The organism is Jiangella gansuensis DSM 44835 (assembly GCF_000515395.1).
GTDB classification, from domain to species: Bacteria; Actinomycetota; Actinomycetes; order Jiangellales; family Jiangellaceae; genus Jiangella; species Jiangella gansuensis.
In genome coordinates, this window is record NZ_KI911782.1 from 1451226 (window position 1) to 1507012 (window position 55787).

Consider the following 55787-nt stretch of genomic DNA (forward strand, 5'->3'; position numbering starts at 1 on the left):
TCGACCACCACCACCGCGGCAGCAACGTGCAGTCGGAGACGGACAACCAGCTCACGACGCTGCAGGTGATCGGCCTGGTCACGGAGGGGACCCCGGAGTTCCCGCTGGACCCGGCGGTGCGCGACCTCAGCTTCCGGCTCAACGTACTGGTGTGGGACGCGCTGCGGACGCGGGGCGAGTCGCCGTACGGCGGCATCACCCGCTATCCGGACGTCGAGCTGCCGGGTACCGCGCTGGGCTCGTACGCGCTCAACGGCGCTGGGATCATGCTGTACGAGACGCGCTCGGCGGCGCAGAAGTCGATGGGCATGCTCATCCAGCAGTCGCTGATCGGCATGGGTGTGACGCTCGAGGCGCTCGCCAGCGGCGAGATCGACGCCGTCGACGGCAGCCGCTACCTCGACATCCCGCCGGCGGGGCCGTCCATCGGCAACCCCCGGTTCTGACAGCCTGACCCTGGGCCGGTTCGGGTTGGTGCCCGAACCGGCCCACGGCGGTTCGACCCAGCCGGACGAGATGCGCTATCGTTGGCGCGGCGCGAACCACGGCCGGGTCGATGAAATCGGTTCTGACCAGGGGTTTCGCGATGGCTCTGCACTAGTCGGAGTCGGCGACGCGGGGTGGAGCAGCTCGGTAGCTCGCTGGGCTCATAACCCAGAGGCCGCAGGTTCAAATCCTGCCCCCGCTACGAATCGGGCCCGGGAATCAGGATTTCCCGGGCCCGAAGAGCTTTCAGGGACCTGATCTCTCCTTCCAGGAACCCCGTTCCGTTGCGGATGTGGGCATAGCCCCGTGGGCCCGTCGACGATGATCCCGGGTGGACGGCAGTGCCAACGGTTGGCGTCCTCGTCACCCCTGCCGTCGACGACAACCCGGCCCGGGGCGTGAGCCGCCGCAGGGGGCTATGAGCCCTCTCAGCGGGCGGTACGGAGCGCGGCGCGTGCCAGGGTGGCGGCAGCCGGGCTCAGGCGGCCGCGATCGTCCGGCGTTGCGCGCCGGTCCCCGACGTTGACGAGGATGTCGAACACGCCGAGGCGGCTCAGCTCACGGCCGTCCAGCGCACGCCCGTCGCGGTGACGCCACCCTAGTTCCGACAGCGCGGCGGTCACTGGCCCGCGCGGGATGGTGGCGTCCGGTGAGGTGCCCGCATAGGCGAGCAGGAGCAGCGTGGCGGCGGTCTCGAAGTCGCCGGCCTTGGCGGGGATCAGCCGCTCGGCCAGGTGCCGCCACAGGATCGACGGATCACGCTGGGCCGCGGCTCCCGCTCGGGTCAACAGCAACGCGCCCTTGTACTTGCGTAGTAGGCCCATGGACTGCAGAGATTCGCGGAACTGCAGCAGTGGCACCGTGTTGATCTCTCGGTTGTTCTTCCCGATCCAGTCGCGCATCGTGGGCACCACGGCGGACGCGGCTTCGACGTCGGGAGGCTTCAGATACCCGGCTGAGGTCAGCTCGATACCGCCGTCCACGGCGCGGTCGAGGAACCAGCGGTGCGCCGCGAGCGACGCGACCAGTTCGTCGTGGTCCGGCTCGGTCGGCTGCGAGCCCAGCATCACCATTCGCTCGGCCAGGTCGTCACCGACAGGCGTGTGCCGAAGCCGGCCGACCAGGTCGACAAGCCGCTGGTCGATGCCGGACTCGAGGATCACGAGGTGCGGGCCCCGCAGGGCCCGGTTGAGCTGGTCGAGGTCGAAGTGGGCCGGGTCATCGACGACCATCGCGACGCTGGCCAAGTCGGTGCCGCCGCCGGAATCCTCCGGGGGCGCTGCCCGGCGGCCGTCGATCGCGCTCGCCGCGGGAGCGCCCGGCTCCGCCGGCAGCACCTTCTCGAGCTGGATGGTCACGTCCCAGTTGTCCCCGTAGTCGTAGAGGTAGTGCAGGACGTCGCCGGGTTCCTGCAGCGTCTCGTCGAGGCGTACGTCGCCGGCGGGGATGCCGCCGTCGTCCTCGTCCTCGCCGTTCTCGACGTCGTAGGAGCAGAGGAACAGTTGGCTGGTCCGGTCGAACGGGTGCCCGCCGAGGGAGAACCGGTGCAGGTGGGAGTCGGTCCAGTCGAAGGCGACCTGCAGCACCTGATGCACGACATCCAGCGAAAGGTCCGAGCGGAGATCCAGCCGGCGCCAGATCGGTGGCTCAGCGTGATCGAGGTCGACCCGGATCCGGTAGGTCGCGACGTCGTCGCGCGGTGGACGGCGTAGTTCCGGACGCGTCCTGTGATGAGCGATCCTGCCGTCGACCAGGGACAGGTCGCCGGTGAGCTGGCGCAGGTCGGAGAGCTCCATCCCGGAGATGGCGGCCTCGAACTTGCGGTGGAGTTCGGCCTGAGCGTCGTCGTTTCCTGGCACGGCACACACCGTATTCGATTCCGGCCGCGGTGGGCGTGCCGTGCGCCAGCGGTTCAGATGACGCCGAGGGCGAGCATGGCGTCGGCCACCCGGATGAAGCCCGCGATATTGGCGCCGGCGACGTAGTTGCCGGGGCTGCCGTACTCGTCGGCGGTCTCGGCACACCGGTCGTGGATGGCGCGCATGATCTCCGCGAGCCGTTCCTCGGTGTGCTCGAAGCTCCACGTGTCGCGGGATGCATTCTGCTGCATCTCCAGAGCGCTCGTGGCGACGCCGCCGGCGTTGGCGGCCTTCCCCGGCGCGAACCCGACGCCTGCCTCGGTGAAGTGCCTGATCGCGGCGGGTGTGGCCGGCATGTTGGCGCCTTCGCCCACGACGCGGCAGCCGTTCCTGATCAGGGTGAGCGCGCCTGCGTCATCGAGCTCGTTCTGGGTCGCGGATGGCAGCGCGATGTCGCAGGGGACGTCCCAGATCGTTCCGCCGGACACGTAGTCGGCCACGGCGCCGCGTGCGTCGGCGTAGTCGCGGACCCGGCCGCGGCGCACCTCCTTGACCTCCTTGAGCAACGCGATGTCGATGCCCTTCTCGTCGACGACGTAGCCATCGGAGTCCGAGCACGCGACGACGATGCCGCCGAGCTCGTGGACCTTCTCGATCGCGTAGGTCGCGACGTTGCCGGAACCGGAGACGACCACGCGCCGGCCATCGAAGGACTCGCCACGCGCCTTGAGCATCTCGTTGACGAAGAACACGGTGCCGTAGCCGGTCGCTTCCTTGCGGACCTGCGACCCGCCCCACGTCAGGCCCTTGCCGGTGAGGACGCCCGACTCGTAGCGGTTGGTCAGCCGCTTGTACTGGCCGAACAGGTAGCCGATCTCGCGGCCGCCGACGCCGATGTCGCCGGCGGGCACATCGACGTACTCGCCGATGTGTTGGCACAGCTCGGTCATCAGCGCCTGGCAGAAGCGCATGACCTCGGCGTCGGAACGGCCCTTGGGGTCGAAGTCGGAGCCGCCCTTCCCGCCGCCGATCGGCATGCCGGTGAGGGCGTTCTTGAACGTCTGCTCGAAGCCGAGGAACTTGACGATGCCGAGGTTGACGCTCGGGTGGAACCGCAGGCCGCCCTTGAACGGCCCGAGCGCGGAATTGAACTGAACCCGGAACGCGCGGTTGAGCTGGACCTGGCCGGCGTCGTCGACCCACGGCACCCGGAAGATGATCTGCCGCTCAGGCTCGCACAGCCGACGGATCACCGCCGCGTCGGCGTACTCGGGATGCTTCACGACGACCGGTCCGAGGTCGGCGAGGACCTCCCGCACCGCCTGATGGAACTCCTGCTCACCGGGGTTGCGGCGCAGCACTTCGCCGTAGATGTCGTGGAGCTTCTCATCGAGTTCGGGCACGCCGTCACCCTCCAGTGCGAATGAGGTCATCGAGCCGGGCGGCTCCAGGCCGCAAGCCATGACGACGTCGGCGACACTGGCGACATCGGTGAGTCGAGGCTATCTGGCCCCGCCGCGATCAGCGTATTCCGGTCGTTCGTCACAGTCCGAAGGCGGCCGCGGTCGTCGCCGGCCGGTCGCGATGCTGCCGAGGTGTGATGCCGCGGACGCGCTTGAACGCGACGCTGAGGGCGAAGGCGTTGGCGTAGCCGACCCGCCGGGCGATGGCGTCGATGGTCGCGTCGGTGCCGCGCAGCAGGTCGGCGGCGAGGGTGATGCGCCAGCCGGTGATGTAGGCCATGGGCGGCTCGCCGACCAGGGTGGTGAACCGGCGGGCGAATGCGGCCCGGGACGCTCCGGCGGCGGCCGCGAGCCCGGCGACCGTCCAGGGGTGGGCCGGGTCGGCGTGGATCCGCTGGAGCGCCGGTCCGATCAGTGGGTCGCCGTGCGCTCGATACCAGCCGGGCGTGGCGGCGTCCGGCCGGGCGAACCACGAGCGCAGCGTCGAGATCAGCGAGAGATCGAGTAGCCGGTCCAGAACCGCCCGCTGCCCCGGCTCGTCCGCGGCCACCTCTCGCTCCAGCAGGTCCAGGACGGGTGCCGGGGCAGCGGCACACGGCACGTGCACGAGCGGCGGCAGCGCACTGAGCAGCCGGGCGCCGACGTCACCGTCGACCTGGTAGGTGCCGCTGGCGATGATGGCGGAACCGTCCGGTCCGTGCCCGCTGGTGTTCGGGCCCAGGCGCAGCTCCGCGGTGACGTCACGGCCGTCGGTCGTAGTCAGGCGGTTGCCTGCGTGCACGACGATGTCCGGCGCGGTGCGGGGGTCGTCGCCGACGGTGTAGGGCTGTGGTCCCTTGACGATGGCGACGTCGCCGGTGCGCAGGAGCAGCGGTTCGGCGTCGTCGGGCACGATCCACGCGTGTCCCCGCAGTGCCGCGGCCAGGGCGAGCGGCGCACCGTCGGCGATCCGCAGTGCCCACGGCGGCTCCAGGACGACCCGGCAGAAGGCGGCGCTACGCGCGCGGACGCCGTCGAGCAGGTCGGCGAGCGCATCCACGCCAGGTTAGTGTAGACGCCCTGACATGGAACCGAGCCGGACGGATATGGATCGTCTCGATCGCGCAGGCTTCACTGGGGTCATCCGATCAGTGGATCTCAGGAAGGAGAGCCCCATGTACGCGATCATCGGAGCCACCGGGCACGTCGGCGGCGCGGCCGCCCGTGACCTGCTCGCCACCGGCGCACCCGTCCGGGTCGTGGTCCGCGACGAGGCCAAAGGCCGGGACTGGATCGCGCACGGCGCCGAGGTGGCCGTCGCGGACCTTGCCGACGCCGATGCGCTGGCCGCCGCGTTCGACGGCTGCCGCGGCATCTTCGCCATGCTTCCGTTCGGTCCGGCGACGACGGACGAGGAACAGCGCCGCCTCGCCGACACGACCGCCGCCGCCGTCTCGGCCACCAGGGTCTCCGGCGGCCGGCCCGTCCACGTGGCGGCGCTGTCGTCGGTCGGGGCCGACCTGCCCGCCGGCACCGGGCCGGTGCGCTGGCTGCACCACCTGGAGAACCGGCTCCGCGACACCGGCGCGACCGTGACGGCGATCCGTTCGCCGCATTTCCAGGAGAAGGTCGAGACGGTGCTGGAAGCCGCCGTCGGCGCTGGGGTGTACCCGGTGTTCGGCGACAGCGCCGATGTGCCGACCCCCATGGTCGCCACCCGCGACGTCGGTGCCGCAGTCGCGCAGAGCCTCCTCACGCCGCCCGCCGACAGCGAGGTCGTCGACCTGGACGCCCCGCAGTACACCGAACGGCAGGTCGCGCGGAGGCTCGGTGCGCTGCTCGGTGCCGACCTGCGTGTGGTGACCGTACCGCGGCCGGGGTGGATCGCCGCGTTGACCGACGCCGGCATGCCAGCGGCGCTGGCGGCCGAACTCGCGGAGCTCTACGACGCCGAGCAGAGCGGACTCCTCCAGCCCCGAGGCGACCGAACCCGGCGCTGTTCCACGCCGATCGATGACACGTTGCGCGATGTCGTCCGGGCTGCCGTACCCGCCTAAGTCACGCGGACGTCGACGAAGCCGGAACCGGGCTGGTAGTCGGGGGACTGGTGCCGGAAGTACGTGTTGTACACGTCGCAGTAGGCGCCGCCGGAACGCAGCAACGACTCGTGGGTGCCTTCCTCGACGATGGCGCCCTCGCGCATGACGATGATGCGGTCGACGTGCTCGATGGTGGACAGCCGGTGAGCGATCACGATGGACGTACGGCCGGCCAGGACGACGTCGAGGCCTTCGGAGATCTGCGCCTCGGTGAGCGGGTCGACGCTCGCGGTCGCCTCGTCGAGGATGACGATGGCGGGGTCCTGGAGCAGCAATCTGGCCAGCGCCACCAGCTGGCGTTGGCCCATCGACAGCGCCGAGCCGTGCTCGCCGACCTCGGTGTCCAGGCCGTCGGGTAGCGCGGCGATCCAGTCACCGTCGGCCACCTGGGCGGCCACGGCCCGGACGGCGTCGTCGGTGGCGTCCGGGCGCGGGTAGCGGATGTTGTCGGCCACCGTGCCGGAGAACAGGAATGGTGTCTGCGGCACCACGCCGAGCTGATGGCGGTAGCCGGGGAGGTCGACGGTGCGCAGATCGGTGCCGTCGACGAGGATCCGGCCGCCGCCGAACTCGTAGAAGCGCACCAGTAGCCGCCCGATGGTGGACTTGCCGGCACCGGTGTGCCCGACCAGGGCGATGGTCTCGCCGGCCTCGATGGTGAGATCGAAGTGCTGGAGCACGGGGTGGTCGGGGGTGTAGCCGAACGTGACATCGCGGAACTCGACCCGTCCGGCCAGCCGGCCCACCGGCCGCGGATCGCGCTGCACCACCAGTGGCTCGGCGTCGATGAGCGCGAACACCCGCTCCGACGCCGACAGGCCCTGCTGGAACTGCGACCAGAACGATGCGATCGACGTCAGCGGCAGCCAGAACATGCCGACACTCTGCAGGAACAGGTACCAGTCGCCGGGGGAGATGGCGCCGTCGAGCACCCGCCGCCCGCCCAGATAGACCAGCAGGACGGTGGCGAACCCGGCCACCGCGAACAGCGCCGGGAAGATGGCGCCGAAGACGAAGCCCTGTTTGAGCGTGACCCGGTAGTTCTGCGCGTTGATGGGACGGAACTCGTCGTAGACCGTCTGTTCCTGGCGGAAGTTCTTCGCCACCGAGATGCCGCCCATGGTCTCCTGCAGCGTGGCGTTGACCCGCGCGAGTGACCGCTGTTGGTGCCGGGTGGTGTCGCGGGCGATGCGCCGGAACCCCAGTGCCATGGCCACGATGATCGGGACGACGGCCATCACCATCAGCGCCAGCTCGACGTTGCGGGAGAACAGCAGCACCGTGACGAGACCGACCATGAGCACCTGACTGACGACGTTCAAGGTCAGGGTCACGACGGTGGAGAAGTCCTCGGTGTCGGAGGTGACCCGGCTGACGACCTTGCCGGACGGGTTGTCGTCGTAGAAGGACATGTCACGGGCGAGGACGGCGGCGAAGGCGTCCTCGCGCAGTTCGAGGACGACGTCGCCGACGACCTTTGCGGTGAACCAGCGCTGGATGAAGTTGAACACCCAGCCGAGGACGCCGGTGACGAGCACCGCGGCGACGAGTCCCACTACGAGCCCGGTGGAGCGGTCGCGCACCACCCGGTCCAGCCCGACGCTGAGCACCACCGGCAGCGCCGCCTGCATGAGCGAGTGCGCGACGATGCCGAAGGCGATCAGCGCCATGGTGGCCCGCTTGGGCCGGAAATACCGCACGATGCGGCGCAACAGCTCACGGTCGCCGTAGGTGCGGTCGTACTGCTCGGCGTCGAGGCCGTCCATGATGAACGCCATCAGCCGGTCACCTCCACGTCGTGCGAGCCGGTGTCGGGTCCGGTGGCGGCGTCACGCGGACGGTGTGGCGCGAAGATGCGCCGGTACAGCGCGCACCGGGCGAGCAGCTCGTCGTGGCTGCCTTCGTCGACCAGCCGGCCGCCCTGCAGGAGCAGCACCTTGTCGGCCCAGCGAATCTGCGACAGCCGGTGGGTGATGAGCAGGGTGGTGCGTCCCTCGAGGATGCGCTGGATGGCGCGCTGGATCTGATCCTCCGTGGCGCTGTCGATCGCGCTGGTCGAGTCGTCGAGCACCAGGATGGCGGGGTCGGTCAGCAGTGCCCGGGCGATGGCAAGCCGTTGCCGCTGGCCGCCGGAGAGCGTGACGCCGCGCTCGCCGATGACGGTGTCGTAGCCGTCGTCGAGCGCGGTGATGAACTCGTGCGCCTGTGCGTCCTTCGCGGCCCGGACGATGTCGTCGCGGTCCACCTGCTGGCCGAGGCTGAACCCGATGTTCTCGGCCACCGGGCGGGAGAACAGCACGATGTCCTGCTCGATGGTGGAGATCTGCGAGCGCAGGGAGTCGAGGTTCCAGTCGCGCACGTCGGTGCCGTCGACCAGGATGCGCCCGTTGCTGACGTCGTAGATGCGGTTGACCAGCTTCGTCAGCGTGGACTTGCCGGCGCCGGTCTCGCCGACGACGGCGACCGTCTGGCCCGGTTCGATCTGGAACGACAGGTCGCGCAGCACCGGCTGGCCGCCGTAGCCGAAGGTGACGTTCTCGAACCGGATGGCGCCGCGCATGGGCGAGACGTGGCCGTGCCGGTTGTGGTCGAGCTCGGTTTCCTCACGCATCAGCGTGAGCAGCCGGTTGGCGCTGGCGATGCCGTTCTGCACCAGCGAGAAGGAGAAGATGGAGATGAACGCGGGGAACCCGAGCAGCCCCATCAGCCCGATGAACGTGATCAGCTGGCCGAGCGTCAGCTCGCCGGCGTCGAGCAGCCACAGCCCGTGCAGGAGGCCGCCGGCCATCGAGACCGACAGCAGCAATGTCGGCAGGTAGCGCGCCTGGATGAGCCCCTGCTGGACGAATGCGTCGCGGTAGCGGCGGGCGTTACGGGCGAAGCGCCGCTCTTCCTGATGCTCCTGACCGGTGGCCTTGACCACCTCGATGCCCCGGATGGCCTCGTTCAGCCCGGCGTTGAGGGTGCCGTAGTTCTCCCGCAACCGCGCCGACACCGGTGACAGCCGGCGCATGAACCACCGGATGGACAGAACGAACGCGACGGCGAACAGCAGCGGCGCTACCAGCAGCCGCGGTTCGAGGAAGGCGATGAAGACGATGGGCACGATGCCCTGGCTCAGTGAATCGACCAGCAGGTCGATACCCGGGCTGAACATGGTGCCCAGCTGCCGCACGTCGCCCGCGCCGCGGGCCATGAGGTCGCCCACGCGCTGCCGGTTGTGGAACGTCTGGCTCTTGCCGAGCAGGCTGACGTACAGCTCGTCGCGGGCGTCGCGTTCCATCCGCTTGGCCAGCACCTCGGTGCACAAGCGAGCGACGAAGTCGAGCACCGACCGACCCACCACGATGACCAGCAACGTGACGGCGACGGTGGTCAGCGCCCGCGAGCGGTCCGGCGCGTCGCCCAGCACGATGTCGAAGGCCTCGCCCACCTGCCCCGGGATGGCGGAGTTGAGCACCACCATGAGCACGGAGCCGAGCAGGAAGCCCGCCAGGTGCCACGGGTTGCGCCGCTGGTGGGAGATGATCCAGCGCACCGGGCCGCGCCGGTCGAACTCCCGGCGGCCGGCGACGGTGAACTCGGTGCGCACTGTCGTCACCGTCGAAGTTCTAGCACTCGCCACCGACAGACCACACCTGCTTTATGCGGCGATGCCGGCTTGTGACGGGGGCCGCGCGCGGCGGGGAAGGGCCGTGCCGGCCGAGACGGCCGGCGGCGCGACCGGACGATGAGGTGACTGCGATGTTCCGGGATGGTCGCGCCGGTCCGGCACGGGCCATCATGGTGTCGGGCGGTAAACCGGGCCCGCCGGGGTCAGCGGCGCGAGAAGCCCCGCTCGCTCTCGGTGAGCCCGCCCCAGATGCCGTAGCGCTCCGGGAGCGCCGCTGCGGCCTCCCGGCACTGCTGGGCGACAGGGCAGGTGGTGCAGATGTTCTTCGCGATCTGCTCTCGGGCACGCAGCGTGCTGCCACGGCCCTCGGGATAGAACAGATCGGTGTCCATGCCGCGGCAGGCGGCGTACGCCCGCCACGCGTCCCGCAGTTCGAACCAGTCCTCGGCGTGCGCGTCCATGTGATCGGCCAGTGCAGTCATGCGGCCAGTTCCCCCTTCGCCGTCCCGGTGCTGATCAGTGCCTTTGATCACCAGGACAGAGATGTGACCCCGTCATGACGCGCTCGCACGGAAATTTCTCGAGAAAGTTCGGGGGCCTCAGCGGGGGTCCGGACGAACCGGGTGAACGGGTCGGTTCCGGCGGCCGATCCGACGGACACCACCAGGTGTTCTACCTCTCCACCATGCGTACGGTCCTGGTGGAGCGGCAGCGGACCTGGTGGTGTCCACCGCCGAAGCCCTGCGGCCGGCCCCGAGTTCGCTGCCTCAGCGCGCCACGAACCAGAAGTGCTGGTTGGAGCCGCCGTGCAGCGGCCAGAGCAGGAGCCGGCCGTTCGGGCTCACACTGTCGATGTCGAGCCCGTAGGCGGGGAACACCGCGCTCTCGACCTGTTGCGGTGCCGTGCTGTCCGGGCTGATGCTCCAGCGTTGGTCGGCGCCGCCGTCGCAGGTGCTCAACGCGACCGGCTGCTGTTCGCCGACGGCCTGCAGGCACAGATCCGCGGTGCCGGTGCGGCGGCGGATGGTTCCGTCGGTGGTGAGGCCCCAGTCGTCGGCGTGCGCACTGCTGCAGGCGCCGGCGCGCGGGCCGTCCGGCCCGACCACGATGCATCGCTCGCCGCCGTGCAGGCCGAGATTCACCTTCAGCTGGCCGGGAACGGCGATCGTCAGCGCAGCGGCCTCACTGGTGGCTGTGCCGACCGCGTTGGCGAACACCGCGCGGTAGCTCCGGCCGTCGTGCTCGCGGCCGACGTCGTTCACGGACAGCGTGGCCTGGGTGCCGGTGCCGGAGGCGCCGTCCACCGCGGTCCACTGCTGCGTTCCGGGCAGCTGCTGCTCCCAGTGCCAGGTGGCCTCAGGCACAGCTGCCGTGGTCGTGGCGGTGTAGGTGACGTCCTGGCCCGCCCACGCGGTGGTGTCGGCCGGGTGCGTGATGAGCTCCGGCGCCCACCGGATCGTGACCTCGGCCGGTTCGGTGGTGACCGAGCCGAGCGGGTTCGTGAACACGGCGCGGTACTGGCGGCCGTCGTGCGTGAGCGTCAGGTCGGTCAGGGTCATCGCGGCGGCGTTGCCGGAACCGGTGGCACCCGGCACCGCGGTCCACGGGCCGGCGGCGGAGACGGCGGTCTCCCACCGCCAGGTGGACGCGGGGTTGCCGGTGACCTCGGCGGTCAGCTCCGCGGAGTCGCCGGGTTCGGCCTCGACGTCTGCCGGCTGCGCGGTGACCTCAGGTGCCCACCGCACGCTCAGCGTGGCCGGTTCGGAGACCGTTTCACCCACCTCGTTGGTGAAGACCGCGCGGTACTGGTTGCCGTTGAGCTCGCGGCCGGCCATGACCTGCAGCGTCGACGTCGTGCCTTCCTGCCGCGAGGAGGCGATGTCGGGGTTGGGCGCGCGCCAGTCGCTGCCGGGGCGTCGGACCTGCCAGGTGATGGTGGCGACGCCCGGGTTGGCCCTCGCGGTGGCTTCGAACGTGACGGACCGGCCTTCGTCGGCCGTGGCGCTGCGCGGATGGGCCTCGATCTCCGGGCTGTACCGCACCGTGATGACGGCCGGCTCGGTGGCGATCGTGCCCAGGGCGTTGGCGGCCCGCAGCCGGTAGGCGCGTCCGTCCATCTCCGACGTCGGGGCGTCGATAACGAGGGTGTCGCTGGTCTCGCCCGCGATGTCGACCCAGTCCTCCTCGGCCGGAGGCGCGGCGGGCGGGTCAGTGCCGTCCCCCGGGGTCTCTTGGTACACGGCGGGTACGAAGCTCGGCGAGCCCGACGATGTGCGCAGGAACCAGCGCGACGCGGCGGCCGAGTCCTGCGCCGGTGCGGGCTCGGCGAACTGCCATTGCAGCTGTGGCGGCGGGTTGCCGGACACCGCGGCGGTGAGCACGACTGGTTCACCGGCGACGACCACCGGGTTCGGCGGCGGCTGCACGTCGATGCTGGGAGCCTGCTCCGCCTCCGGTGGGTCGCTCGGCGACGGCGTTGGGCTCGGCTCCTCGGTCGGCTCGTCGGACGGCTCCGCGGACGGTTCGTCGGAGGGTTCCGAGGACGGCGACTCCGAAGGCTGCGACGGCTCGACGTCGGGCACGTCCACCGGTGGTGCGGGATCGTCGGCGGGCGGCTCGTCGTCCAGCGGCGGCTCGTCCTCCGCCTGCGCCGGAGGCGAGTCCGGTTCGGTGTCGGGTGGAGCGGCCGGCGGTTGTTCCTGGGTGTCCGGAGGCGGGGGCGGCGGGTCGGCGTCGTTGCTGCCCGGCTGCTCCGGCTCGGCGGACGCCGACGGCACGGCGGCCGGCTCGTCGTCCGGGCCGTCGTCGGCGACCGCGAGGTATGCGGCGACGGCGATGGCCGCGGCGGCAGCCGCTGCCGCCCCGCCGACGGCGAGCTGCCGGGCCTGCTTGCCCCACCGGGCAGGGGAGAGGAAGGCGAGGACTCCGCCGCCGGCCGCGCCCGCCCCGGCCAGGGCGGCCGCTCCGACTCCGGACGCCGGGAGCAGCAGCGCCGGCCAGAGCACGCCGCGCATGTCGGAGACCAGCAGGAGCAGTTCGTCGCGGCGCTCGCGGCAGTGCGTGCACGTGGCGAGGTGGGCACTCATCTCGCGGGTGTCGTGTGCGGACAGAGTGCCCCGCACATAGGAGGCGATCTTGGGTGCGTACGGCCGGCAGTCGGGCTGCACCTCGGCCGACAGGTTCACCGCGAGGTACGCCTGGCGCAGGCCCTCGCGGGCGCGGTAGGCGAGCGCGGCCACGGCGTTGGCCGATCCGCCCAGTGTGGGTGCGAGCGACGCCGGCGACCGGCCCTCGATCTCGGTGTGCCACAGCACCTGCTGCCACCGCTCGGGCAGCGTCTCGAACGCGTGCCGGACAAGCTGCCGGTCGGTGGAGCGCGCCATGGGGTCGTCGGCGTGCGGGAGCACGTCGAGGATGGACGGGTCGGACACCTGGCCGGAGCGCTGTGAGGTGCGGTGCCGGTCGATGGCCAGCCGGCGCACGACCGTCTTGAGGTACGGGGCGAACTCGAGGTCCGGGCCGCCGCCCTCGGTCAACCGGGTCAGGACCCGGGTGAAGGCCTCGGCGACGACGTCTTGAGCCTCGTCGCTGTTGTCGGTGACGATGCGGGCGACCTTGGAGGCGTCGTCGACGTGACGCCGGTAGAGCTCGTCGTAAGCGGCCATGTCGCCCGCGCGCGTGCGCGCGATGAGCTGTTCATCGCTGGCGGCATCTGCTGGAGTGGTCACCTGGTCTCGCTATCCGTCCCATTCAGGCGGCTCAGTCCAGGGAACCTGTCCCTGAGTGGCGGAAACTGGGCGGCCTGACGGCATGATCGACATTAGCCCCCCCATGTAGCCGTGTCACGAGTTCCGGCAATCGTGCTCGGGTGTCCGGGACAGCGAAGACGTCGACCATCACATGTGCAGTGCTCAGTTCACCGTTTTCGACCGCCTTCGTCAAGGAGATCCGTTCCACTCGCGCCCGTGCGTCGTCGGGCACCAGCGCCATCGCCATTGTCGTGCCGACCTGGCTCAGCGTGGCCTCCGGCCGGACCCTCGACCGTAGTGCCGATGCGGCCTGCAGGATGCGGGCGATGCGCATCCACGGGCCGGCCGCGGCATCCCACCGGACCACGATGAGAACCAGTGCCATCGGTTCCGTGGCCGACAGCCGGTCCAGCTCCTGCACCCGGCCGTAGAGATAGCCAGCGGTGTGCAGGCCAGACAGCGGGTCGACTCCCGGCGACCCGCGCTCGGCGGCGACGGCGTCCACCCACGCGTCGACCAGCCGGTGCCGGGCAGTGGCACGCGGTAGCGGCGCCCCGCCGGTGTCCTCCAGCACGTCCCAGAGCTCGTCCAGCTCGGCCAGCAGGCAGGTGAGGTCCGTACTCGCTGCGGCACGCTCCCAGGCGAACACCGTCAGCGAGTGCGACACCTCCTCCGGCTCCGGCCGCTCGGCGCCCAGAGCCTCCAGCACGGCCTCGACGCCCGGTGGAGGCAGCGCCCCGGACGGCGCGCCCGCCCCGCCCGCCTGGCTCGCGGGGCCATCGGCCCCACCCGGGCCGGCGGTCCTGGCCGTGGCCCGGCCCGGCTGTTCCAGCCATGCGGTCAGCAGCGTCGGTTCCGGCACGCCACCGCCATGGTCACACCCCGTCATATCCGGCATTCCCCCGCCTTCGCGCACGCTTCGGAATCGTCCCTTGCTTTATCACGACGGGACAGCGGCGGCATCATGACGCGGGCGTGGCGACGAAATCTCGGCGGGTTTTCCCTTGATCATCAAGAGTCGGCCCGGCCAGCACCGGGTCAACCCTTGATGATCAAGGGGGTTGTGCCAGGCTGGCCCTTGTGCCTGACCGCCTGAAGCGCCTCACCCGCTGGTGGAACGACGTCCGCGAGCGGCTGGCGCGAGCCGCGGCCGAGCGGGAGGCGCAGGCAGAACCCGGACCCGACACCGCACCGGAGGCGATGTCGGGTGCGCCCGTCGCGTCCGTCGACGTCGGTGCGGCCATCGCCCCCGGCGAGTCCGTCGAGACGACCGGGTCCGCCGGCGTGTCCGCCGCACCGGGTGCACCCGCCGACCCAGCGGCCTCGGCCGATCGGCTGGGTTCGGCGGCAGGTGCCGGGCACAGCCCTCTCGACACCCCGCACCCGGTGCCACGCGCGGTGCGCGACGCGGCGGACTGGAGCTGGCGGCTGATCGTCATCGCCGCGGCTGTCGGCGGCACCGGCTGGCTCGCCTGGGAGCTCCGGCTGGTCATCTTCCCGCTGGTGGCCGCCCTACTCATGGCCGCAGGACTGCATCCGCTGGTGCGCCGGCTGCGCCGGGCCGGGTGGCGCAACGGGCCCGCGGCGGCCACCGTCTTCGTCGGCTTCCTGATCGTCGTCGTCGGCTCGTTGACGCTGGTGGGCAACGCCGTCGGTGGCCAGTTCGGCGACGTCGTGGACCAGGCCGAGGAGGGTCTGCAGGAGATCCGCGGCTGGCTGGCCGGTCCGCCGTTCGGGGTCGACGAAGCCCAGCTGGACCGGTGGATCGACCGCGCGCTGTCGTACGTCCAGAGCGACGACTCCGTCGCCGAGCAGGCCACCACGGCTGCGACGGTGGCCATCGAGATCTTCGTCGGGATCGTGCTGTCGCTGTTCGCGCTGATCTTCTTCCTCTACGACGGCGACCGAATCTGGGCCTGGCTGGTGCGGCTGTTCCCCGCCCGGTCGCGGGCACGGGCGGCCGCGGCCGGCGACGTCGCCTGGCGGACCCTGGCGCAGTACATCCGCGGCATCGTCCTGGTGGCGCTGTTCGACGCCGTCGCCGTCACCGTCCTGCTGTTCATCCTGCAGGTGCCGTTGGCGTTGCCGCTCGGCGTGCTGATCTTCTTCGGCGCGTTCGTGCCGCTCATCGGCGCGTTCGTGACGGGGGCGGTCGCGGTGCTGGTGGCGCTGGTGACCCAGGGATTGCTGACGGCCATCGTCGTGCTGGCCGGGCTGGTCGTCGTCCAGCAGATCGAGAGCAACGTGTTCCAGCCGTTCATCCTCGGCCGGATGGTGCGCATCCACCCCTTGGCGGTGGCCGTCGCCGTCGCCATCGGGACGCTTGCCGGCTCGATCATCGGCGCGATCATCGCGGTGCCGATCGTCGCCGTGGTGAACACCGTGGGCGGCTACCTGGCGACGTCGCGACAGCGGCCCGACGAGGCCGCCTCGGCGGAGCGTCCGGACCTGTGATCAAGTCGGGATCGATCCAACAGAGGATCGGCGAGGCAGATCGCGCGGTGGTTGCCGGCGAGCTGGACGCCGCGCTCAGCGACCGCAGCGGTCCACGCGCTCCCAGGGCCACTCGGCGGCGAGCCAGGCATCGACTGCGTCAGCCAGCGGGGTGTCGAGGCCGGCCCGGTCTCCCCGAACCCACGACTGGACGGTGACGTCGTGGTCCGCGGACGCCGTCGGATACAGGTACACACAGCCGATGACATCGCCGTCGGCCGGGTCGAGAACGGTGAAGGTGAACCCCTTGCCGGCGGCGAAGTCGGCGGCATGGCGGCGCAGGTCGGCAAGGTTGGCCTCCAGAGACATCCCGTCAAGCGGTGGCCAGCTGCCGTCCGGGTAGCCCGGCGTCGCTCGGATGTGCTCGATGCTCGACATCCACGCTGCGTGGTCGGCGTGGTTGTGCTGCGGCCCCAGCGGCTCGAGGCGGAACAGATCGGTGACCAATGATGTCGGCGGCTCGAACCCGGCCGGTACGAACGTCTCCGAAGCCATGGCCGGAGACTATCGGACGCCGTCGGTTCACATCGCCGCCGCGAGCCGTCGCAACGCCGCGGCCAGGTCCGCGGGCGTCGGGGCCCGGTCGGGGTCGATCAGCCATTGCAGGACCATGCCGTTGATCATGCACAGCGCCAGTGAGCCGACGGTGCGCGCGGTCTCGTCGTCGACCTCCTGGTCGTCGAACAACAGCTGGGCCAGCTCGTTCCGGGCACTCTCGTACTTCTCGGACAGCTGATCGCGCAGCTCGGCGACGTACTCGAACTGCGCATAGGCGTGCACGCTGGCCACGGCGATCGGCCGGCTGCGCTCGAGCCCGCCGACCAGGCCGGTCAAGAAGCCCTCGAGGCGGTCGACGGGGGTGTCGCCGGCGTGTTGGTCCATGGCTGCCTGGATTTCATCGTCCCAGTCGTCGAACGAGTCGAGGACTGCGGCGTTGAGCAGCGCGTCCTTGGAGCCGAAGTGGTAGCCGATGGAGGCCAGGTTGGTCCCGGACGAGGCGACCAGGTCCCGCGCGGTGATGTGGGCGTAACCCTTCTCCGCCAGTAGCCGTTTCGCGGCGGCGAGCAGGTCCTCACGGTGTCCCATGCTGACCAGTGTAGGCGCAGATCTATACGCTCGTCATAGACAAATGTATAAGACGTTCGTATAGTTCGAGCCATGACCGAGATCGTCGAGAAGGCCGGCCGCCGGGAATGGATCGGCCTCGCCGTCCTCACCATCCCCGCGCTGCTGGCGTCAATGGACCTGTCCGTGCTGTTCATGGCCGCGCCCTGGCTGAGTGCCGACCTGGAGCCGAGCGGCACGCAGTTGCTGTGGATCATGGACATCTACGGCTTCCTGATGGCGGGGCTGCTCATCACCATGGGCTCGCTGGGTGACCGGATCGGGCGACGACGGCTGCTCCTGGCCGGTGCCGTGGCGTTCGGCGCGGCGTCTCTGCTGGCCGCTTATGCCTCCAGCCCCGAACAGCTGATCGCCGCTCGGGCGCTGCTGGGTATCGGCGGCGCGACGCTGGCGCCGTCGACCCTCTCGCTGATCCGCAGCATGTTCCACGACTCCAACCAGCGCCGGGCCGCCATCGGCGTGTGGACCGCCGCCTTCACCGGCGGGGTCGCCGTGGGGCCGATCGTCGGCGGGCTGCTGCTCGAGCACTTCTGGTGGGGCTCGGTGTTCCTGATCAACCTGCCGGTGATGGTGCTCCTGCTGATCGTCGGCCCCCTGCTGCTGCCGGAGTCGCGCAACCGCGAACACGGCGGCATCGACCTCGCCAGCGCCGCGCTGTCACTGGCCGCGGTGTTGCCGGTGATCTACGGCATCAAGGAGATCGCTGCGGACGCAACCGTCTCGGCGCCGGCCGTGGCCGCGATCGCCGCCGGGCTGTTCGTCGGTGTGGTCTTCGTCCGGCGGCAGCGGTCGCTCACAGACCCGATGATCGACGTCCGGCTGTTCCGGAACCCGGCCTTCAGCGCCGCCGTCGGGACCAATGCTGCCGTGACGTTCGCCACCGCCGGGATGGGAGCGATCGCCGTCCAGTACGTCCAGATGGTGCTCGGCATCCGACCCTTCACCGCAGCACTGTGGATGCTGCCCACCGTGGGCGGCACCATCGTCGGCATCACGGTGGCGAACCTGGTGGTGCGCCGTATTTCACCGGGCATCGTGGTCGGTTCCGGTGCCGCGTTGGCCGCGCTGGGCTTCGCACTGGTGGCCTTGACCGTGGAGGTCGACTCGTCGGTGGGCGTCGTCATCGCCTGCTACACCGTCCTCGTGGCCGGTGTCGGGATGGCGGCGAGCCTGGTCATCGACCTGATCGTCGGTTCGGCGCCGCCCGAGCGCTCCGGTTCCGCCGCTGCGACCTCGGAGACCGCCGCCGAACTCGGTGCCGCGACCGGTATCGCCGTCCTGGGCAGTGTCGCGGTGGCCGTGTACGGCGACGAACTGCGCGGCGGACTGCCGGACGACGTCACCGGAGCCGCCGCCGAGGCGGCCACCGGCAGCCTGGGCGGTGCGATCGCCGTGGCGGAGGAACTACCTGCCGGTGCCGCTGAACCGCTGATGGTGGCAGCCCGGCTGGCGTTCACCGACGGCTTCACCACCACCGCGGCCGTGGGTGCCGTTGTCGTGGGCGTGACGGCGTTGCTGGCCATGGCGCTGCTGCGGCGGGTGCGGCCCGGGGCCGCGGCCGTCACCGAGCACGCCGGCTGACGTGGTCAGCTCTGGTCGGGATCCCGGTCGGCGCCGAGCCGGTCGAGGACGGTGTCGTGCAGGAGGCCGTTGGTGGCCAGCGCGTCGCCGCCCAGCGGCCCGGGCCGGCCGGCGAGATCGGTGAACCGGCCACCGGCCTCCTCGACGACGATGGACGGCGCGGCCATGTCGTGCAGCGAGAGCTCCGGCTCCGCGGCGATGTCGACCGCGCCGTCGGCCAGCAGCATGTACGACCAGAAGTCGCCGTACCCGCGGGTGCGCCAGCACGCCCGGGTCAGGTCGAGGAACGCCGGCAACCGGCCGCGTTCCTCCCAGCCGGCCAGGGACGAGAACGACAGCGACGCCTCGTCGAGCGTGTCGATGCCGGACACCCGGCAGCGGGTGGCCGACGACAAGGACCGGCCGGTCCAGGCGCCGGTGCCGCGCGCGGCCCACCAGCGCCGGCCCAGCGCCGGTGCCGACACCACGCCGGCCACGACCTCGTCCTCGACCATGAGCGCGATCAGCGTCGCCCACACCGGGACGCCGCGCAGGTAGTTCTTGGTTCCGTCGATCGGGTCGACGACCCAGCGGCGGGCGCCGTAACCCTCCGCGCCGAACTCCTCGCCGACGACGGCGTCGCGCGGCCGGGCCCGCGACAGGGTGCGGCGGATCGCCTCCTCCGTCGCCTTGTCCGCGTCGGTGACCGGGGACTGGTCGGCCTTGGTCTCGACGCGCAGGTCCGCGGCCCGGAACCGGGACGTCGTCTGCGAGTCGGCGTCGTCGGCCAGGACGTGGGCGAAGCGGAGGTCGTCGTCGTGGGCCACGAGGGCAACCTACACGCTCCCGGGGAACGCGGGTCAGTCGCCGGCCTGCCGGTCGCGGCTGGCCAGCAGGCGGCGGAAGGAGTCGAGCCGGGCGCCGTCGATGCGCCCGGCGGCCAGCGCGTCGTCCAGCCCGCATTCGGGCGCGTCGGCGCCGTGGACGCAGCCACGTGGGCAGTCGGCGGTCTCGGCGGCGAGGTCGGGGAAGGCGAGGATGAGCCGGGCGGGCTCGACATGGGCCAGCCCGAACGACCTGATGCCGGGCGTGTCGATGACCCAGCCGCCGTCCGGCAGCGCCAGCGCGACGGCACTGGTGGAGGTGTGCCGGCCCCGGCCGGTGACGACGTTGACCGCCCCGGTGGCCCGATGCGCACCCGGGACCATGGCGTTGACAAGTGTCGACTTGCCCACGCCGGAGTGGCCGACGAAGACGGTGACCCGGTCGCGCAGGTGCTCGGCGACCGGGGACGGGTCGATGCCGCCGTCGTCGGTGGCCTGCGTGACCACCGTGGGCACGTCCAGCGGGGCGTACGTGGCGAGTAGCTGGCTCGGGTCGGCGAGGTCGGCCTTGGTGACGCACAACAACGGCTTGATGCCGGCGTCGAAGGCCGCGACCAGGCAGCGGTCGATCAGCCGTGGCCGCGGTTCAGGGTCGGCGACGGCCGTCACCACCAGCAACTGTTCGGGGTTGGCGACGACGACCCGCTCGACCGGATCGTCGTCGTCGGCGGTGCGGCGCAGGACGGTCGAGCGTTCCTCGACCCGCACGATCCGCGCCAGCGACCCCGGCTGGCCCGAGACGTCGCCGACCAGGCCGACCCGGTCGCCGACGACGACGGCCTTGCGGCCCAGCTCGCGGGCGGTCATGGCGGTGACGACGCGCGCCGGCGGGCCGTCGAGGAAGCAGGTGTAGCGTCCTCGGTCGACCGCGGTGACCAGGCCCGGGCGGGCATTGGCGTGGGCCGGGCGGAGCTTGCTGCGCGGCCGCGAACCGCGGCCGGGGCGGACCTTGACGTCGCGCTCGTCATACGAGGCCGTGGCCCGCCGTGCCATCACGCCGCCGGCCCTCGCCCGAGGTGCGCTTCTCCGCCGAGGGCGGCGGGCTGCCCGAGCAGGGCGGACCACATGCCGGGGAAGTCGGCCAGCGTCTTGGACGTCGTCGCGATGTCCTCGACCTGAACGCCTGGGACGACGAGCCCGAGGACGGCGCCGGCCTGCGCCATGCGGTGGTCGGCGTAGCTTCGGAACACCCCGGCGTGCAGCGGCGCCGGCCGGATGGCCAGGCCGTCGTCGGTCTCCTCGACGTCGCCGCCCAGACCGTTGATCTCCGCGGCGAGGGCCGCCAGCCGGTCGGTCTCGTGGCCGCGCAGGTGAGCGATGCCGCGTAGCCGCGACGGTTCGTTCGAGACGGCGGCCAGTGCCGCCAGTACCGGCGTGAGCTCGCCGACCTCGTGCAGGTCGGCGTCCAGCCCACGGACGTCACCGGTGCCCCGCACGGTGAGCACGCCGTCGTCGAGCGAGACGGCGGCGCCCATGCGGGCCAGCAGGTCGCGCAGCGCGTCGCCCGGCTGGGTGGTGGCGGCCGGCCAGCGCGGCACTCGCACCGTGCCACCGGTGAGCACGGCCGCGGCCAGGAACGGAGCGGCATTGGACAGGTCGGGCTCGACGACGGTGTCCAGGGGCCGGATGTCACCCGGCTCGACCCGCCACGTGTTCGGCGACTCGTCGTCGACCTCGACGCCGCGTTCGCGCAGCGCCGCGACCGTCATGTCGATGTGGGGCTGCGACGGCACCGGTGTGCCGTCGTGGTGCACGGTGACGCCCTTGTCGTACCGGGCGGCGGACAGCAGGAGTCCGCTGACGAACTGCGACGACGCCGACGCGTCGATGGTGATGGCGCCGCCGGGCAGCGCGCCGGCGCCCCGGACGGTGAACGGCAGCGCGCCGCGGCCGGCGTCGTCGATGGTGGCGCCGAGGTCGCGCAGCGCGTCGAGCACGGTGCTCATGGGGCGCTCACGTGCGTGCGGGTCGCCGTCGAACCGGACATCTCCGCCGGCCAGCGCGGCCATCGGCGGAACGAACCGCATGACCGTCCCGGCCAACCCACAGTCGACGAACCCGCCGCCGATGACCGGCGCGGGCGTGACCCGTACCCCGTCGTCGGCGGGCTCGATGGTGGCGCCGAGCACGCGTAGCGCCTGGATCATCAGCCGGGTGTCGCGGGCGAGCAGCGGATGCCGCACCAGCGACGGGCCGGCCGCGAGTGCCGCGAGCACGAGGGCCCGGTTGGTCAGCGACTTGGAGCCGGGCACCTCGACGGTGCCGTCCACCGGGCCGGAAGCGGTCGGCGCAGGCCAGAGCGGGGCAGTCGATTCAGTCATCGGGCACCCAGCCTATCGGTGCCGGCCCGCACCTCGTCGAAATGACCACGTTGAGCATGGTCCCGTTCGCTCCACCAGGCATGCATTCGTGGTGGAGCGGGAGCACCCATGCTCAACGTGATCATTCACCACCCGGTGGGCGGTTACTCGTCCTCGACCCAGTCGAAGGTCTTGGTGACGGCCTTCTTCCAGGTCTTGTAGATCTTCTCGCGGTGGGCGTCGTCCATGGACGGGTCCCACTGCTTGTCCTGGGCCCAGTTGGTGCGGATGTCGTCCTCGCTCTCCCAGAAGCCGACCGCCAACCCCGCCGCGTACGCAGCGCCCAGGGCAGTCGTCTCCGCGACCACCGGCCGGATGACCGGGACGCCGAGGATGTCGGCCTGGAACTGCATGAGCAACTCGTTGGCGACCATGCCGCCGTCGACCTTCAGCGACGTGAGGTCCACCCCCGAGTCCGCGTTCATGGCGTCGATGACCTCGCGGGACTGGAAGGCCGTGGCCTCCAGGACCGCCCGGGCGATGTGCCCCCGGTTGACGAATCGGGTCAGACCGACGATGGCGCCGCGCGCGTCGGAGCGCCAGTACGGCGCGAACAGCCCGGAGAACGCCGGCACGAAGTACGCACCGCCGTTGTCCTCCACGCCGGACGCCAGGCTCTCGATCTCCGGCGCCGAACCGATGATGCCGAGGTTGTCGCGCAACCACTGCACCAGCGAGCCGGTGACCGCGATCGAGCCCTCCAGCGCGTACACGGTGTCGTTGGTGCCGATCTTGTAACAGACGGTGGTGAGCAGGCCGTTCTCGCTCATCACCTTTTCCGTGCCGGTGTTCAACAGCACGAAGTTGCCGGTGCCGTAGGTGTTCTTCGCCTCGCCCGGTGACAGGCACGCCTGGCCGAACGTGGCGGCCTGCTGGTCGCCGAGGATGCCGGCGACCGGCAGCCCGGCGAACGCACCGCGCTCGCGGATGTTGCCGTACACCTCCGAGGACGAGCGGATCTCCGGCAGCATGGACATCGGGATGCCCATGTCGGCGGCGTTGTCCTCGTTCCAGGTGAGGGTGTCGAGGTCCATCAGCAGGGTGCGCGATGCGTTGGTCGGGTCCGTGTAGTGCAACCCGCCGTTGGGGCCGCCGGTGGCGTTCCACAGCACCCAGGTGTCCATGTTGCCGAAGACGAGGTCACCGGCCTCCGCCTTCTCGCGGGCACCGTCGACGTTGTCGAGAATCCACTTCACCTTGGGTCCGGAGAAGTAGGTGGCCAGCGGCAGGCCGGTGGTGGCCCGGTAACGGTCCGGGCCACCGTCGCGGCCCAGCTCGGTGACGATCCGGTCGGTGCGGGTGTCCTGCCAGACGATGGCGTTGTACACCGGCTTGCCGGTGGTGCGGTCCCACACCACGGCGGTCTCGCGCTGGTTGGTGATACCCACGGCGACGACGTCGCTGGTGACGAGGTCGGCCTTGGCCAGCGCGCCGGCGCACACCTCGCGGGTGTTGCGCCAGACCTCCTCCGGGTCGTGTTCCACCCACCCCGCCTGCGGGAAGATCTGCTCGTGCTCTCGCTGGTCGACGGAGACGACCCGGCCCGAGTGGTCGAAGATCATGCAGCGGGTGGACGTGGTCCCCTGATCGATCGCGGCTACGTACGTGCTCATCCGTTCTCCTCACGTCATCGTGCGGGCATGACCCCGTTCTGCCATCAGAACACGGTCCTGGCTGCGGGGGCAGGCCTGGTTCGGCGGCGTCAGTAGACGCCGCGGGCGAGGAGGCCGCCGAGGACACCGCCGACGATCGGCCCCACCACCGGAACCCACGCATAGGACCAGTCGCTCGATCCCTTGCCGCGGATCGGCAGCAGCGCGTGCGCGATGCGCGGACCGAGGTCGCGGGCGGGGTTGATGGCGTACCCGGTCGGCCCGCCGAGCGAGGCGCCGATACCGACGACGAGCAAGGCGACGGCGAGCGGGCCGAGATCCACAGGCTGGTTGCCGAAGGACAGGATCACGAAGACCAGCACGAACGTGGCGATGACCTCGGTGATGAAGTTCCAGCCGTAGTTGCGGATCTCCGGGCCGGTGGAGAAGACGCCGAGCTTCTTGGCCGGCTCCTCCTCGAGATCGAAGTGCTGCTTGTACGCGGCCCACGCGAGCGCGGCACCGACGATGGCACCGGCCATCTGACCGAGGAGGTAGGCCGGGACGTCGCCCCAGTCGGTGTCGCCGTGGGCGACCAGGCCGAACGTCACAGCCGGGTTGATGTGCGCGCCGGATTCGGCCGCCACGAACACACCGGCGAAGACACCAAGGCCCCATCCGAAGTTCACCATCAACCAGCCGCCACCGTAGCCCTTGCTCCGGGCCAGGATGTTCGTGGCGACGACGCCACAGCCGAGGAGAAGGAGCATGCCGGTGCCGAGGAACTCGGACAGGAAGATTTCGCCGAAACTCAGGTCCATGTGAACCTCCGCTTCCGTGGACGGCAACGGCCGTGGCGCCCCGGTGTCCCGGCTGGTCTCGGCAGCGTTGCCAAGGGTCATCTCGGAACCTACTGGTGCGTAGACCAACTGTCTACGTCCTCGGCGACCAGAGCGGGTAGCGTGTTGCTCGGTGTCGACGACGCGGCCGGCGCGGCGGAGCGATGAACCGTCCCGAATGGGTCTATTTCGGCACCATGTGCTCTCTGAGCTGCAAGGAGGCCTGATCCACGTGACCGGCAAAAGCGCACCCACCGGACTGTCCGGGTCGGACGGCCGGCTCAGCCCCGACGCTCGGCGTGAGTACTGGAACCGGCTCGGCGCCGAACACTTCGACGTCGTCGTCATCGGCGGCGGCGTGGTGGGCGCCGGCTCCGCCCTCGACGCGGTGACCCGAGGGCTGCGAGTGGCCCTGGTCGAGGCGCGCGATCTCGCGGCCGGCACGTCCAGCCGCTCCAGCAAGCTCTTCCACGGCGGCCTGCGCTACCTCGAGCAGTTCGAGTTCGGGCTGGTTCGCGAAGCACTGCACGAGCGCGAGCTGATGCTGACGCGGATCGCACCGCACCTGGTCAAGCCGGTCAGCTTCCTGTACCCGCTCAAGCACCGGCTGTGGGAGCGCCCCTACACCGCCGCCGGCCTGCTGCTGTACGACACCATGGGCGGTGCCCGGTCGGTGCCCGGGCAGAAGCACCTGACCCGTGCTGGCGCACTGCGGCTGTTCCCGGCGCTGCGCCACGACGCCCTGGTCGGCGGCATCCGCTACTACGACGCCCAGGCCGACGACGCCCGCCACACGCTGACGGTGGCGCGCACGGCCGCCCACTACGGAGCCGTGGTGCGGACGTCCACACAGGTGGTGGGGTTCCTGCGCGAGGCCGACCGCATCACCGGGGTGCGCGTGCGCGACGTCGAGACGGGTGACGAGCAGGACGTCACGTGCGACGTCGTCGTCAACTGCACCGGCGTCTGGACCGACGAGATGCAGCGGCTGGCCGGGACCCGGGGCCGGTTCCGGGTGCGTTCGAGCAAGGGCGTGCACATCGTGGTGCCGCGCGACCGCATCGCCGCCGAGAGCGGGCTGATCCTGCGCACCGAGAAGTCCGTGCTGTTCGTCATCCCGTGGCGCAACCACTGGATCATCGGCACCACCGACACCGACTGGAACTTCGACCTCGCCCACCCGGCCGCCACCCGCAGCGACATCGACTACATCCTCGAGCACGTCAACTCCGTGCTCATGACCCCGCTGACGCACGACGACATCGAGGGCGTCTACGCCGGACTGCGGCCGCTGCTGGCCGGCGAGAGCGAGCAGAGCTCCAAACTGTCCCGCGAGCACGCGGTGGCCCGGCCCGCGCCCGGCATGGTCGCCATCGCCGGCGGCAAATACACGACCTACCGGGTCATGGCCGCCGATGCCATCAACGCCGCCGCGGTCGACCTCCGCGGCCGGATCGCGCCGTCCATCACCGACAAGGTGCCGCTGATCGGGGCCGACGGCTACCACGCGCTGGTCAACCAGGTCGAGCGGCTGGCCGACGAACACGGCCTGCACCCGCACCGGCTGCGGCACCTGCTCGACCGCTACGGCTCCCTGGTCCACGAGGTGCTGGCGCTGGCCGACGGCCGGCGCGAGCTGCTCGAACCCATTCCCGGCGCCGCGGACTACCTGCGGGTCGAGGTCGTCTACGGCGTCACCCACGAGGGCGCACTGCACCTCACCGACCTGCTCACCCGGCGCACTCGCATCTCCATCGAGTACCCGGACCGCGGGATCGTGGCCGCCGAGCCGGTGGCCCGGCTGATGGCCGAATCGCTGGGCTGGGACGAGAAGACCGTCGCGCGCGAAGTGGAGCTCTACGCCGAGCGGGTCGAGGCCGAACGGCAGTCGCAGACCAAGCCCGACGACCAAGCCGCCGACCAGATCCGTTCCGCGGCGCCCGAGGTCCGCCCCCTGGTGTCCGACCCGGTCATCTGACCCGGAAATGATCACGTCCGGCATGGGTGCACTCGCTTCACCATGGATGCTTGCCTGGTGAAGCGGTAAGACGCCTGGGGCGGCGCCTACACCCCAGCACCAGCCAGACGGCGGCGGCGCAGACAGCCAGGCCGGTCAGCGCGCGCCCGCCCAGGTGCTCGTCGAACATCGCCCAGGCCCACACGGCGGTGGTCGGCGGGGTGAGGTAGAGCAGGCTGCTCACCCGGGTAGCACCGCTGCGGCGCAGCACGATGAGGTACATGCCGTAGCCGCCCGCCGTCGACAGCACCAGCACCCACGCCGCCGCCCACCAGAAGCCGGCCGCGGCCGGCGGGTCGAGGCGGCCACCTGCCGCGGCCTCCGTGGTGAACAGTGCCGCGGCGACGGCGACGTGCACCGTCAGCGACGCCGTCAGCCCGCCGGCCGGCCGCCAGCGCTGTTCCAGCACTGTGCCCGCCGACAACGCCAGCATCCCGCCCACCGGCAGGAGGTAGGCCCAGGCGGGCGCGCCGGAGCCGACGTCGTCGGCGACCACGAGGGCGACGCCGGCCAGGCCGAGCCAGAGCCCGGCTCCGCGCCGGAACCCGATCGGCTCGCCGAGCAGCCGGGTCGCCGCGGCGGCGACGACCAGTGGTTGCAGCGCCGCGATGAGCGCCGTGGTGCCCGCCGGGACGCCCAGTCCGATCCCGGTGACGACGCCGCCGAGGTACAACGCCTGGGACAGCAAGCCGACGACGGCGTGCTGGCGGATCGCCCCCGGTTCGGCGCGGGCCAGCCGGGCCAGTCGCGGCGCCATGACCGGCACGAGGATCATGGCCGCGATCAGGTAGCGCCAGGCCAGCAGGGTGTCGGCGGGGGCATGCTCGGTGCCGAGGCGGGCGCCGATGAAACCTGAGCTCCAGAAGACGACGAGCCCGGCCGCGGCCGCGGCGTCGACGCCCGACAGGTTCGGGCGGGTGGCGAGGTCGGTCATGGACCGATGTAAACATACCGGTCGGTATACTGTCAGTGTCCTCGATCCAGCCCGGAGGTGAGGAGCCCATGCCCCGTCCACCGTCCACCCAGCTCACGCCGGCCGGAGTCCGCCTGCTCGACGCGGCGTCGACGATGTTCTACGAGCACGGCATCCGTGCGGTCGGCGTCGACGCCATCGCGGAGGCCGCCGGCACCACCAAGAAGACGCTCTACGACCGGTTCGGTTCCAAGGACGCGCTGGTCGCGCTCTACCTCGGGCGCCGCTTCGAACGCTGGCAGGCATTCGTGCTCGACCACCTGGCGCGGCAGGCGCCGGAGGCGGGGCCGGAGCGCGTTCTCGGCGTCTACGACGCTCTGGCGCGGTGGCACGCCGACGCGGTCCGGGGCTGCGCGTTCATCAACGCGTTCGCGGAGATCGGCGACGTGAACCATCCCGGTATCGCGGTGATCCGGGCCGAGAAGGATTGGGTGCGCGGCCTGTACACGCGCCTGTCCGTGGAGGCCGGTGTGCCGGCCGAGCGCGCCGGTGACCTGGGCGTCCGGCTCGCGTTGCTGCATGAGGGCGCGCTGGTGACGGCGACGGCCGGCGGCTTCGACGGCGCGTTGGCGCACGCCCGGGCCGCGGCAGCCGGCCTGCTGGCCGCCGCGGCGGAGTGACGCCTCCGGGCGGCGCCGGGACGCGGCGCGCAGGGGCGGTCGTCAGCGCGGCACGCGGTGGGTGATCTCGGACTTGGCCCGCCGCGCCGTCATGCGGGCCTCACGCTGAGCCGTGCGCGTGGCCCGGCGTGCGTCCTTGGCCGCCCGGCGGGCCCGCCACGAGAGCCCGGGCTTGCCGCCGGTGTCGACACTGGCCAGCAGGAGCCCGCCGGCCATGCCGACGTTCTTCATCGCCTGGACGCGCTGGGCGTTGCGCTGCGCGGGGTCTTCGGTCTCCCAGTACGGGTGTCCGGCGACGGTGGTGGGCAGCAGCGACGCGAGCAGTGTCAGCGAGGCCAGGCGGGGCAGCCGCCCCGTGGCCAGCGCCAACCCGGCCCCGAGCTGCACACCGGCGTTGATGCGGACGAGCGCCGCCGGGTCCGTGGGCAAGGACGGCACGCGCTTCTGCAGCGTCGGCCCGAACCGCTCGGCGAACTGCGAGGCCGCCGGGAGCGCAGGTTCCGGGTCGCGCAGGTTCTTGGCGCCCTGGACGACGAAAATGGTCGCGAGCATCGGACGAGCGATCATGCGGACGAGACTCATGACACTGGCTTACCACGAAAGGCCCCGGTCCACTCCTCGCGGTACGCACTCGCTGCCGGGTGTCGGTGGCGGGTGCGAGGATGGTGACATGTGCGGACGGTACGCGGTCAGTCAGAGCGCGGACGACCTCGCCGACGAGTTCGGGGTCGACCGCGTCGACGTGCGTGAGCGGCTCCAGCCGGACTGGAACATCGCGCCCAGCAAGAAGGTCTACGCCGTGCTCACCCGCGGCCGCAAGGACGAGCCGGAGGCTCCGCCCGAGCGGCGGCTGCGCACGCTGAAATGGGGCCTGGTGCCGTCGTGGGCTAAGGACCCGTCCATCGGCAACAAGCTGGTCAACGCCCGGGTCGAGACGGCGGCCGAGAAGCCGGCGTTCCGCCGGGCGTTCGCCGCACGGCGCTGCCTGTTGCCGGCGGAGGGTTTCTACGAATGGCGCGGTGAGAAGAAGGGCGAGAAGCAGCCGTTCTTCATCCATCCGAAGTCCGGCTCGCTGGCCATGGCCGGTCTCTACGAGATCTGGCGGGACAAGAGCCGCCCGGAGGACGATCCGGAGGCGTTCCTGTGGTCGGTGGTCATCCTGACCACTGACGCCACCGACGACGTCGGCCAGATCCACGACCGCATGCCCATGCTGGTCGAGCCGGACGGCTGGGAGCAGTGGCTCGATCCGGGCCGCACCGACGCGGACGAGCTGGGCCGCCTGCTCAAGCCCGCCATGCCCGGCATCCTCGACGCCTACCCGGTGTCCACCGAGGTCAACCGGGTTTCCAACAATGGCCCGCACCTCCTCGACCCGGTGGAACTGTGACGGCGAGCCAGCGCAGCACCGTGGACACGCCCGTCGGGGAGGCGGCGTTCTGGGCCGACGAAGCCGAGAACCCCCGGCTGCGGCTGGTTCTCGGGCACGGCGCCGGCGGTGGCCCGAAGGCCGCCGACCTCGCCGCGCTGGCCAGCCGGCTGCCGGCCGAAGGGGTCAGCGTCCTCCGCTTCGAGCAGCCGTGGCGGCTGGCGGGCAAGAAGGTGGCGCCGCGGCCGCTGGTGCTCGACGAAGCCTGGCGCGCCGCCGTGTCCACGTTGCCGCGTGACGTCCCGCTGGTGCTGGGCGGACGCAGTTCCGGCGCCCGGGTCGCCTGCCGCACGGCACCACAGCTGGGTGCCGTCGCCGTCGTCGCGTTGGCGTTCCCGCTGCACCTGCCGGGCAAGCCGCAGAACTCCCGCCTGCCGGAGCTCGCGGGCGCGGCCGAGGCGCTGCCGGTGCTGGTGGTGCAGGGCGAGCGCGACTCCTTCGGCGCTCCCGGCGAGTTCCCCGCCGGGCCGCACCGCATGGTCGTCGTCCCGCACGCCGACCACGGCATGAAGGTCACCAAGGGGCACGAGCAGCGGGCCGCCATCGCCGCCGTCGTCGATGCCGTCCGGTCCTTCCTGGCGGAGGTCCCGGGTACCCCGGGCTGACCGGTCGCCGGGGAATGCCCGCGGCGAGTTCGTCGTTACGTCGGACGAGTGAACGACGACTCGGGAGGTTCACAACAACGTGGGTACGACGTGCTTGGAACGACCGGCGGTCGACGCCCGCCCTGCGGACCGACGAGCATGGGGAGACCCTTCGCCGGTAGCATCGTTGGTGATGGCTGAACAGGAGAGCGACGAGCAGCGCACACAGCGCTTCGAGCGTGATGCGCTGCCGTACCTCGACCAGCTCTATTCGGCTGCGTTGCGCATGACCCGCAACGCCAGCGATGCCGAAGACCTGGTGCAGGAGACCTTTGCCAAGGCGTATGCCTCGTTCCACCAGTTCAAGGAGGGAACGAACCTCAAGGCGTGGCTCTACCGCATCCTCACCAACACGTTCATCAACACGTACCGCAAGCGGCAGCGTGAACCCCAGCAGAGCGCCACAGAGGAGATCGAGGACTGGCAGATGGCCAGGGCCGAGGCGCACACCTCCACCGGTCTGCGGTCGGCGGAGGCCGAGGCGCTGGCACACCTGCCCGACTCCGACGTGAAGAACGCCCTCCAGGAGATTCCCGAGGAGTTCCGCATCGCCGTCTACCTGGCCGATGTCGAGGGCTTTCCGTACAAGGAGATTGCCGACATCATGGGCACACCGATAGGCACGGTGATGTCCAGGCTGCACCGGGGCCGCCGTCAGCTTCGCGGGCTGCTGGAGGACTACGCCCGCGAGCGTGGGCTGGTGCCGAAGGTCACTCAGGAGGTCGGAGGATGAGCTGCGACGACAACGAAGTCGACTGCGCTGAGGTTCTCGATCGGGTCTACGTCTTCTTCGACCATGAGCTCGACGACCGCACCATCACCTATGACGAGATCAAGGCGCATCTCGACGCGTGCGAGCCCTGCCTGTCGAAGTACGACATCGAGCGTGTGATCCGGGAGATGCTCGCCCGCTCCTGTGGCTGCGAACACGCGCCGGACGAGCTGCGGATGAAGATCCGGGCCCGCATCCAGGAAGTGCGCGTGCAGATCACCCGGACGCCCTGACCCATTCCGGCGCCGTCCGCACGCCACTGACGACGAGAGCCCCGGACGCTGCCGATGCAGGTCCGGGGCTCATGCGCGGTACGGGCGCCTCAGGAGTTGGGGCGCTTGCCGTGGTTGGCCGCGCTCTTCTTCCGCGAGCGGCGCTTGCGTGCCCTCTTGCCCATGGCGAGCTCTCCTCTCGATGATGGATGACCGGCGGACGACCGCCGAACCCGCGCGACGACGGGTGCCGTCAGGCGGTGACGCGCGGCGACTCCGGCTGGGCGTCGGCGGTCACGTCGGCGTCCATTGTCGCACGCTCCGTGGATGCCTCTGACCCGTCCTCGGCGCGCTGATCGATGTGATGCTCGTCGCGCTGCGCCGGTGGCGGCGGTGGCGGCGGGGTGACCGTCGTACGACGCGGCGCACCCGTCGTGGAGCGCGGCGCCTCCGCAGTCGAGCGCGGCGCCTTGGCCGTCGCACGTTGGGCGCCTGCCGTCGAGCGTTGCGCGCCCGCCGTGGTCGTCCGCCGTCCGGTCATCCCGGTCGCCAGTGCGGCCGCGCAGCCGGCGGCGACGGCGATGTCGCCGGGGCTCACGACCTCCGGTCGGGGCGGGAAAGCCACGGGAACGACCTTGCCCAGGAACGGCAGCGTGGTGCCTTCGCCGATGGCGGTGACCCGGCCGGTCTCCTCGGCCGGGTCGGCGCCGCCTGGCGTGGTGGCCCGGTTCCCGGCGTCGGCGGTCATCGTCGGCGTGACTCCCGCGCGCTCCTGCGCGGTCGTGGAGATCGGCATGGCGCCGTTGAGCATGATGACCAGACCGTTGGCGGCCAGGCCGAGGGCGATCAGCCGGGCACCGTGGTAGCCGCGGTTGAGCCAGGCGTAGAACCCGAGCGTGAACCAGCACAGCGCGGTCAGCGTGGGCAGCAGCGGTTCCCAGGCCCAGCTGCCGGCCACACCCAGTGCGTACAGGCCCAGCGCCGTGAGAATGAGCCGGCTGCGGATCGGTGGATGAGCGGCCAGTCGGCGCAGGCGCCCGCGGCGTGCGTAGCCCGCCGCCAGGCCGGCGGCCAGGGCGAGCAGGACGAGCGCCATGTTTTCATCCTGACCCGGCTGACGGCGATGGTGTGGGTGCCACGCCCGCGAACTCGGCGGTTCATGGTGGAATGCTCCGTGCCCGAGGTGCGCTTCTCAGCCGAGGGCACGATGAATGCCCGAGGTGCGCTTCTCAGCCGAGGGCACCATGGAATGCCCGAAGAGCGCTTCTCAGCCGAGGACGCGAGGCCCGGGTGCGAAAGGAGACGGCGTGGCGGAGCAGGTGGCTGCCGAAATGGTGGCCAATGTCCACTCTGTGGCGGTATCTGTGGGTGACCAGGTCGATGCCGGCACGACGCTGCTGGTGCTGGAGTCCATGAAGATGGAGATCCCGGTGCTGTGCGAGGGTGCTGGCCTGGTGTCCGACGTGAAGGTCGGGCCCGGCGACGTGGTTCAGGAGGGCGACGTCCTGGTCGTCATCTCGTGAGTCCGCTCGAGCCGGGGCTGAGCGCCACCGACGAGCATGTCGTCACCGAGGCCGACACCGCGTTGGCGGTCGGCTCCGGTGACGTCCCGGTGCTGGCGACGCCGCACCTGGTGGCCTGGATGGAAGCGGCGACGGTCGCTGCTGTCGCCGACGCACTGGCCGACGGTGACACCACGGTCGGAACGCGGGTCGAGGTCGACCACGTCGCGGCCAGTGCGCTCGGCGCCCGGATCCGGGTCCGGGCCGAGTTGCTGGCCGTCGACGGGCGCGTTCTGCGCTTCGCCGTCGAAGCCTACGACGACGACGGCGCTCGGGTGGGTGGCGGAACCGTCACGCGCGTCGTCGTGGGGCGCGAGCGGTTCCTGGCCCGCCTGTCTCAGCGGGCGTAGGGGTGGGTCGGCAGGCTCGGCGACCAGTCGTCCGCGGCACGCGGTAGCGGCTCGTGGCGGGGTCCGCCGTCCGATTCCGCCCACCTGAGCGTGATGACCGCGGCGGCGACCAGTGCTGCCAGGAGAAGGATGATGACGAGGTTCATGGCAGTAATTCTGCTACCGACATCTTCCTGCCACTAGTGGCAGGTCTGCCGCCATCCGTCGACATCCTGCCAAAGGTCTGCCACACTGTCGGAATGCTGCGAAATGTCGCCACCGTGGTGTTCGACGGCGTCGCTCCGTTCGAGCTCGGGGTGCTGTGCGAGGCGTTCGGTATCGACCGGTCCGACCAAGGGCTCCCCGTCATGGATTTCGACCTCTGCGGGCATCCGGGGCCGGTGAAGACGTCGCTGGGGTTCGAGATCGTCATCGAGCACGGTCTGGAGCGGCTGGAGTCCGCCGACCTGATCGGCATCCCGGCGATGCCGCGCGCCAACGTGTTCCCCGACGAGCTGTTGGACGCGCTGCGGGCCGCCGTCGATCGCGGGGCGAGGGTGCTGTCGGTCTGCTCCGGCGCGTTCGTGCTGGGCGCTGCCGGCCTGCTGGACGGGAGGCGCTGCACCACGCACTGGATGTACACCGACGAGCTCGCGGCCCGCTTCCCGGAGGCCAAGATCGACCCGGGCGTGCTCTACGTCGACGACGACCCCATCATCACCAGCGCCGGTACCGCCGCGGGCATCGACGCCTGTCTGCATCTGTGGCGCAAGGAGTTCGGCGCGGACATGGCGGCCATGGTCGCGCGCCGGATGGTCGTGCCGCCGCACCGCGACGGCGGCCAGGCCCAGTTCATCGAGGCGCCCATCCGGGCCACCCCGGCGCGCACGCTGGCTGCCATCGTCGACTACATGGCCGAGCATCTCGATCAGGAGCTCACCGTCGACGACCTCGCGACCCTGGCCAACATGTCGCCGCGGACGTTCGCGCGCCGGTTCCGCGCCGAGACCGGCACCACGCCCTACGAGTGGCTGCTCACCGCCCGGCTGGCAGCCGCCCAGCGGATGCTGGAGCGCGGCGACGACGTCGTCGAGACGGTGGCCGCCCGGGCCGGTTTCGGTACTGCCGCGGCGATGCGCCACCACTTCGCCAAGCGGCTCGGCACCACGCCGCAGGCCTACCGGGCCGCGTTCTGCGACCGTGACCGGCTTCAGACCCCGGTGGTCGAGCGGGGGTAGGCCACCTCCGGGTCGCACTGGACGTTCAGCAGGTACGGCACGCCTGCGTCGAACGCGCGCCGCAGCGCGGGCCCGAGGTCGCCCGGCTTGGTGACGGTCTCGCCGGCGCCGCCGAGGGCCTCGACGACGGCGTCGTAGCCGGTGTCCGCGCGCAGGTCGGCCGCGACGTCGTAGCCGTACAGGAACCGCATCGGGTGCTTCTCCAAGCCCCAGGCGCCGTTGTTGCCGACGATCATGACCACCGGAAGCTGGTGGCGGACCAGGGTGTCGACGTCCATCAGCGACATGCCGGCAGCGCCGTCGCCGTACAGCAGCACGACCTGGCTCGACGGGTGGGTGAGCCGGGCCGCGGCGGCGGCACCCGCTCCGGCGCCGAGGCAGCCGTAGGGGCCGGGGTCCAGCCAACGGCCGGGGCGGCCGGGCTCGATGAGTTTGCCGGCCCACGACACGAAGTCGCCGCCGTCGCCGATCACCACGGCGTCGTCGTCGAGCACCCGGTTCAGCTCGCCGTAGACGCGGGCCGGGTGTATCGGGTCGGAGTCGGCGGCCAGCAGCGCAGCGTCGCGTTCGACGGCCGCGGTCGCGGCGTCGCGCAGCCGGCCGGCCCAGTCGCCCCACCGGCGTGTGGAACGCATCCCGTCGAGGATCGCGTCCAGAACCGCGGTCAGCTCGCCGGCGGCGCTGCCGGCCAGCTCGACGTGGCGGGCGATGCCGTCGGGGGAGTCCATGACGTGCACCACCCGGGCCGGCGGGGCCCCGTCGGCGCCGCCGAACGTGCCGAAGCCGAGCCGGAAGTCCAGCGGGGTGCCGACCACGAGCACCAGGTCGGCCCGCTTGAACGCGGTGGACCGGGCCCGGGTGATCTGCAGTTCGTGCCCGCGCGGCAGCACGCCGCGGCCCATGCCGTTGACGATGGCGGGGATGCCGGTCTCGGTGACGAACCGCAGCGCGGCCTCCTCGGCGCCGTCCATCCAGACGTCGGAGCCGAGGACGACGACCGGGCGCTCGGCCGCGTCCATCTGCGCGGCGATGCCGGCGACGGCGTCGGGGTCCGGCGCCGGTCGCTCGGCAGGCGGCGTGACGTCCAGCGAGACGTCGGCGAAGCTGTACAGCTCGTCCATCGGGACGTCGACGAAGACCGGCCCGCGGTGCGCGGACGTCGCGACGCTCAGTGCGCGGTCAATTGCCGGACCGACCTCGGCAGCCGTGGCGGCGGTGGTGGCCAGCTTGGTGACGGGGGCGAGCAGCGGCGGGTGGTCGAGTTCCTGCAGCGCGCCGGTGCCCCAGCGCCAGGCGGGTGCCCGCCCGCCGATGGCCAGCAGCGGGACGCCGGAGAAGTACGCCTGGGCGATGCCGCTGACGCCGTTGGTGACGCCGGGACCGGCGGTGAGGACGGCCAGGCCGGGGCGCCGGGTGAGCTTCGCGGTGGCCTCGGCGCCGAACACGGCGGTCTGCTCGTGCCGGACGTCGACGATGCGGGTGGCGGTGCCCGCGGCGGTGTCGCCGGCGGTGCTCTCGGCCTTGACCACCGCGTCGTACAGCGGGAACACGTGGGCGCCGGAGAGGGTCCACATGGTCTGCACGCCGTGCGCCTCGGCGACGGCGAGGGCGTGCTGCCCAGCGTGACCGCTGAGGCTCAAGTTGTTGCGCTGCGAAATACTCACGGTGCCACGGTAGCCCGCCCGTCCATGATCATCAACGATTTCGGGTGTCTGGGCACCCTGGATCGTTGATGATCGCGGGCCTGGCTCAATGGGGAGCTACGGCTGGCGGTAGAGCCAGCGGGCGCTGCCGCGCAGCGCGGCCTGCAGCGCGATGAGCAGGTCCGAGCGCACCGACGGCATCGCCTTGACACTGCTGGCGGTGTCCTGCGCCGGGGTGCCCTGCACGCCCAGCAGCAGCTGCAGGTGCAGCGACCGGACGTAGTCGAGGGTGTTCTCCCGAGCCGCGGCGCCGGGTGCCGGCGGAGGGGAGTCGTCCTGCCAGGCCTGCGCAAGCCGCTCGAGCCAGTTCTCCAGCGCCTCGATGGCGACCAGGTCCCGGTGCAGGATGGACATGGTGGCGTAGGCCAGGCGCTGCCCCTCGCCGGCGGAGAAGCGGTACGGGGTGCGGGTGCCGAGCCGTTCGGCCACGACGTCCAGCAGCACCCGTAACTCGTCGGCGCCCAGGTGCCGCGAGGCGCTGAGCGCGCCCAGCACGTCGGCGCCGTGCGCGACGGCGTTGGCCCAGCCCTGGGAGGGGGTCCACCCGCGCAGGTCGCGCTCGCCGAGAAACCAGCCGACGGCCTGGTCGGCCCAGGTGAGGACGGCCGTGGGGTGCAGCCCGTGGGTGACGTTGTCGCGCGCGATGACCTCGGCCAGGATGCTCGCGGAGTAGGAGCGGCGCAGCACCGACGGGGTGCCTTCCTCGCCCAGCCCCTTGCGCAACCCGACGGCCAGGCCGTCGCCCAGGCCGATCAGGAGCTCGTCGTACACGCCCTCGCGCACCCACGCCTGCAGAACGGAGTGGGCGATGTCCTCGCGCACGTGCGGGTCGGGGTCGCCCAGCATGGTGACCAGTTCGATGGTGAGCTCGTCCAGGGCGGCGCCCTGGGGTAGCCGGAAGCCGCCCGCTACCACGCGCTCCCAGTACGACTGCTGCACAGGAGCAATCCTCGCAGAACCACCTCCGCTGAGGGAAGCGAGGGATGGCGGGCTACGCTCGACACCGTGCCGTCGCTCAACGACGTGGTCCACCGTCACACCGACCTCTCCGAGGCGGATCTGGACTGGCTGCATGCCCTCATTGCGGACTGGCAGCTGCTGGCGGACCTCTCCTTCGCTGACCTGGTGCTCTGGGTGCCCGACCGCGACGGCGAGGGCTACCGCGCCGTCGCCCAGATGCGCCCCACCACCGGCCCGACGGCCTACGTCGAGGACCTCGTCGGGTCCTACCTGGTCAAGGGCCGCCGGCCGCTCATCGACACCGCTTACACCGAGGGCGTCATCCGCCGCGAAGGCGACCCGGAATGGTGGGACGACGTGCCGGTGCGGGTCGAAGCCATCCCGGTGCGGCACGAGGGCCGGGTCATCGCGGTCATCGGCCGGCACACGAACCTCGTCGCCGTGCGCACGCCCAGCCGGCTGGAGCTGTCGTACCTCGAGTGCGGCAGCCAGCTCGCCACCCTGATCACCGAGGGCCGGTTCCCGCATTCGCGGGCCACCGACATGGGCCGGCGCGGCGCGCCCCGGGTGGGTGACGGCCTGGTGCGCCTGGACGCCGACGGGGTCGCGCTCTACGCCAGCCCGAACGCGGTGTCGGCGTACCGGCGGCTCGGCCTGGCCGCAGATCTGGTCGGGCAGCACCTCGGCAAGGCGACCGCCACGCTGGCGCCGCCGCCGGGTGCCCGCGACGAGCCCCTGGAGGCGATCCTCGGCGGCCACCAGCACATCCGCACCGAGATCGAGGGCAACGGCGCGGTCATGACGTTGCGGGTGATCCCGCTCGACCCCGGCGGGCGGCACGTCGGCGCGCTCGCGCTGTGCCGCGACGTGACCGAGGTGCGCCGTCGTGAGCGGGAACTGCTGACCAAGGACGCGACCATCCGCGAGATCCACCACCGCGTCAAGAACAACCTGCAGACGGTGGCGGCGCTGCTGAGGTTGCAGTCGCGGCGCATCGCCTCGGCGGAGGGCCGGGCGGCGCTGGACGAGGCGGTTCGGCGGGTGGGCTCGATCGCGATCGTGCACGAGACGCTGTCGCAGACCGTCGACGACACCGTCGCCTTCGACGACGTCGCCGACCGGCTGCTTGCCATGGTGGCGGAGGTGGCCGCCACCTCGGCCGAGGTACGGGCCCGGCGCACCGGGACGTTCGGCGTCCTGGGGGCCGAGACCGCGACGCCGCTGGCCATGACGCTCACCGAGGTGCTGCAGAACGCCGTCGAGCACGGCCTGGACCGGCGGCGCGGCGAGGTCACGCTGGCCGCCGACCGCGACGACGGCCGGTTACTGGTGACCGTGGACGACGACGGGGTGGGGCTCCCTGACGGCTTCGACCCGGCGACGACGGGGAACCTGGGCCTGCAGATCGTCCGCACCCTCGTGGTGGGTGAGCTGAACGGAACACTCGACATCGGGCCGCGTCCGGGCGGCGGCACGCGCGTGGTGCTGGACCTCCCGGTGGGGAGCTGAGGGCAGCGGCCGGTGTGCGGCCGCGCCCGTAGGTCGCCGGTGAGCTCGGTCGTCCGTGAGAGCTCGTCGGCCGGCTTTGCAATGGGCACCTAGGCGCACCACCCGGTGTTGGCCGCCGCGGTGGATGACGACGCGGCGTCATCGTGGTCGATGATCGAGCCCCCAGCCGGTCCCGTCGCGGGCACGTGTTCGTTCGCCGACGACGTCAGCGTGACGACCGCAGGACCCGCAGCGGCAGGGGCATCGTCGCGACAGCGCAGATCCAGCCAGTGCGCCGCGATGGCGGGTGGATCGGTGGGCCCAGGGCGCCACTGATCCACCCGCCATCGACGGTAGGCGCGGCGGGACCGGTGCGTATAGGTGTCCATTGCAAAGCCGGTCGCAGCGTCACCCGCCGATCTGCGTCCGGTTCCGGGGCCGGCGAGGGTCGCTACCGAAACCCCGCCGCCGTAACCCGCCGCCGGTGTCCGGACATGCCGACGCCCCGCCGTCCGGGGCCTGGCGGGGCGTGATGCGTCGGAGTGAGGGCCGATCAGTAAGCGCGGGCCCGGGCGCGGGCGTTGCGGCGCTTGAGCGCGCGACGCTCGTCCTCGGACAGGCCACCCCAGACGCCGGCGTCCTGGCCGCTTTCCAGCGCCCAGCTCAGGCAGGACTCGCGGACGTCGCAACGGCGGCAGACGGTCTTGGCCTCCTCGATCTGGAGCAACGCGGGCCCGGTGTTCCCGATGGGGAAGAACAGCTCCGGGTCCTCGTCGCGACAGGCGGCACGGTGGCGCCAATCCATGGTTCTCACAGCTCCTTTATGGTGGTGCCGGACAGTTACCCATCCGGCCACGTTGCACTACGTGAATTCGTTCACGAATCCCTGCCCCGGTCTGGCCACTGGCTGGCGACCGGGAAGGGGATGACGCGAAGTCCTGCGTGCGGCCTACCGCGCGTTCGTGGCGCGCGTGTTACCGCGTGGCACTACCAGGGTGACAACTTCGCCAGGCATGTACAAGGGCTTTGTGTAATCCGTCTCATCGTGGTCGGTGTAGCGTCGGTCACAACAACAGTCCAAAACGGACAAGATGCGACCATAACGGGCGTCACCAGGGCTGGCAAGAGTGCTACGGTCCGCGTTCCGCGGGCTGTCGAGCCGTTCTGGCTTCGGATCGATGGTAGACCGATCAGTAGACGATACGCAGGGCGTTCGGTACAGATGTCAAGATGATCTCGGTCCGCTCGCCGATGTAGTCGCCGTCCACCTGCACCGGCAGGGGGTCGTCCGCGCGCAGCGTGATCTGCTTGCGGTCGTGCAACGAGACCACGTTGCGACCGCGTGGCCCCCGCCGGGTGGTCAACTGGCCCAGCCGCAGCAGCGTCGGCGCCAGCCGCAACCCGGCCAGCGCGAAGACGTCGAGACCGGCGTTGAGGTCGGCGTATGGCGTGGGGCGTAGCGGCCGGGCGCCCAGGTAGGTCCACGGTGTGCAGTTGGTGATGATGACGATCGAGAGCCCGGGCACCGGGTTGCCGTCGTCCGCGACCAACTCGATGGTGCCGTGCGTGCGGTCGTCCTGGGTGAAGAACCGCCGGATCGCGGTGCGCACGTACAACGGAACCGTGGACGTACGGCCGCGGTCCCGCTCGGCTTCGACCGCCCGGATGACGTCGGCGTCGAAACCGAAGCCGGCGGCGAAGGTGAAGTAGCGGTCGTCGAGCCGGCCCAGTCCGATGCTCTGCCGCCGGCTTGAGCGCAGCGCGTCCAGCAGGAGCCCGGTGGCCTCGACCGGGCTCTCCGGAATACCGAGGTTGCGGGCCAGCACGTTGGTGCTGCCACCGGGAATGATCGCCACGTCGGGCAGTGATCCGGACCGGCCGCCGTCCGCGCCGCCGCTGTCCGCGCCGCTGACGTCGTCGTCGGTGAGCAGGCCGTTGGCGACCTCGTTGATGGTGCCGTCGCCACCGACGGAGACGATGAGGTCGACACCGTCGGCACGGGCCTGGCGGCTCAGCTCGGTGGCGTGACCGCGGTGGGTGGTCTCGCTGACCTCGAGATCCAGGTCGTTGCTCAGCGCGGACAGCAGGACGTCACGGGTACGCACCGACGTCGTCGTGGCGTTCGGATTGAGGACGACTAGAGCCCGCATGCCCGACAGCCTACGTTCCGGCCGTTCCATGATCGGAAGCCGATCCGTCCCACCTGGCAGCCGAGGCCCAGATGATCACGGCGACGGTCAGCGGAACATGCCCTCACGCAACTGAATGAGAGTGCGCGACAGCAACCGCGAAACGTGCATCTGCGAGATGCCGACCTCGCCGGCGATCTGCGACTGCGTCATGCCGCGGAAGAACCGCAGCACGATGATCCGGCGCTCCCGCTCCGGCAGCCCGGCCAGCAACCGGGCCAGCGTCTCGCGGTTCTCCACGCCCTCCAGGGCTTCGTCGTCGTGGCCGATGGTGTCGATGGTGGACGGTGCGTTCTCGCCCGGCTCCGGCGAGTCCAGCGACACCGTGCTGTAGGCGGCCGCCGTCTCCAGTGCCTCGAGCACCTCGTCCTCGGTGGTACGGGTGGCCTGCGCGAGCTCGGCGATGGTGGGCGAACGGCCCAGCTGCTGGAGCAGGTCGGTGGTGGCGGAGCTGATGGCCAGCCGCAGCTCCTGCAGGCGCCGGGGGACTCGGATCGCCCAGCCCTTGTCGCGGAACCACCGCTTGATCTCACCCAGGATGGTGGGCGTGGCGTAGGTGGAGAACTCCGCGCCACGGGTGGGGTCGTAGCGGTCGATGGCCTTGATCAGGCCGATCGTGGCCACCTGGACGAGGTCCTCGTACGGTTCACCGCGTCCGGCGAAGCGCCGCGCCAAGTGCTCGGCGAGCGGCAGGTGCAGCGTGGTGAGCCGGTTGCGAGCCTCGGCCCGCCGCGGGTCGTCCGGGTCGAGGCGGGACAGCAGCTCCAGCAGCGCACGGCTGGTGGCGCGGTCGACCCCGCCACGGCCCTCGGGCGGGTCGTCGAGCACCGGCTTCCCGGCCGGCCCGGGCGGCTGCCCGTCGACGGCGACAGGCTCGCCCCCGGCGACGGCCGCCTCCCCGGCAACGGGCTCACTCCCCGCGACGGGCTCGCTCCCGGCGACGGGGTCATCCCGCGTGACGACGTCGGCGGGGGGCGCGTCGAGGGCACCAGCGGCCGGCCTCCCGGCCCGCCTGGGGTAACGCACCTCGGCAGGTCCCACCGGCTGTCTCAACCTCGCTTCTTGCGCAGCATGATGGAGACCCGGCCGTCTTCGACCCGCGAGTGGACCTCGCCGGCGAGTGCGGACAGGACGGTCCAGGCGAAGCTGTCGCGGCTGGGAAGGTCGGTCTTGGCCGCCGGCACCGAGACCACGACATCGAGGATGTCGGGGTGCAGCTGGAAGCTGCAGTGCATGGTGGCGCCGGGGGTGGCGAGTGGCAGCAGCATGGCACCGGCTTCGTCGACGGCGATGCGCAGGTCCTCGATCTCGTCGAGTGTGAACCCGATCCTGGCGGCCAGCCGTGCGGCCGTGGTGCGCAGCACGGTGAGGTAGGCGCTGGACGCCGGCACCTGCAACTCGACCAGGTCACCGAACGACGAATCGGACTCGCTCACCAAACCTCCTCGTGTGAGTTGCTTCGAACACAGTGTCACATGCGAACCGGGGAAGGCGGTTCGCCGACCACGGGTCAGGTGGTTCTACAGGACCTTGGACAGGAACGCCTGAGTTCGCTGATGCTGCGGGTCGGACAGGATGTCACGCGGGTGGCCGGACTCCACGATGGCCCCTTCGTCCATGAAGATCAGATGGTCGCCCACCTCGCGGGCGAAACCCATCTCGTGGGTCACGACCATCATCGTCATACCACTGTCGGCCAGGTCGCGCATCACGTCGAGCACGTCGCCGACCAGTTCGGGGTCGAGCGCCGAGGTCGGCTCGTCGAAGAGCATCATGTCCGGGTCCATCGACAGCGACCGCGCGATGGCGACGCGTTGCTGCTGGCCGCCGGAGAGGTGTGCCGGGTAGGCGTCGATCTTGTCCATGAGACCCACGCGCTCGAGGTTGCGGCGGGCCACTTCGGCCGCCTCGGCCTTGTTCCGGCCCAGCACTCGCCGCTGCGCGATGGTGAGGTTGCGCAACACGCTGAGGTGCGGGAACAGGTTGAACTGCTGGAACACCATGCCGATGCGGGCACGGACCCGGTCGAGGTCGATCTCGGGGTCGAGGATGTCGATGCCCTCGACGCGGATCTGCCCGGACGTCGGTTCCTCCAGCCGGTTGACGCAGCGCAGCAGGGTCGACTTGCCCGATCCGCTCGGCCCGACGACGCACACCACCTGGCCCGGATCGACGGTGAGGTCGATGCCTTTGAGCACCTCGAGGTCGCCGAAGCTCTTGTGCAGCGCTTCGACCTCGATGGCGGGGACGCCGCTGGTGGTCGCGGCGGCCGCGGGCGCCGGTTCGGTGCTCATCGTGACCTCCCCAGCCGGCGTTCGAGGACCGCGACCAGCCGGGTCAGCGGAATGGTGATCAGCAGGTAGAGCATCGCGGCCATCAGCAGCGGCGTGCTGTTGTTGGAGTTGATCACCCCGTCGCGGGCGAACGTGGTGATCTCCTTGTTCATGAGTGTCGACCCGACGATGAACAGCAGCGACGTGTCCTTGATCAACAGAACGAACTCGTTCGTGAGCGGCGGGATGACGATCCGGAACGCCTGCGGCAGCACGATGGAGACCATGGTGCGCCCGGCCGGCATGCCCAGCGACCGGGCCGCCTCGGCCTGTCCCTTGGGTACGCCCTCGATGCCGGCCCGGATGCTCTCGGCCATGTAGGCGCTCGCCACCAGGATCAACGCGAGCAGTCCCGCCCCGATCGTCCCGCCCGGCACGCGCACCTGGAACGCGATCGGCAGCACGTAGGCCATCGCGAAGATGGTCAGCAGCGCCGGCAGCCCCCGGAACAGCTCGATGTAGGCGATCGCCAGCCACCGGTACGGCAGCACGGTGGACAGCTTCATCAGCGCGAGGACGATCCCGAGGACCAGGCCGCCGCTGAACGCGATCACGGTGAACAGCAGGGTGTTCTTGGCCGCGATAGTGATCATCTCGGGGAGCTGGTCGCGGGCGACGTCGACCTGCAGGAAGTTGGCACGGATGCGTTCCCAGTCGGCCGAGACGACCACAACGACGACAGCCGCCACGAAGATCAGGTACAGGACGCCGCGGCCGAGTCGCCGGCGCGTGGTTCTGCGCACGGCGACCTCAGCCGGTGCTCTCTTGGTCGACCTCGAAGTACCGGTTGTAGATCTCGTCGTACGTGCCGTCGTCGCGCAGCGCCTGCAACTGCTCGTTGACCGCCTCGAGCAGCGCCGTCTTCTCACCCTTGCTGAAGGCGAACCCGTACTGCTCGTCCGTCTCGTACTCCTCCACCACCTGGTAGTTCGGGTCTGCCCGCTGGTGTTCCAGGTTGACCGGCAGGTCCTGCAGGATCGCGTCGATGTTGCCGGCCTGCAGCGCCGGCCACAGCTCACCGTCGCTCGGGAACGCCTGCAGCGGGTTGGCGCCGTCGGGCAGGTTCTCCTCGGCGTAGGTCTCCCCGGTGGTGCCCTGCTGGACGCCGACGGTCCTGCCGACGAGGTCGTCGATCGACTCGATGCCCGAGTCGACGGGGACCAGGAGCGACTGCAGAGAGTCGTAGTACGGGTCGGAGAAGTCGAGGTTCTCCTTGCGCTCGTCGGTGATGGTCATCGCGGAGGCGCCGAGGTCGCACTGGCCGGCCGCGAGCACGGCGCCGCTCTGCAGCGGGTCGAACCCGACGTCCTGGACGGCCAGCTCCAGCTCGAGGTTGTCGGCGATGGCCTGCGCGATGTCCATGTCGAAACCGCTGTACCCGCTGGGGGCCTCCGGGTCCTCGACCTCGAACGGCGGATACGGCACGTCGGAGCAGACGGTCAGCGTGCCGCTCTGGACCAGTTCGAGGTCGTCGCCGGCGCCGGTCGCGGTGGCGTCGCCGTCCCCGTCGTCACCGCACGCGGCCAGAACGACAACGATGGCCGCCGTGGCGGCCGCGAAGCGTAGCGAAGGCGTGTACGTGGGCATTGCATTCCCCTTGGCGGAGGCATCTGTCCTGTTCGCATCCTGCCACCCGCTCGGGATCCAGAAGGCCACGATCATATAAAGAAGTCCGGCTGGCGCGGGTTGTGAGCAGCGTCCCTCCGGCCGGTGACGGGGTGTCGTTAGGCTCGGGGCATGTTCGCCGCCTACGCCTCGAAGCTGGACGCCGACGACCCCCTGGCCGGCCTCACCGTCGGGGAACGCCCCGAGCCGGAGGTGCCGGCCGGCTGGATGACGGTCACGGTGCGGGCCGCCGCGCTGAACCACCACGACCTGTGGTCGCTGCGTGGCGTCGGGCTGGACGAGAGCCGGTTGCCGATGATCCTGGGCTGTGACGCGGCCGGAGTCGATGAGGACGGCAACGACGTGGTCGTCCACGCGGTGATCTCCGACCCGGACTGGCGCGACGACGAGACGCTCGATCCGCGGCGCTCGCTGTTGTCCGAGCGCCACCCGGGCACGTTCGCCCAGCGCGTCGCGGTGCCCCGGCGCAACCTCGTGCCCAAACCGGCGGGCCTGACGTTCGAGGAGGCGGCCTGCCTCCCCACGGCCTGGCTGACCGCCTACCGCATGCTCTTCACCCAGGCCCAGGTGCGGCCGGGGCAGACGGTGCTGGTCCAGGGTGCGGGCGGCGGCGTCGCGACGGCACTGGTCGCGCTCGGCTCGGCAGCCGGTGCCCGGATGTGGGTGACGTCGCGCGACCCGGACGGGGCGGCGCGCATCCTGGATTCGGGAGCGGACCGGCTGTTCGCCAGCGGTGAGCGGCTGCCGGAGCGGGTCGACGCCGTCATGGAGACCGTCGGGGCCGCGACCTGGCAGCATTCGGTGCGCTCGCTGCGACCCGGCGGCACCCTGGTGGTCAGCGGCGCGACATCGGGTTATGCCGCCGACACCGAGCTGAACCGGGTGTTCTTCCTGCAGCTGCGGGTCCTGGGCTCCACCATGGGCACCCGCGATGAGCTGGTCCGGTTGCTGGCGTTGTGCGAGCGGTCCGGACTGCGCCCGGTGGTCCACGGCGTCCTGCCGCTGGAGCAGGCTTCCGACGGGTTCGCCGCCATGGATCGCGGCGACGTGTTCGGCAAGATCGTCTTCGTGCCGTCGTCGTGATGGCCACGGAAACGGCCGCGCCCGCCGTCGAGGGCGTCGTCGGCGAGGTGAACCGGCTGACCCACGGCCCGGTCAAGGGGCTGGGACTGAGCCATCCGGACCACGTCGACATCACGGCCACCGGGCTGGCCGGCGATCGCCGCTTCTTCCTCGTCGACGCTGCTGACACGCTGCTGTCGATCACCAGGACCGGCGCCCTGACCGGCCTGACCGCCCATACCGACGGCGACGACGGTGACGGCGAGCGGCTCACCGTCACCGGCGACGGCGCGGAGCTCAGCGTGCCGGTGGAACTGGGAGACACGGTCGGCGCGAACTTCTACGGCCACCACGTGGTCCCCGGCCGGGTGGTCGCCGGACCGTGGGCCGGGTTCTTCAGCGACCTGGTCGGACAGCCGGTGCGCCTGATCCGGGCGGACGAGCCGGGCAGCGGCTGCGACCTGCACCCGGTGACCCTGCTGGCGGAGGCCTCGGCGACGGCGCTTGCCGCGGCCGCGGGAGCCGAGGTGGACGCGCGGCGGTTCCGCATGAGCATCGGACTGGACGGCCCGCCGGCGTTCGCCGAGGACGGGTGGAGCGGGGCGGAGCTGGAGATCGGCACCGCGGTGCTCCGGGTCGGCGGACCGGTGAAGCGGTGCGCCGCGACGATCCGTCACCCGGAGTCCGGGGAGCGCGACCTCCCCATGCTGCGTGTGCTCAAGCAGGTCCGCGGCGTGCAGTCCAGCGAGCTCGGCACCGGCGTGAACCTGGGCGTGTACGCGAGCGTCGTGCGGCCCGGGCAGGTCAGCGTCGGCGACGCGGCGCGACTGACACTCCCATGATCATCAAGACTTGACCCGCCTATAGCCGGGCAAACCCTTGATGATCATGGGCGGGACGAGCCGAGCCCGAGGAGCGCCAGGAACGACTCGCCGTGGCTCATCTCGTGGAAGTCGGGGTCACCGCTGGACCGGTTCGGGTTGGTCTCCAGGTAGCTGAAGAACCCGTGCATGGGCGCCAGGTCGAGCCCGTCGGCGACGAGCTGGCGCACCGGCGGCAGGGACCACGGCCAGGCCGGAGGCGGGACCGCGAAGTCGTCGGGCGGGTCGAACTCGACCCGGCGAACCGGCCGGCGGTCCATCCGGCTCACGACGCGGCGCGGGGGACGCGGCGGTCCTTGACCGGGGTCTTCGGCGGCTCCGCCCCGAGCCAGGAGTACCAGCCGCCGTTCAGCACCAGGTAGGCGAGCAGGCCGTACCCGGCCTGGTCGGGATGGATGCCGTCGTCGGCGCGGGCCTCCTGCCAGGCGTCCTTCGCCGACAGCGGGCCGAACGTGGCGATGTAGGGGACCTGGCGTCGGGCGCAGACCGCGGCGTAGGCGGCGTCGAGCTCGCCGATGCGTACCGTCATGGGCTGGTCGCCGACCGGCGGCGGGCCGACCACCAGGGTGGGGACGCTGGTGGAGGAGAGGCCGAACTCGAGCGCGGCGGCCGACCGGGCCGGGTCGATGCCGCGGTGCGCGTCGGCCACCCCGACCGCCAGCACCACGCGGTGTTCGTCGCCGCGGGCGAACCGCGGCGCGCTCTCCATCGGCACCCGCACCACGACCTCCTCGGTGGCTTCGCCGCGTACGCCCAGGGGATACGCGGTCAGCGCCACCCCCGTCGACGGTGGCGTACGGGCAGCCACCCGGCCCACCCAGCCCAGCGCCTTGGGGTCGCCGACCCCGGCGACGAAGGAGTCACCGAAGACACAGACACGGACGTCGCGGGGGTGGGCCACTCAGTCGTCCTGACCGGAGTCGTCGTCGGCGTCGTCGTCGGAGCGGGCCAGCCAGGTGGCCAGCCGCTCCACCGCCGTCTCGAACTCGGGATTGAGGTCGACGAAGTCGCGCATCCGCTCGGACAGCCAGCCCAGCGTGACCTGCTCGTCGCCACGGCGCTGGTCCAACTCCTCGATGCCGCGGTCGGTGAAGTACATGGTGCTCGGCTCCAGCGAATCAGGCGAAGGCGGCGTCGTGCAGTGCCTTCTGCTGCTCGATGTGGACGGTGTGGTTGCCGACGGCCGGCGACGTGCTGGCCGGCCGCGTGACGGACGTGAACGGCAGGTGCTGCGGCAGCCGCGGCGCCAGGTGCAGCGCCATGAACGGCCACGGGCCCATGTTCTCGGGCTCGTCCTGGACCCAGCGCACCTCGCGCAGGTTGGGGAACTCGCCCAGCTGACGCACGATGTCGTCCGCCGGCAGCGGGTACAGCTGCTCGACCGGGATGATCGCGGTCCGCTCGTCAGAGCGCTTGCCCCGCTCGGCCAGCAGCTCCCAGGTGATCTTGCCGCTGCACAGCAGAACCCGTTCGACCTTGTTCGCGTCGATGCGCTCCGGGTCCGGCAGCACCGGGCGGAACGCCGTCGTGCCGGTGAAGTCGTCGGGCTGGGACACCGCCCGCTTGTTCCGCAGCATCGACTTCGGGGTGAAGATGATCAGCGGCCGGTGGTGCACCTCCAGCGCCTGCTGGCGCAGCAGGTGGAAGTGCGACGCCGGCGTCGACGGCTGGGCGACGCGGAACGCATCCTCGGCGGCCATCAGCAGGAACCGCTCCATGCGGGCCGACGAGTGATCGGCACCCTGTCCCTCGTAGCCGTGCGGCAGCAGCAACACGATGCCCGAGCGCTGCCCCCACTTGGCCTCACCGGCGGTGATGAACTCGTCGATGATGGTCTGCGCGCCGTTGGCGAAGTCGCCGAACTGCGCCTCCCACAGCACGAGGGCCTCCGGCCGGGCCACCGAGTAGCCGTACTCGAAGCCCATGGCCGCGAACTCCGACAGCAGGGAGTCGTAGACGTAGAACTTCGCCTGCGACTCGTCGAGGTGCTGCAGCGGGATGTGGGGCTCACCGGTACGGCGGTCGACGATCGAGGCGAACCGCTGCACGAACGTGCCGCGACGGCTGTCCTGGCCGGCCAGCCGCACGGGCCGGCCGTCCATGAGCAGCGAACCGAACGCGGTGATCTCGGCGGTGGCCCAGTCGATGCCGCCCTCGGTGAGCGCGGACGCGCGCCGTTGCAGCTGCGGCAGCACCTTCGGGTGCACGGTGAAGCCCTCGGGCACCGTCAGGTAGGCGTCGGCGATGCGCTTGAGCACCTCCGGCGACGTCGCGGTGACCAACTCGCCGGGCGGTTCCGGCTTCTCCGGGTAGCTCGGCACCGTCGTGAACGACGTCGGCGCGGTCTGCCGGGTCTCGGCGAACACCCGCTCCAGCTGCTGCTGGTAGTCGAGCAGGACCTGCTCGGCCTCCTCGATGGTGATGTCGCCGCGCCCGATCAGCGCCTCGGTGTAGAGCTTGCGCACCGGCCGCTTGGCCTCGATGAGGTCGTACATGAGCGGCTGGGTGTAACTGGGGTCGTCGCCCTCGTTGTGGCCCCGGCGCCGGTAGCAGATCATGTCGATCACGACGTCCTTGTGGAACGTCTGCCGGAAGTCGAAGGCCAGCCGGGCCACCCGGGTGCACGCCTCCGGGTCGTCGCCGTTGACGTGGAAGATCGGCGCCTGCACCATGCGTGCGACGTCGGTGGAGTACATCGACGAGCGGGACTGGTCCGGCGAGGTGGTGTAGCCGACCTGGTTGTTCACCACGACATGGACGGTGCCGCCGGTGCGGTACCCGCGCAGTTGCGACAGGTTGAGCGTCTCGGCCACCACACCCTGGCCGGCGAACGCGGCGTCGCCGTGCACCAGGATGGGCAGCACCGGGAACTCCTCGCCTCGGTCCAGGATGTCCTGCTTGGCGCGGGCGATGCCCTCCAGAACCGGGTTGACGGCCTCGAGGTGGCTGGGGTTGGCGGTCAGCGAGACCTTGATCTTGGACCCGTCCAGCGCGGCGAACTCGCCGTCGGCGCCCAGGTGGTACTTGACGTCGCCGGATCCCTGCACGGTACGCGGGTCGATGTTGCCCTGGAACTCGCTGAAGATCTGGCCGTAGCTCTTGCCCACGATGTTGGCCAGCACGTTCATCCGGCCGCGGTGGGCCATGCCGATGCAGGCCTCCTCCAGGCCGGCCTCGGCGGCCGCCTCGACGACCTCGTCGAGGATCGGGATCAGCGACTCGCCGCCCTCGAGCGAGAACCGCTTCTGCCCGACGTACTTGGTCTGCAGGAAGGTTTCGAACGCCTCGGCCTGGTTGAGCTTGAGCAGGATGCGCAGCTGGTCCTCACGCGGCGTGAGGTCGACCGGCTTCTCGACCCGCTCCTGGATCCAGCGCCGCTGCTCCGGCTCCTGGATGTGCATGTACTCGATGCCGACGGTGCGGCAGTACGCGTTGCGCAGCACGCCCAGGATGTCGCGCAGCATCATGAACCGCTTGCTGCCGCCGAACGAACCGGTGGCGAACTCGCGGTCGAGGTCCCACAGCGTGAGGTTGTGAGTGCTGACGTCGAGGTCGGGGTGGGTGCGCTGCTTGTACTCCAGCGGGTCGGTGTCGGCCATGAGGTGGCCGCGGACCCGGTAGGCGTGGATGAGCTCCAGCACCCGCGCCTGCTTGCTGACCTCGTCCTCGTGGCTGGACGTGACGTCGGTGGCCCAGCGGATGGGCTCGTACGGGATGCGCAGGGCGCGGAAGATCTCGTCGTAGAAGCCGTTGTCGCCCAGCAGCAGCCCGTGCACGATGCGCAGGAAGTCGCCGCTCTGCGCACCCTGGATGATGCGGTGGTCGTAGGTGCTGGTGAGCGTCATGGTCTTGGAGACACCCAGCCGGGCCAGCGTCTCCGCGGCCGCGCCCTGGTACTCCGCGGGGTACTCCATCGCCCCGACACCGATGATGGTGCCCTGGCCCTTCATCAGCCTTGGCACCGAGTGCACGGTGCCGATGGTGCCCGGGTTGGTCAGGGTGATGGTGGTGCCCTGGAAGTCGGCGACGGTGAGCTTGTTGTCGCGGGCGCGCCGCACGACGTCCTCGTAAGCGGCCCAGAACTCGGCGAAGTTCAGTTCCTCGGCGCTCTTGATGCTGGGGACCAGCAGCTGGCGGGTGCCGTCGGACTTCTTCATGTCGATGGCCAGGCCCAGGTTGACGTGAGCGGGCTTGGCCAGCGCCGGCTTGCCGTCGCGTTCGGCATAGGCGTAGTTCATGTCCGGCATCGTCTGCAGCGCCTTGACCAGCGCGTAGCCGATGACGTGGGTGAACGACACCTTGCCGCCGCGGGAGCGCGCCAGGTGGTTGTTGATGACGATGCGGTTGTCGACCAGCAGCTTGGCCGGGACGGCGCGCACGCTGGTGGCCGTGGGGACCTCGAGGCTGGCCTCCATGTTGGTGGCCGTGCGCGCGGGCGCGCCGCGCAGCGGCACCAGCTCGGGCCCGTCGGCAGACGGCGCGGCGGGCTGGTCCGCAGCCGGCTTGGCCGGCCGCGGCGGCGCGGACTTCGCCGGTGCCGCGGTGGACTTCGCGGCGGCGGGCTTCGCGGCGGCCGGCTTATCGGCAGCGGGCTTCGTGGCCGGTGCGGCGGACTGGGACGGTGCGAGCGTGGCGGGCGTCGCATCCTTCGTGGTCACGGTGGTCCTCGTGGTGGACGATGCGCTGGCGGCTGACTTGGAAGGGCGGCGCTCAGCGAAATACTCCGCCCACTGCGGATCAACGCTGGTCGGGTCTTCGAGCCAGCTCTCGTAGAACTCCTCGACGAGCCACTCGTTCGGTCCGAATCCCGATGCCGGGCCGGTTGGGGCCACTGTCGCGTCGCCTTCTTTCATTCGAATCTGCGCGGCTGCTCTGGTACAGATTAGTCGCCGTCGAGGGCGCCGCGCATTGCGGTCATCGTGGCCTAGATCACTCACCTCGACAAGTCAACCCGGTGGCGCCGCAGCCTCATGATCGCTAGTGGGGTCTCGACGACCCCGGTCGCCGGCTCCGGGGGATCCCTGACTCGTCCCGGAATCGCGGCTCGTGTTCTTCCGCGCCCGGCCCGCCGGACCTAGCCTGCCGGTGTGATCGACAGGTATGTCGCGCAGTTGCGCCGTGAGGTCCGCGGGCCCTTGCTGCCGCGGCGCGGCATGCTCAACGAGGTCCGTGACGGTCTGCACGACGCCGCGGCGGCGCACCGGGCCGCCGGTGCCACGCCTGCCGAGGCCGAGCGGCTGGCCGTCGAGGAGTTCGGCCCGGTGCCGATGGTGGCGGCCGGGCTGCGGGCGGAGCTGGCCGCGATAGCCGGGCGTTATCTGGCCGGCCTGGTCGCCGTCCTCGGTTCGGCGGAGTTCGCGCTCAGCACCTACACGTGGACGACGGCGGCGGTCGCACAGGGCTGGCCCACGCCGGCGTCGTGGTACTCCGTGGTGGCACGGGCGATGGATTGGTCGACCGTGGTGGTTGTCGTGCTGGCCGGCCTCGCGGTGCTCGCCCTCGGCCGGGGTGCGCGGCGGCTGCCGACTCGGCTGGTGGTCCAGGTGCTCGCCGTCGTGGCCCTGGCCGACGTGGTGGCGCGGCTGGCCGGCGGCGCCGTGCTCAGTGCCTTCGCACCGCAGAGTGCCGAGGAGTGGAACGGCCCGCACATCGTGGTGTTGTCGCTGCTCACCTTCGGCTCGGTCGTGTGGATCAGCTGGCTTGCCTGCCGGTGCCTGTGGCTGACGTCGCGCCGCCGGTCAGGTTCCGAGGATGGAACTGACGACGGTGGTCATCTCGGCCCAGGCGCGCTGCTGCGTGGCGAGCTGGGCGCGTCCTGACCGGGTGAGCTCGTACGTGCGCCGCTTGCGGCCGCCGACGGTGTCCCACGCACTGCGCAGGTAGCCCAGCCGCTCGAGCCGGCGCAGGGCCGGATACAGCGTGCCCGTGGGCAGGTCGATGGCGCCGTCGCTGCGGGAGTGGAGGGCTTCGGCGATGCCGTAGCCGTGCAGGGGCCGGTCCCTGACCACCGCGAGGATCATCGCGTCGAGGTGTCCGCGGAGCGCGTCGGCCTTCATGTCGGCAGTCTACTCATATAAGTGTAGGCTGCCTACCTGTAGCGAGCCGCTGCAATCTCGATAACCGGTGGAAGGAGCTGGGTGGGGCATGAGTGCGCTGGACCTGTCGCGGCTGCAGTTCGCGCTGACGGCGATCTTCCACTTCCTGTTCGTGGTGCTCACGCTCGGGCTCGCGCCGGTGGTGGCGATCCTGCAGACCCGCTGGGCGATCACCGGCCGAACCGTGCACGAGCGGCTGACCAGGTTCTGGGGGCAGCTCTACATCGTCAACTACGCGATGGGCATCGTGGTCGGGCTGGCCATGGAGTTCCAGTTCGGGCTGCACTGGAGCGGGCTCATGACCTACGCCGGCGATGTGTTCGGCGCGCCGCTGGCCACCGAGACGCTGGTGGCGTTCTTCCTCGAATCCACCTTCCTCGGCATGTGGATCTTCGGCTGGCACCGGCTGAACCGATGGGTGCACACGGCACTGATCTGGCTGGTCGTCCTGACCGCCTACCTGTCGGCGTTCTGGGTGATGGTGGCGAACGGTTTCCTGCAGGAACCGGTCGGACACGTCGTCGAGGACGGCGCGGCGCGCATCGACGACCTCGGCGCGCTGCTGACCAACCAGCACGCCATCGGGGCGCTGCTGCACATCGTCCCGGTCTGTCTGCTGACCGCCAGCGTCGTGATGCTCGGCATCTGCTCGTGGCACTTCCTGCGCGGGACCTCTGACGTCGACTTCTTCCGGCGCTCGCTGCGCATCGCCGTCGTCGTCGGGGCGGTGGCCTCGTTCTTCGCCCTCGGCAACGGGTACGCGCAGTTCGGCCACCTCACCGAGGGAAAGGAACTGGCGTTCGGCGCGAGCGCCGCGGACCGCGCCCAGGTCCAGGCAGCCATGGAGGCGCTGCACGGCCCCGGCGACTGGACCCCGCCCACCTGGATCTCCTTCGCCTGGCCGGTCATGGAGACCAGCGGAACGATCTACATGATGATGTTCGCCGGGCTGATGCTGTTCCTGATCAAGGACGCGTTCGACCGGTTCCGACCGGCCTGGCTCCGGCGGTTCTGGCACCGCTTCTACGTCTGGACGCTGCCCTGGCCGTTCGTCGTCGTGGTGTGCGGCTGGCTGCTGCGCGAGGTCGGCCGGCAGCCGTGGGTCGTGTACGGCGAGCTCACCGTCGCCGACGCCGTCTCGCCGCACAGCGCGGGAGCCGTGCTGACCAGCCTGATCGCGTTCACCACCCTGTTCGCGGTGCTGGCGGTGCTGGACTGGTGGCTGATCGCGCGGCTCGCCCGCCGCGGCCCGCACGACCTCGTCCTCGGCTCCGACGGCCCGCCCGGCACGGAGGACGGCGACAGCGATCCCCCGGGGGACGCCTCCGGCGAACTGGTGACGGCGGGAAGGAGCTGACGATGGACCTGGTGTGGCTCGGCCTGCTGGGGCTGCTGCTGGCCGGCTGGTCCGTGCTCGACGGGGGCAACCTCGGCCTGGGCCGATCCCTGCGGCGGATCGGACGGACCGGGCCGGAACGGCGGCTGCTGCTGACCGCGATCGGACCGTTCCTGCTCGGTGGCGAAGTGTGGCTCGTCGCGGCGGCTGGGCTGCTCATCGGGGCCTTCCCGGCGCTGGAGAAGGACCTGCTGTACGCGTACTACCCGCTGGTGGTGACGCTCGTCGTCGCCTGGGTGCTGCGCGACATCGGCGTCTGGTTCCGCAGCCGGCGTCCGTCCGCGGCGTGGCAGCGGGGGTGGGAACGCGTCATCGTGGTCGCGAGCACCGTGTTCGCGTTCGCCTGGGGCACGCTGCTGGGCAACGTGGCGCAGGGGGTGCCCGCGACCGGACGACCGGGTCTTGAGACACTGGTCGGGCCTTATTCACTGCTGTGGGGGGCCGCCGTGGTCGCCGTGTTGACGCTGCATGGGGCGGTGTTCGCCGCGCTCAAGCTGCCGCCTGGCCGGCGCGTCCGGGCTACCGGGACGGCCCGCCGCGCCGGCGGTGCCGCGCTCGCGCTGCTCGCCGCCGTCGGTGTCGCCACCCCGGCGTTCAGCGTCGAGCTGGCCCGGCCGCTCCCGGCCGCGCTGGTGGGCGTCCTCGCCGTCGCCGCAGTGACGGTTGCCCTGCGGCTGGTCGAACGCCGGCGTGACGGGTGGGCCTACGCCTGCACAGCGCTCGCCGCCGCGGCGCCGGTGCTGGCCGTCGGCGCGGCCACCGCGCCCCGGCTGCTCGACGGCCTCGCGCACGACAGCACGCTCGATCTGCTCGCGTACGTCGTGCTGCCCGCGGTGCCGCTGCTGATCGCCGTGCAGGTCTGGATGGCGTGGACGTTCCGGGACAGGGTCGGCTCCCGATCGGCGGTGTTCTTCTGAACCAGCTCGCCCGCCGGCTGCTCGCCAGCCTCCCCGCCTACCGCGTCGTCGCCCTGGCCTTCACCCTCCTGGCGGTGGCCGGGGCCGTCGCCATCCTCGTCCAGGCCGAGCTGCTTGCCCGGGCGCTCGCCGACGGTGTCCTGTCACGCTCCGGCGCCGAGGCCCTCGCCGGTACCCTCGCGCTGCTGGCCGGCGTGCTCGCCGTCCGGGCCGGGCTGTCGTGGGCACAGCAGGCGCTGGCCCAGCGGGCGGCGGCGTCCATCAAGGCGTCGCTGCGCGGGAAGCTGCTGCGCCGCACCCAGGACCTGGGCCCCGGCTGGCTGGCCGGGCAGCACACCGGCGGCCTCACCACCACCCTCGGCCGCGGACTCGACGCCCTCGACCCCTACTTCACCGGCTACTTCCCGCAGCTGTTCATCGCCGCGGTCGTACCGCTCGCGGTGCTGGTGCGCATCGCCGCCGCCGACCTCGCGTCCGCCGTCATCGTCCTGGTGACCCTCCCGCTCATCCCGATCTTCGGGATCCTCGTCGGCATGTCCACCAAGCGCGCCACCGACCGGCAATGGCGCGCTCTGGAACGGCTAGGCGGGCACTTCCTCGACCTCGTCGCCGGGCTGCCCACGCTGCGGGCGTTCGGCCGCGCCAAGGCGCAGGCCGCCGCCGTCCGCCGCACCGCGGAGGAGCACCGCGCCGCCACCATGGGCACCCTGCGCATCGCGTTCCTGTCCGCGCTGGTGCTCGAACTCGTCGCCACCCTGTCCGTGGCGCTCGTCGCCGTCCCCGTCGGGCTGCGCACCCTGAACGGCGGTCTCGAGCTGGAGACGGCGTTCCTCATCCTGCTGCTGGCGCCCGAGGCGTATCTGCCGCTGCGCGCACTCGGGTCGCAGTTCCACGCCAGCACCGAAGGGCTCGCCGTCGCCGAACGGTCGTTCGCGGTGCTCGACGCGCCGGGCGCGGGGCCGGGAACCGACGGCTCGCGGGGCCGGCTCCCGGCATCCGACCGCGTGCCGGACACCGCCACCTGGAGCGTCCGGTTCGAGAACGTGTCCGTCCGCTACCCCGGTCGCGACGAACCCGCGCTCGACGACGTCTCGCTCACCGTTGCCGCCGGCGAGCGGCTGGCGCTCGTCGGGCCCAGCGGCGCGGGCAAGAGCACCCTGCTGGGCGTCCTGCTCGGGCTGGTCACGCCCACCTCCGGCCGGGTTCTGCTGGTCGACGACACCGGACGCGAGACCGACCT

54 protein-coding genes and 1 tRNA gene (2 of these 55 cut by a window edge) are annotated in these 55787 nt (G+C 71.1%); 21 read left to right on the forward strand and 34 right to left on the reverse strand.

All coding sequences use genetic code 11. The annotated features are described in order from the left end of the window. Both JIAGA_RS0107100 and JIAGA_RS0107105 read left to right on the forward strand, forming a co-directional pair. Nucleotides 1–446, forward strand: partial view of a M14 family zinc carboxypeptidase gene (locus JIAGA_RS0107100; protein ID WP_169738829.1) — the 3' end only. The gene continues 766 nt to the left of window position 1, outside the view; the window shows 446 of its 1212 coding nt (coding positions 767–1212); its start codon lies off the left edge, out of view; its stop codon occupies nucleotides 444–446. Nucleotides 447–614: 168 nt separating this feature from the next. After that, nucleotides 615–688: transfer RNA gene (locus tag JIAGA_RS0107105), tRNA-Met, on the forward strand. A 226-nt stretch (nucleotides 689–914) separates the two neighbouring features. On the opposite strand, the gene JIAGA_RS0107110 is transcribed toward JIAGA_RS0107105, so the two are convergent. The 3 genes from JIAGA_RS0107110 to JIAGA_RS0107120 all read right to left on the reverse strand — a co-directional run bounded on the left by JIAGA_RS0107110 (nucleotide 915) and on the right by JIAGA_RS0107120 (nucleotide 4847). Further along, a complete protein-coding gene (locus JIAGA_RS0107110; RefSeq protein ID WP_211239550.1) occupies nucleotides 915–2345 on the reverse strand; it encodes a plasmid pRiA4b ORF-3 family protein in 1431 nt (476 codons plus the stop codon). 53 nt (nucleotides 2346–2398) lie between these two features. Next, on the reverse strand, nucleotides 2399–3748 hold the full coding sequence (gene gdhA / locus JIAGA_RS0107115) for an NADP-specific glutamate dehydrogenase (RefSeq protein WP_026875129.1): 1350 nt from the start codon (nucleotides 3746–3748) through the stop codon (nucleotides 2399–2401). 139 nt (nucleotides 3749–3887) lie between these two features. Continuing rightward, the gene (locus tag JIAGA_RS0107120; RefSeq protein ID WP_026875130.1) at nucleotides 3888–4847 is read right to left on the reverse strand and encodes an AraC family transcriptional regulator; all 960 of its coding nucleotides are present in this window, start codon (nucleotides 4845–4847) and stop codon (nucleotides 3888–3890) included. A gap of 115 nt (nucleotides 4848–4962) precedes the next feature. On the opposite strand from JIAGA_RS0107120, the gene JIAGA_RS0107125 reads away from it, so the two are divergent. Further along, nucleotides 4963–5844: an NmrA family NAD(P)-binding protein gene (locus JIAGA_RS0107125; protein ID WP_026875131.1), complete on the forward strand. Its 882-nt coding sequence runs from the start codon at nucleotides 4963–4965 to the stop codon at nucleotides 5842–5844. Here JIAGA_RS0107125 and JIAGA_RS0107130 read toward each other — a convergent pair. The 5 genes from JIAGA_RS0107130 to JIAGA_RS0107150 form a co-directional block, all read right to left on the reverse strand. Then, nucleotides 5841–7664 carry an ABC transporter ATP-binding protein gene (locus tag JIAGA_RS0107130; protein ID WP_026875132.1) on the reverse strand — a complete coding sequence of 608 codons (1824 nt, stop codon included), beginning with the start codon at nucleotides 7662–7664 and terminating at the stop codon, nucleotides 5841–5843. The genes JIAGA_RS0107125 and JIAGA_RS0107130 overlap by 4 nt on opposite strands. Beyond that, nucleotides 7664–9478 carry an ABC transporter ATP-binding protein gene (locus JIAGA_RS28125; protein WP_425402778.1) on the reverse strand — a complete coding sequence of 605 codons (1815 nt, stop codon included), beginning with the start codon at nucleotides 9476–9478 and terminating at the stop codon, nucleotides 7664–7666. The genes JIAGA_RS0107130 and JIAGA_RS28125 overlap by 1 nt, the downstream gene beginning before the upstream one ends. Nucleotides 9479–9702: 224 nt before the next feature. Beyond that, entirely contained in the window at nucleotides 9703–9960 is a 258-nt protein-coding gene (locus JIAGA_RS0107140) for a WhiB family transcriptional regulator (RefSeq protein WP_026875133.1), read from the reverse strand. Nucleotides 9961–10266: 306 nt separating this feature from the next. Beyond that, on the reverse strand, nucleotides 10267–13227 hold the full coding sequence (locus JIAGA_RS32865) for a sigma-70 family RNA polymerase sigma factor (protein WP_157552831.1): 2961 nt from the start codon (nucleotides 13225–13227) through the stop codon (nucleotides 10267–10269). A 31-nt stretch (nucleotides 13228–13258) separates the two neighbouring features. Further along, on the reverse strand, nucleotides 13259–14110 hold the full coding sequence (locus JIAGA_RS0107150) for a hypothetical protein (protein WP_026875134.1): 852 nt from the start codon (nucleotides 14108–14110) through the stop codon (nucleotides 13259–13261). 218 nt (nucleotides 14111–14328) lie between these two features. Here JIAGA_RS0107150 and JIAGA_RS28135 point away from each other — a divergent pair, with 218 nt between their 5' ends. Then, the gene (locus tag JIAGA_RS28135) at nucleotides 14329–15702 is read left to right on the forward strand and encodes an AI-2E family transporter (RefSeq protein WP_051425816.1); all 1374 of its coding nucleotides are present in this window, start codon (nucleotides 14329–14331) and stop codon (nucleotides 15700–15702) included. Nucleotides 15703–15777: 75 nt separating this feature from the next. Here the strand turns inward: JIAGA_RS28135 and JIAGA_RS0107160 are convergent, their stop codons facing one another. Both JIAGA_RS0107160 and JIAGA_RS0107165 read right to left on the reverse strand, forming a co-directional pair. After that, entirely contained in the window at nucleotides 15778–16236 is a 459-nt protein-coding gene (locus JIAGA_RS0107160) for a GNAT family N-acetyltransferase (protein WP_026875135.1), read from the reverse strand. Between the two features lie 27 nt (nucleotides 16237–16263). Further along, the gene (locus JIAGA_RS0107165; protein ID WP_026875136.1) at nucleotides 16264–16827 is read right to left on the reverse strand and encodes a TetR/AcrR family transcriptional regulator; all 564 of its coding nucleotides are present in this window, start codon (nucleotides 16825–16827) and stop codon (nucleotides 16264–16266) included. 72 nt (nucleotides 16828–16899) lie between these two features. On the opposite strand from JIAGA_RS0107165, the gene JIAGA_RS0107170 reads away from it, so the two are divergent. Continuing rightward, nucleotides 16900–18447 (forward strand): MFS transporter, encoded by a 1548-nt coding sequence (locus tag JIAGA_RS0107170; RefSeq protein ID WP_026875137.1) that lies wholly within the window; start codon nucleotides 16900–16902, stop codon nucleotides 18445–18447. A gap of 5 nt (nucleotides 18448–18452) precedes the next feature. On the opposite strand, the gene hisN is transcribed toward JIAGA_RS0107170, so the two are convergent. The 5 genes from hisN to JIAGA_RS0107195 form a co-directional block, all read right to left on the reverse strand. Next, a complete protein-coding gene (gene hisN, locus JIAGA_RS0107175) occupies nucleotides 18453–19253 on the reverse strand; it encodes a histidinol-phosphatase (RefSeq protein WP_026875138.1) in 801 nt (266 codons plus the stop codon). Nucleotides 19254–19286: 33 nt separating this feature from the next. Then, nucleotides 19287–20303, reverse strand: coding sequence for a ribosome small subunit-dependent GTPase A (gene rsgA / locus JIAGA_RS0107180; protein WP_035812215.1), 1017 nt, complete (start codon nucleotides 20301–20303; stop codon nucleotides 19287–19289). Beyond that, on the reverse strand, nucleotides 20303–21631 hold the full coding sequence (aroA, locus tag JIAGA_RS28140) for a 3-phosphoshikimate 1-carboxyvinyltransferase (protein WP_051425817.1): 1329 nt from the start codon (nucleotides 21629–21631) through the stop codon (nucleotides 20303–20305). Before aroA ends, rsgA begins: the two co-directional genes overlap by 1 nt. 143 nt (nucleotides 21632–21774) lie before the next feature. Then, nucleotides 21775–23283 carry a glycerol kinase GlpK gene (gene glpK / locus JIAGA_RS0107190; RefSeq protein WP_026875140.1) on the reverse strand — a complete coding sequence of 503 codons (1509 nt, stop codon included), beginning with the start codon at nucleotides 23281–23283 and terminating at the stop codon, nucleotides 21775–21777. Nucleotides 23284–23372: 89 nt separating this feature from the next. Then, entirely contained in the window at nucleotides 23373–24083 is a 711-nt protein-coding gene (locus JIAGA_RS0107195; protein ID WP_026875141.1) for an MIP/aquaporin family protein, read from the reverse strand. A gap of 250 nt (nucleotides 24084–24333) precedes the next feature. Between JIAGA_RS0107195 and JIAGA_RS0107200 the strand changes: the two genes are divergently transcribed. Further along, nucleotides 24334–26079, forward strand: a complete 1746-nt coding sequence (locus JIAGA_RS0107200) for a glycerol-3-phosphate dehydrogenase/oxidase (protein ID WP_035813627.1) — start codon at nucleotides 24334–24336, stop codon at nucleotides 26077–26079. Between the two features lie 37 nt (nucleotides 26080–26116). On the opposite strand, the gene JIAGA_RS28145 is transcribed toward JIAGA_RS0107200, so the two are convergent. After that, nucleotides 26117–27052, reverse strand: coding sequence for a DMT family transporter (locus JIAGA_RS28145; RefSeq protein ID WP_051425818.1), 936 nt, complete (start codon nucleotides 27050–27052; stop codon nucleotides 26117–26119). 68 nt (nucleotides 27053–27120) lie between these two features. Here JIAGA_RS28145 and JIAGA_RS0107210 point away from each other — a divergent pair, with 68 nt between their 5' ends. Further along, the gene (locus JIAGA_RS0107210) at nucleotides 27121–27711 is read left to right on the forward strand and encodes a TetR/AcrR family transcriptional regulator (RefSeq protein ID WP_035812217.1); all 591 of its coding nucleotides are present in this window, start codon (nucleotides 27121–27123) and stop codon (nucleotides 27709–27711) included. 42 nt (nucleotides 27712–27753) lie between these two features. Here JIAGA_RS0107210 and JIAGA_RS0107215 read toward each other — a convergent pair whose 3' ends face one another. Beyond that, nucleotides 27754–28293, reverse strand: coding sequence for a DoxX family membrane protein (locus tag JIAGA_RS0107215; protein ID WP_026875144.1), 540 nt, complete (start codon nucleotides 28291–28293; stop codon nucleotides 27754–27756). Between the two features lie 88 nt (nucleotides 28294–28381). Here JIAGA_RS0107215 and JIAGA_RS0107220 point away from each other — a divergent pair, with 88 nt between their 5' ends. The 4 genes from JIAGA_RS0107220 to rsrA all read left to right on the forward strand — a co-directional run bounded on the left by JIAGA_RS0107220 (nucleotide 28382) and on the right by rsrA (nucleotide 30789). Further along, entirely contained in the window at nucleotides 28382–29101 is a 720-nt protein-coding gene (locus JIAGA_RS0107220; RefSeq protein ID WP_026875145.1) for an SOS response-associated peptidase, read from the forward strand. 20 nt (nucleotides 29102–29121) lie between these two features. Beyond that, the gene (locus JIAGA_RS0107225; protein ID WP_211239552.1) at nucleotides 29122–29745 is read left to right on the forward strand and encodes an alpha/beta hydrolase family protein; all 624 of its coding nucleotides are present in this window, start codon (nucleotides 29122–29124) and stop codon (nucleotides 29743–29745) included. 172 nt (nucleotides 29746–29917) lie between these two features. Next, entirely contained in the window at nucleotides 29918–30517 is a 600-nt protein-coding gene (locus JIAGA_RS0107230) for a sigma-70 family RNA polymerase sigma factor (protein WP_026875147.1), read from the forward strand. Next, complete coding sequence (rsrA, locus tag JIAGA_RS0107235) at nucleotides 30514–30789, forward strand: mycothiol system anti-sigma-R factor (protein ID WP_026875148.1); 276 nt, start codon at nucleotides 30514–30516, stop codon at nucleotides 30787–30789. The genes JIAGA_RS0107230 and rsrA overlap by 4 nt, the downstream gene beginning before the upstream one ends. 89 nt (nucleotides 30790–30878) lie before the next feature. On the opposite strand, the gene JIAGA_RS36340 is transcribed toward rsrA, so the two are convergent. Together JIAGA_RS36340 and JIAGA_RS32870 are read right to left on the reverse strand one after the other, a co-directional pair. Continuing rightward, the gene (locus JIAGA_RS36340) at nucleotides 30879–30953 is read right to left on the reverse strand and encodes a 50S ribosomal protein bL37 (RefSeq protein WP_425402779.1); all 75 of its coding nucleotides are present in this window, start codon (nucleotides 30951–30953) and stop codon (nucleotides 30879–30881) included. Between the two features lie 68 nt (nucleotides 30954–31021). Next, nucleotides 31022–31864, reverse strand: coding sequence for a DUF5317 family protein (locus JIAGA_RS32870; protein ID WP_051425819.1), 843 nt, complete (start codon nucleotides 31862–31864; stop codon nucleotides 31022–31024). A gap of 235 nt (nucleotides 31865–32099) precedes the next feature. Between JIAGA_RS32870 and JIAGA_RS0107245 the strand changes: the two genes are divergently transcribed. Together JIAGA_RS0107245 and JIAGA_RS0107250 are read left to right on the forward strand one after the other, a co-directional pair. Beyond that, complete coding sequence (locus tag JIAGA_RS0107245; protein ID WP_035813635.1) at nucleotides 32100–32291, forward strand: biotin/lipoyl-binding carrier protein; 192 nt, start codon at nucleotides 32100–32102, stop codon at nucleotides 32289–32291. Next, entirely contained in the window at nucleotides 32288–32680 is a 393-nt protein-coding gene (locus JIAGA_RS0107250; RefSeq protein ID WP_035812220.1) for a thioesterase family protein, read from the forward strand. The genes JIAGA_RS0107245 and JIAGA_RS0107250 overlap by 4 nt, the downstream gene beginning before the upstream one ends. Here JIAGA_RS0107250 and JIAGA_RS34390 read toward each other — a convergent pair. Then, a complete protein-coding gene (locus JIAGA_RS34390; RefSeq protein ID WP_157552834.1) occupies nucleotides 32668–32826 on the reverse strand; it encodes a hypothetical protein in 159 nt (52 codons plus the stop codon). The genes JIAGA_RS0107250 and JIAGA_RS34390 overlap by 13 nt on opposite strands. A 93-nt stretch (nucleotides 32827–32919) precedes the next feature. Here JIAGA_RS34390 and JIAGA_RS28155 point away from each other — a divergent pair, with 93 nt between their 5' ends. Further along, entirely contained in the window at nucleotides 32920–33897 is a 978-nt protein-coding gene (locus JIAGA_RS28155) for a helix-turn-helix domain-containing protein (protein ID WP_051425820.1), read from the forward strand. On the opposite strand, the gene JIAGA_RS0107265 is transcribed toward JIAGA_RS28155, so the two are convergent. Further along, complete coding sequence (locus JIAGA_RS0107265) at nucleotides 33870–35561, reverse strand: acetolactate synthase (protein WP_211239553.1); 1692 nt, start codon at nucleotides 35559–35561, stop codon at nucleotides 33870–33872. The two genes, JIAGA_RS28155 and JIAGA_RS0107265, sit on opposite strands and share 28 nt — an antisense overlap. A 96-nt stretch (nucleotides 35562–35657) precedes the next feature. Further along, the gene (locus JIAGA_RS0107270) at nucleotides 35658–36539 is read right to left on the reverse strand and encodes a DUF2785 domain-containing protein (RefSeq protein WP_026875152.1); all 882 of its coding nucleotides are present in this window, start codon (nucleotides 36537–36539) and stop codon (nucleotides 35658–35660) included. Between the two features lie 66 nt (nucleotides 36540–36605). Here JIAGA_RS0107270 and JIAGA_RS0107275 point away from each other — a divergent pair, with 66 nt between their 5' ends. Continuing rightward, a complete protein-coding gene (locus tag JIAGA_RS0107275) occupies nucleotides 36606–38069 on the forward strand; it encodes a sensor histidine kinase (protein ID WP_026875153.1) in 1464 nt (487 codons plus the stop codon). Between the two features lie 532 nt (nucleotides 38070–38601). Here the strand turns inward: JIAGA_RS0107275 and JIAGA_RS0107285 are convergent. The 7 genes from JIAGA_RS0107285 to JIAGA_RS28160 form a co-directional block, all read right to left on the reverse strand. After that, complete coding sequence (locus JIAGA_RS0107285) at nucleotides 38602–38853, reverse strand: WhiB family transcriptional regulator (protein WP_026875155.1); 252 nt, start codon at nucleotides 38851–38853, stop codon at nucleotides 38602–38604. Between the two features lie 385 nt (nucleotides 38854–39238). Continuing rightward, nucleotides 39239–40198: a diacylglycerol/lipid kinase family protein gene (locus JIAGA_RS0107290; RefSeq protein WP_026875156.1), complete on the reverse strand. Its 960-nt coding sequence runs from the start codon at nucleotides 40196–40198 to the stop codon at nucleotides 39239–39241. Between the two features lie 87 nt (nucleotides 40199–40285). Further along, nucleotides 40286–41290: an RNA polymerase sigma factor SigF gene (locus JIAGA_RS0107295; protein ID WP_211239554.1), complete on the reverse strand. Its 1005-nt coding sequence runs from the start codon at nucleotides 41288–41290 to the stop codon at nucleotides 40286–40288. Then, on the reverse strand, nucleotides 41287–41673 hold the full coding sequence (locus tag JIAGA_RS0107300) for an ATP-binding protein (RefSeq protein ID WP_026875158.1): 387 nt from the start codon (nucleotides 41671–41673) through the stop codon (nucleotides 41287–41289). Before JIAGA_RS0107300 ends, JIAGA_RS0107295 begins: the two co-directional genes overlap by 4 nt. Before the next feature lie 84 nt (nucleotides 41674–41757). Beyond that, nucleotides 41758–42531 (reverse strand): amino acid ABC transporter ATP-binding protein, encoded by a 774-nt coding sequence (locus tag JIAGA_RS0107305; RefSeq protein WP_051425821.1) that lies wholly within the window; start codon nucleotides 42529–42531, stop codon nucleotides 41758–41760. Beyond that, on the reverse strand, nucleotides 42528–43313 hold the full coding sequence (locus tag JIAGA_RS0107310) for an amino acid ABC transporter permease (protein WP_026875160.1): 786 nt from the start codon (nucleotides 43311–43313) through the stop codon (nucleotides 42528–42530). Before JIAGA_RS0107310 ends, JIAGA_RS0107305 begins: the two co-directional genes overlap by 4 nt. 7 nt (nucleotides 43314–43320) lie before the next feature. Further along, the gene (locus tag JIAGA_RS28160; protein WP_035812221.1) at nucleotides 43321–44157 is read right to left on the reverse strand and encodes a transporter substrate-binding domain-containing protein; all 837 of its coding nucleotides are present in this window, start codon (nucleotides 44155–44157) and stop codon (nucleotides 43321–43323) included. Between the two features lie 150 nt (nucleotides 44158–44307). Here JIAGA_RS28160 and JIAGA_RS0107325 point away from each other — a divergent pair, with 150 nt between their 5' ends. Both JIAGA_RS0107325 and JIAGA_RS32875 read left to right on the forward strand, forming a co-directional pair. Further along, nucleotides 44308–45279, forward strand: a complete 972-nt coding sequence (locus tag JIAGA_RS0107325) for a zinc-binding dehydrogenase (protein ID WP_026875161.1) — start codon at nucleotides 44308–44310, stop codon at nucleotides 45277–45279. Continuing rightward, nucleotides 45279–46100: an MOSC domain-containing protein gene (locus JIAGA_RS32875; RefSeq protein ID WP_051425822.1), complete on the forward strand. Its 822-nt coding sequence runs from the start codon at nucleotides 45279–45281 to the stop codon at nucleotides 46098–46100. Before JIAGA_RS0107325 ends, JIAGA_RS32875 begins: the two co-directional genes overlap by 1 nt. 44 nt (nucleotides 46101–46144) lie before the next feature. On the opposite strand, the gene JIAGA_RS35205 is transcribed toward JIAGA_RS32875, so the two are convergent. From JIAGA_RS35205 to JIAGA_RS0107350, 4 genes are read right to left on the reverse strand one after another with little or no spacing between them, the layout of a single operon-like run. Next, complete coding sequence (locus tag JIAGA_RS35205; RefSeq protein WP_026875162.1) at nucleotides 46145–46399, reverse strand: hypothetical protein; 255 nt, start codon at nucleotides 46397–46399, stop codon at nucleotides 46145–46147. Nucleotides 46400–46404: 5 nt separating this feature from the next. Beyond that, entirely contained in the window at nucleotides 46405–47040 is a 636-nt protein-coding gene (locus JIAGA_RS28170) for a GDSL-type esterase/lipase family protein (protein ID WP_051425823.1), read from the reverse strand. Further along, nucleotides 47041–47238, reverse strand: a complete 198-nt coding sequence (locus JIAGA_RS0107345; RefSeq protein WP_026875163.1) for a DUF6104 family protein — start codon at nucleotides 47236–47238, stop codon at nucleotides 47041–47043. It abuts the gene before it with no gap. Between the two features lie 19 nt (nucleotides 47239–47257). Then, on the reverse strand, nucleotides 47258–50992 hold the full coding sequence (locus JIAGA_RS0107350; RefSeq protein ID WP_026875164.1) for a multifunctional oxoglutarate decarboxylase/oxoglutarate dehydrogenase thiamine pyrophosphate-binding subunit/dihydrolipoyllysine-residue succinyltransferase subunit: 3735 nt from the start codon (nucleotides 50990–50992) through the stop codon (nucleotides 47258–47260). A gap of 234 nt (nucleotides 50993–51226) precedes the next feature. On the opposite strand from JIAGA_RS0107350, the gene JIAGA_RS33725 reads away from it, so the two are divergent. Then, a complete protein-coding gene (locus tag JIAGA_RS33725) occupies nucleotides 51227–51958 on the forward strand; it encodes a permease prefix domain 1-containing protein (protein ID WP_084469535.1) in 732 nt (243 codons plus the stop codon). Here JIAGA_RS33725 and JIAGA_RS0107360 read toward each other — a convergent pair. Then, complete coding sequence (locus JIAGA_RS0107360) at nucleotides 51878–52195, reverse strand: helix-turn-helix transcriptional regulator (protein WP_026875165.1); 318 nt, start codon at nucleotides 52193–52195, stop codon at nucleotides 51878–51880. The two genes, JIAGA_RS33725 and JIAGA_RS0107360, sit on opposite strands and share 81 nt — an antisense overlap. 88 nt (nucleotides 52196–52283) lie before the next feature. Between JIAGA_RS0107360 and JIAGA_RS0107365 the strand changes: the two genes are divergently transcribed. The 3 genes in view from JIAGA_RS0107365 to cydD are tightly spaced (at most 2 nt apart) and all read left to right on the forward strand, a layout consistent with a single transcriptional unit that may run on beyond the window. After that, complete coding sequence (locus tag JIAGA_RS0107365; RefSeq protein WP_026875166.1) at nucleotides 52284–53591, forward strand: cytochrome ubiquinol oxidase subunit I; 1308 nt, start codon at nucleotides 52284–52286, stop codon at nucleotides 53589–53591. A 2-nt stretch (nucleotides 53592–53593) separates the two neighbouring features. Next, nucleotides 53594–54547, forward strand: a complete 954-nt coding sequence (locus JIAGA_RS0107370; RefSeq protein ID WP_026875167.1) for a cytochrome d ubiquinol oxidase subunit II — start codon at nucleotides 53594–53596, stop codon at nucleotides 54545–54547. Beyond that, on the forward strand, nucleotides 54499–55787 hold the 5' portion of the coding sequence (gene cydD, locus JIAGA_RS28180) for a thiol reductant ABC exporter subunit CydD (RefSeq protein ID WP_211239556.1). It continues 484 nt past the right edge of the window; the window shows 1289 of its 1773 coding nt (coding positions 1–1289); it begins with the start codon at nucleotides 54499–54501; its stop codon lies off the right edge, out of view. The genes JIAGA_RS0107370 and cydD overlap by 49 nt, the downstream gene beginning before the upstream one ends.

Bases quoted from the DNA above. Each gene is read 5' to 3' on its own strand.
- JIAGA_RS28145 (WP_051425818.1), bottom strand. From the start codon at position 27,052: ATGACCGACCTCGCCACCCGCCCGAACCTGTCGGGCGTCGACGCCGCG.
- JIAGA_RS0107325 (WP_026875161.1), top strand. From the start codon at position 44,308: ATGTTCGCCGCCTACGCCTCGAAGCTGGACGCCGACGACCCCCTGGCC.
- JIAGA_RS0107290 (WP_026875156.1), bottom strand. From the start codon at position 40,198: ATGCGGGCTCTAGTCGTCCTCAATCCGAACGCCACGACGACGTCGGTG.
- JIAGA_RS0107160 (WP_026875135.1), bottom strand. From the start codon at position 16,236: ATGGCTTCGGAGACGTTCGTACCGGCCGGGTTCGAGCCGCCGACATCA.
- rsgA (WP_035812215.1), bottom strand. From the start codon at position 20,303: ATGGCACGGCGGGCCACGGCCTCGTATGACGAGCGCGACGTCAAGGTC.
- JIAGA_RS32870 (WP_051425819.1), bottom strand. From the start codon at position 31,864: ATGGCGCTCGTCCTGCTCGCCCTGGCCGCCGGCCTGGCGGCGGGCTAC.
- JIAGA_RS0107245 (WP_035813635.1), top strand. From the start codon at position 32,100: ATGGTGGCCAATGTCCACTCTGTGGCGGTATCTGTGGGTGACCAGGTC.
- JIAGA_RS0107165 (WP_026875136.1), bottom strand. From the start codon at position 16,827: ATGGGACACCGTGAGGACCTGCTCGCCGCCGCGAAACGGCTACTGGCG.
- JIAGA_RS32875 (WP_051425822.1), top strand. From the start codon at position 45,279: ATGGCCACGGAAACGGCCGCGCCCGCCGTCGAGGGCGTCGTCGGCGAG.
- JIAGA_RS0107130 (WP_026875132.1), bottom strand. From the start codon at position 7,664: ATGGCGTTCATCATGGACGGCCTCGACGCCGAGCAGTACGACCGCACC.
- JIAGA_RS0107210 (WP_035812217.1), top strand. From the start codon at position 27,121: ATGCCCCGTCCACCGTCCACCCAGCTCACGCCGGCCGGAGTCCGCCTG.
- JIAGA_RS0107345 (WP_026875163.1), bottom strand. From the start codon at position 47,238: ATGTACTTCACCGACCGCGGCATCGAGGAGTTGGACCAGCGCCGTGGC.
- JIAGA_RS35205 (WP_026875162.1), bottom strand. From the start codon at position 46,399: ATGGACCGCCGGCCGGTTCGCCGGGTCGAGTTCGACCCGCCCGACGAC.
- JIAGA_RS0107360 (WP_026875165.1), bottom strand. From the start codon at position 52,195: ATGAAGGCCGACGCGCTCCGCGGACACCTCGACGCGATGATCCTCGCG.
- JIAGA_RS0107195 (WP_026875141.1), bottom strand. From the start codon at position 24,083: ATGGACCTGAGTTTCGGCGAAATCTTCCTGTCCGAGTTCCTCGGCACC.
- glpK (WP_026875140.1), bottom strand. From the start codon at position 23,283: ATGAGCACGTACGTAGCCGCGATCGATCAGGGGACCACGTCCACCCGC.
- JIAGA_RS0107370 (WP_026875167.1), top strand. From the start codon at position 53,594: ATGGACCTGGTGTGGCTCGGCCTGCTGGGGCTGCTGCTGGCCGGCTGG.
- aroA (WP_051425817.1), bottom strand. From the start codon at position 21,631: ATGACTGAATCGACTGCCCCGCTCTGGCCTGCGCCGACCGCTTCCGGC.
- JIAGA_RS0107365 (WP_026875166.1), top strand. From the start codon at position 52,284: ATGAGTGCGCTGGACCTGTCGCGGCTGCAGTTCGCGCTGACGGCGATC.
- JIAGA_RS0107350 (WP_026875164.1), bottom strand. From the start codon at position 50,992: ATGAAAGAAGGCGACGCGACAGTGGCCCCAACCGGCCCGGCATCGGGA.
- JIAGA_RS0107305 (WP_051425821.1), bottom strand. From the start codon at position 42,531: ATGAGCACCGAACCGGCGCCCGCGGCCGCCGCGACCACCAGCGGCGTC.
- JIAGA_RS0107170 (WP_026875137.1), top strand. From the start codon at position 16,900: ATGACCGAGATCGTCGAGAAGGCCGGCCGCCGGGAATGGATCGGCCTC.
- JIAGA_RS0107125 (WP_026875131.1), top strand. From the start codon at position 4,963: ATGTACGCGATCATCGGAGCCACCGGGCACGTCGGCGGCGCGGCCGCC.
- JIAGA_RS0107215 (WP_026875144.1), bottom strand. From the start codon at position 28,293: ATGAGTCTCGTCCGCATGATCGCTCGTCCGATGCTCGCGACCATTTTC.
- JIAGA_RS28155 (WP_051425820.1), top strand. From the start codon at position 32,920: ATGCTGCGAAATGTCGCCACCGTGGTGTTCGACGGCGTCGCTCCGTTC.
- JIAGA_RS0107220 (WP_026875145.1), top strand. From the start codon at position 28,382: ATGTGCGGACGGTACGCGGTCAGTCAGAGCGCGGACGACCTCGCCGAC.
- JIAGA_RS34390 (WP_157552834.1), bottom strand. From the start codon at position 32,826: ATGAACCTCGTCATCATCCTTCTCCTGGCAGCACTGGTCGCCGCCGCG.
- JIAGA_RS28160 (WP_035812221.1), bottom strand. From the start codon at position 44,157: ATGCCCACGTACACGCCTTCGCTACGCTTCGCGGCCGCCACGGCGGCC.
- JIAGA_RS0107140 (WP_026875133.1), bottom strand. From the start codon at position 9,960: ATGGACGCGCACGCCGAGGACTGGTTCGAACTGCGGGACGCGTGGCGG.
- JIAGA_RS0107230 (WP_026875147.1), top strand. From the start codon at position 29,918: ATGGCTGAACAGGAGAGCGACGAGCAGCGCACACAGCGCTTCGAGCGT.
- rsrA (WP_026875148.1), top strand. From the start codon at position 30,514: ATGAGCTGCGACGACAACGAAGTCGACTGCGCTGAGGTTCTCGATCGG.
- JIAGA_RS0107285 (WP_026875155.1), bottom strand. From the start codon at position 38,853: ATGGATTGGCGCCACCGTGCCGCCTGTCGCGACGAGGACCCGGAGCTG.